A 56,242-nucleotide genomic window follows, 5' to 3' on the forward strand; every position below is an offset into this window, starting at 1 on the left:
ATGTCAGCGGATCAGGCCGCGTCCCGCCGCTCCGCACAACGCTTCAGCGCGCTGGCCAGCGTATCGGGTGCGCTCGGTTTCGGACAGACCGTCGCGCTGGGATAGCGCTGTCGCAATGCCGCATCGTCGGCATGGCCCGAGTGGAACAGCAACGGCACGCCCGCCGCCTGCAACCGGTCCGCCGCCGCGAACACCGTGCCGTCGGCGAGGCGAACGTCCAGCACGGCCACCGCGAACCGCCCGTTGCACCGGTCTATCTCCGCCTGCGCCTCGACGATCGTCGCGCATGGCCCCACGACATGGAAGCCCGCCTCCTCGATCGTCTCCTGCAGATCGAGCGCGATGAACAGCTCGTCCTCCACCAGCAGCACGTCGTCGGTCGGGAGGTCAGTCACGGGCAAGCACACTCGCAGGCAGTTTCATACGCAGGCGGAACGATCGTCCCGCCGCCTCGCTCCGTACCTCGCCACGCAATTGTCGCACGCTCGTCTCCACCAATAGCGAACCGAAGCCGCGCGGCGTGTCCGCCGCGTCATGCTCGCCGTTCCCGCACTCGTCCCATATCAATTCCAGCCCGTCGCCTTCGTACGTCCAGCTGACCGACAGCCCGACGTCGGCGTGCGCCCCCGCATCGCCGTCCAGCGCGCCGTATTTCACCGAATTGGTCGCCCATTCGTGCAGCACCAGCGCCAGCGACGACAGGCAGTTGCGATCCAGCGCCACCATCGGCCCCTCGACGGCGATCCGCGAATGGTCGCGGTACGGCGCCAGCGTCATCTCGACGAGTTCGGCCAGGCCGATCGCTTGCGGCTGCCCGGCCGGCGCGGCCAGCGAGTGCGCAGAACCGAGCGCCGCGATACGATGCCGCAGGTCGTTGGCGAAGGCCCGCACGTCGCTCTGGCTGCGCGCCGCGACCGTGATCATCCCGGCGATCACCGCGAACAGGTTCTTCACGCGGTGGTTCATTTCGCGCAGCATCAGGTCGCGCGTCTCGGCCAGCGCATATTCGGCGGTCACGTCGATCGACACGCCCACCAGTCGCGGCGGGTTACTACCCGCCACGACACGGCCAAAGCCCTTGACCCAGCGCAGATCGCCGTGCGTGGTGCGCACCCGGAACGTCGCCTCGTAATCGCCGTTTCGCTCCACGGCGCGGCGCAGCGCAGCTTCGACCGCCGCGCGGTCCTCCGGCTCGATCCGCTCCAGCAACGCGTCGATCCGCGTCGTGTCGGCATCCGGAACGTCGAACAATTGCTGCTCGACCGCGTCGATCACCGTCTCACCGGTTTCCGGGCAATATTCCCACACCCCGATCCCGGCCGCCTTGATCGCAAGGTCCAGCCGCTCGCGCTCCGACGCCAGCTGGCGCTCCAGCGCCAACGCCTCGGTGATATCGGTCAGCACCAGCGACGCGCCGTCGATCGCGCCGCTCTGCGTCCGGTACGGCAGCACGCGCAGCGACAGCACGCGCGTGCCGTCGGCGGTGTTCACGCGGCGCTGCGTCACGGGCGCGCCACCGGCGACCGCGCGCGCGTCGTCGAGATACTCGGTTCCACGCAGCCGGCTCGCGACGTCGCTCAGCAGCCGCCCGCGGTCGCCGGGTTGCAGCGGGAAGATCGAGGTGGCGGCGGCGGTGTAGCTGCGCACGCGCAGCGCCCCGTCCAGCACCACCACGGCCAGTTCGGTCGATTGATAGAAGTTGCGAAGGTCCGAGTTGGCGACGGTCAGTTGCTCGACCTTGCCCTTCAACTCGTCGTTGACGGTCGACAGCTCCTCGTTGGTCGACTGCAACTCCTCGTTCATCGACATCATCTCTTCGTTGGAGCTCTTCAGCTCCTCGTTCGCGGTCTCCAGTTCCTCGATCGCCGAGCGGAGGCGATGGCGGGTCTGGCGCAGCTCGTCCTCGATCGCCTCCAGATGGTCGTCATGGGCGGTCAGGTCCTGCAGCTCGCCCTGCTCGGCGGGGCGGAACGGTCCAGAGTCGCGGAACACGAACAGCAGGCTGCGATCGCCCAGCGGGTCGCAGATCACCTCGACCGGCTGGATGCCGAAGTCGGTCTCCACCGCCACGTCGCGCGCCACCACGCGCCGTCGCTCGTCGCGCGCCTGCCGCAGCAGCGGGCCGATGACCGCGCGCAATCCGGGCCGCGCCAGGTTCACCGCGCTGCTGCCGCCCGTGCGCGTCACCGGAAACTCGAAATAGCGGCTCAGCTTGCCATAGGCCGACACGATTCCGCCATCCTGGTCGACGATCAGGCTGGCCGGCGCATAACGCTCGACGATCCGTCGGATTGCGACATTCTCGCGCGATACGGCCGGCATTTCGGCACGGCCGTCGCGCTCGCGCCGCGAGACGACGGGCACGCCGTTGCCCGGCAGGTCGATCGGATAGGTCGTCGGCCCTGGCGCCCGTTCGAACAGCCGTGCATGCTGGTCGACCGGCGGAAACAATTGTTCGAACCGCCCGACGCTCTCCGATGGTCCCAGGAACAGGTAACCGCCCGGCTTCAGCGCATAATGGAACAGCGGCAGCACCGCTTGCTGCAAGCGGTCGTCGAAATAGATCAACAGGTTGCGGCAAGACACCAGATCGATCCGGGAAAAAGGCGGATCCTTCACCAGGCTGTGGCTGGAAAAGCGGATCATGTCGCGGATCGCGGCCGCGATCGTGAAGCGATCGGCATGCGGCACCGCGTAACGCTCGCGCAGCGCCGGCGGCAGGTCGGCGAGCGCCGCGGCCGGATAGCTGCCCTCGCGCGCGATCGCCAGCATCTGCTCGTCGATGTCGGTCGCGAAGATCTGTACCGCCAGCGGTTCGCCGGACTCGCGCGCCGCCTCCGCGAACAGCATAGCGATCGTATAGGCTTCCTCGCCGCTCGAGCAGCCCGGCACCCAGATGCGCAGGTCCTCGTCCGCCGTGCGATCACGCAGCAACGGCGCGACCACGCGCGTGCGCAACACCTCGAACGCCTCGGCATCACGGAAGAATCGGGTGACGTTGATGAGCAGGTCGCGGAACAGTGCCTCGCACTCGTCGGCGTCGTTGCGGATCCGCGTCAGATACGCGCGCCCGGTCTCGATCCCGAGCACGTGCATCCGTCGCTCGACGCGGCGCACCAGCGTCGAACGCTTGTAGCCCGAGAAGTCGTGGCCGATCGCATTGCGCAGCACGCGGCACAGCTCGTCGACATGTTCGACGACGACACCGGCCTCCGCGGCTCCCGAACCTTGCGCACGGTCGCGGTCGCGACGGCGGAAAAAGCCTTGCAGGCAGGCCAGGATCTCGCCCGCCGGCTTCACGAAGTCGATCAGCCCGGTCCCCACCGCCGACAGCGGCATCCCGTCGTAGCGCGCGCTTTCCGGCTGCTGGACGATGCCGACGCCGCCATGCTCCTTGATGGCGCGCAGCCCGGTCGTCCCGTCGGCGCCGGTGCCCGACAGGATCACGCACGCCGCATTCGCCTGCTGGTCGCCGGCCAGCGACAGGAAGAAGTCGTCGATCGGGCGACGCAGCCCGCGCGGCTGCTGGAAATCGGTCAGCTCCAGCACGCCGCCATTGATCGCCAGCCCGCGCCCCGGGGGAATGATATAGACGGTGTCCGCCGCGATCCTTTCGCCGCCGGCGCATTGCAGCACGTCCAGCGTTGTGTGGCGATCGAGCAGTTCCGCCAGCATGCTTTCGTGGTGCGGGTCCAGGTGCTGGACGACGACGAATGCCAGCCCGGTCGGCATCTGCGCCGGCCCGAGCATCTCGCGCAATGCCTCCAGCCCACCCGCCGATGCGCCGATCCCGACCACCGGCACGACCGGCGCGGTGGCGTCCGCGAAGGCCGCCGCGATATCCGGCGTGACGCCGCTATGCATCGCCGCCCGCCTCCAGGTTGGCGAGCATCATCTTGGCCTGCGCGATCGTCGCCGCGCTGGTCGCGATCGTCAGCAACGTGCCCTCGACCACCACGCCCGCATCGCTCGCCAGCGGCGCCAGCCGCGCCAGCGTGCTTCCCAGCTGCGCCTCGTATTCCGACAGCATGTCGGGCTGCGACCGGCTGACATCGAACTGCGACGCGAAGAAATAGCGCGTCGCCCCGTCGATCGCGCGCAACCGCGACATGTAGAGCAGGTTTACGAACGGCGTGCCGTCCTTGCGGAAATTGATGATCGCGGTGCGGACGCTCGCCTGGCGCGGCTCCGCCAGGAACTCACGCAGCCGCGCGCGCGGCTCATCGTTGGCGGCATCGCGCTGCAACATGCGGCAATTGCGCCCGACGACGTCGTCCGGCGAATAACCCGTCAGCGCGCAGAAGGAGTCGTTGACCATCAACAGGTGATGATCGTCGGTGGCGGTCGCCACCGCCAGCGCGACGCGCGATTTGCTCAGATAGTCCACCAGCGTTCGCGGCAGTTCCGGAGTCACCCACATTCCGATCTCGACCAAGTCCACGCGATTACGCACGATGCTCAGACAATAACAACCCGCTTCGGCGCTCGGGTCCGTCCCGCCTGTCCCGTCCGCCGCATCGGCGAACCGAGATGACCTGCGAAGGCCGCGGAGCAAGCGCCTGTCGAACCGGTGTCACCGAGGCCACCGATCGTGTCCGCAAGCGATCGACCCGACGGTCGCGCGATCGCGTGAACCCGGTGACGGAGGGGGCGCGCTCCGCCATCACGCAAGCATGATCGTCCAGGCGCCGCCGCCGGTCAGCACCGCGAGCGCCAGGCGGGATCGACATCCCGCGCGTCGCGGGTGCCGGACTGCTCACCGATGAAGATGATCGATCTCTTCGGGCGAACCGCGCTGCCACGATTGGACAGACTTGCTCCCTCCATCCGCCATTGCGAGCGTAGCGAAGCAATCCGGCGTGCGGCACGACGCTCTGGCTTGCTTCGCTGCGCTCGCAATGGCGGCGCTTGCAGGCCGGCGGAATGTCGATCGCTCTTGGCGCCGGCACGCCTTCGTCGGACGATCCCCCGCCTGTGCGGAGGACGTCAGCCTGCTGAAAAAAGTCCGCTGGCGCCACCACGAACGTGTGCGCGCAGGTGCGCCCGGCCGACCGACGGCTGCTCTCGGGGAACGCCGACAACCTGTGCCCGCGGTCGCTGACCGGCGACGCCGAGGATCACAGCCCCGCCAGCGGAACGCCTGCTTGCCGACCCGCGGCCTTCACGGCGCTGCGCCGCTACCTCCGGGAGCCTCGCCGCTGGTGCCCCGGACCATGTCCGGGATGACCGCCCACCGAAGCCGATCGACGTTTTGGATCGAGGCACGTTTGAGGATCCCGTTAGTGCGCTGGCCGTCACGCCGGTTTGCGCCGGGCCACCTCTACCAGCGTCAGTAAGGAGCCGAACCGCGGATCGACTTCGCGAAGCCGATCGCAGCCCACTCTGCCGGGCGACAGGGCGTGCGTCGCACACGCGTCCTGCCGCTGCAGTGCTCAGCATTCCACGACGTTCACCGCCAGCCCGCCCAGGCTCGTTTCCTTATATTGGGTGCGCATGTCCTCGCCGGTCTGGCGCATCGTCTCGATCACCGCGTCCAGGCTGACGACATGGCTGCCGTCGCCGCGCAGGGCGAGGTAGGCGGCGTTGATCGCCTTGACCGCACCCATCGTGTTGCGCTCGATGCACGGGATCTGCACCAGCCCGCCGATCGGATCGCAGGTGAGCCCCAGATTGTGCTCCATCCCGATCTCCGCGGCATTCTCGATCTGCCGGTTGCTGCCGCCCAGCACCGCCGCCAGCGCGCCTGCCGCCATCGAGCAGGCGACCCCGACCTCGCCCTGGCACCCCATCTCCGCCGCCGAGATCGACGCGCGCTTCTTGTAGAGCATTCCGATCGCAGCGGCGGTGTAGAGGAAGCGCCGTGCGCCGTCCTGCCGCACCGCCGCTGGTGCGTCCTGCGCCACCAGCGTCTCATAGAAACGCAGCACTGCCGGCAGCACGCCGGCCGCGCCGTTGGTCGGCGCGGTCACCACGCGTCCGCCGGCGGCATTCTCCTCGTTCACCGCCAGCGCCCACAGGCTCACCCATTCGAACACCTCCGCCGGGTTGCGTCCCGGTGTGTCGCCGGTCAGCGCCTGCTCCAGGGCGCGGGCGCGCCGCCGTACCTTCAGCCCGCCGGGCAACACCCCGTCCTGCGCGATCCCGCGGTCGATGCACGCGCTCATCGCATCGCGGACCGCGTCGAGGAACGCGTCCGCCTCCGCCGGCTCGCGCCACGCCTCCTCGTTGGCGCGCACGATCGCGGCGATCGACAAGCCGGTCAGGTCGCCCGCGGTCAGCAGCTCGGCGCTCGACGAGAACGGGTGCCGCACCGCCACGTTCTGCGCGGCGGCCGGGGCGCCCTTGCGCAGGATCGCGCCGCCGCCGATCGAAAAGTAGGTCTCGGCATAGCCCGTCCCGTCGCCGAGCCGCGCGGTGAAGGTCACGCCGTTGGGGTGTTCGGGCAGGAAGTCGCGCGGGTGAAAGACGATATCGGCCGCTTCCGCAAACGGAATTGCTCGCTCTCCCGCCAGCAGCAGTTTCGATCGTTCGCGGATCGCCGCCAGCAACGCCGGGGCCGCGTCGGGATCGAGCCGCTCCGGCTCCCATCCCGCCAGCCCGAGGATCGCCGCCGTGTCGGTGGCGTGCCCGCGCCCGGTCAGCGCCAGCGATCCGTACAGGTCGCAGCGCACCGCCACCACGCCCGCCGCCTGCGCCACCGCGCGCTGCGCGAAGTCGAACGCCGCGCGCATCGGGCCGACGGTGTGCGAGCTCGACGGGCCGACGCCGATCGTGAACAATTCGGTGATGCTGATCGGGCGCGATGCGCAGCGGTCGAGCGCAGATGTCGTCGGTGTATCGGCGCGCATGGGTATCCTCACCTCGTCGGGTCCATGCCCCATCTGTCCCTTGCGCCTGAGATCGCTATCCCGTCGGCGGGCGTGCGGGGGAATGCTCCCTCTACGCCTCTCTCCAGATGTCCGTCGCCGATCTGGTCCTTCTGCCTGAGAGTTTCCGGGGCGGTTGCTCCTTCGGCGCCGGGGCTGGCCCGGTCTCTCCCATATCGACGTTGCCGCTTGGTATCGGGGAGCCACTGCGGCGGGTCAAGCACCGCCCCTCGACGCAGGCCACCGACCACATTATATACCGTCCGTTATGGAATCGATCACCACCGCCGATGCTCCCGTTGCCACGCGTGGGCGGCCGCGCGAATTCTGCATCGACGCGGCGCTCACCGCGGCGCTCGGCGTGTTCTGGGCAAAGGGCTATGACGGCGCGTCCATGGCTGATCTTACCGCGGCAATGGGCATCACGAAGCCCAGTCTCTACGCGGCGTTCGGCAACAAGGAGCAATTGTTCCACAAGGCGCTCGACCGCTACGAGGCGGAGAAGCTCGCTTACACGCGCGAGGCGCTGAAACAGCCTACCGCCCGCGGGGTCGCCGAACATTTCATGCGCGGCGCTGTAGCGGCGCAGACCAGCACCCGCGACCCGAAGGGTTGCATGGGCGTCATCAGCGCGACGGTGTGCGGGGCGGAAGCCGATTCGATCAAGGCGCACATCACGCAGCGCCGCGCCTCCTCCAACGCCGCGCTCGTCGGACGCTTCCAGCAGGCGCAGCGCGACGGAGACTTGCCGGCACAGCTCGATCCGCAAGGGCTCGCATTCTACCTGTACGCATTGCTGCAAGGGATGGCCGTCCTCGCTGCCTCGGGCGCGACGCGTGCCGATCTCGACCAGATCGTCGACACCACCCTGGCGATGTGGCCCGCGGGCTGACCTAGATAAAATTACCGATCGGTACAGAAAGCCGTTGACGACCCCGAATCGGCTTTATATACCAGGTGGTACGGAATGAGACGCCGCGGCGGCGCCTCAGCATCGCAGGAGCCGCCCATGGATCCTCGTCTGTTCGTCTGCCCCGGCGCGACCTGAAGGTCGCTTCCACCGCTCTTTCCTCTCCTGCCGGCCATCCCGGGCGTCCGCGCCCGTCGGCGGCCTGTGCCCGCCCGTATTCGCCCGCCCCTCAAGGGAGTCCGCCCATGGCCTATCTGATGCTCGACGACGATCGCGCTGTCGTCACCACCGCCCCCCAGTCCGCCAGCGCCCAGCCGGCCAACGCCCAGTCCGCCATGGCCGAGCCTGCCGCTGCCGTCTTCCCGTGCGCCGATCCGGTGCCGACCGACGCGCCCGCGCGGCTCAGCGCGCTTGAATGGTCCGTGGTGGCACTCGCCCGTCAGGACCGGCTAGCGTCGCTGGACCGCCCGGGGCGCATCGCCGTCGCACTGGCGGTGTTGTTCAAGCCGCCGCACAACCGCATGCTCGCCGACGAACGGCTCGAGGCGCTGCGCCGCATCGCGGTGCTCGGCTGGCACTATGGCTATACCGTCCCGACCGACGAGCTGAAGCGCTTCCTCCACGCCGGCTTCTCGCCCGCGCAGTACGAACTGATGATGGACAGCATCGGCGTCGCCCGGCTGCGCAGCGCGCACCGCTGACGCGCGGGGGCGCGCGCCGCTCACCCGATCAGCAGGCGCGCCCCCAGCGCCGCCGCCAGCGCCGGGATCATCGTCGCCGCCCCCACCTTCAGAAACCGCCAGAACCCCACGTCCTCGCCCTCGCGCCGGATCGCCTGCAACCACAGGATCGTGGCCAGGCTGCCGGTGATCGAGAGGTTCGGCCCCAGGTCGACTCCGATCAGCAGCGCGTCGACGATCAGCCGCGGCGGATGCGCCTGCGCCACCGCAGTGCTCGCCACCAGCCCCGCGGGCAGGTTGTTCATCAGGTTCGACGCGAACGCCAGCACGGTGCCGCTCCACGCCGCGCCCGCCACCGGGTCGCTCGCCGCCGCACGTAGCGCCGCCGCCACCCGCGCGATCACGCCGGTGCGGTCCAGCGCCTCGACCAGCACGAACAACCCCGCGACCAGCGGCAACACGCTCCACGATACCGCGCGCATCGTCTCGGTCGGCGCGCGCCGCACCAGCGCCGCCACGCCCAGCATCGTCGCCATCCCCGCCACGCAGGTCGGCAATCCCAGCGGCCGATCGAGCGCCGACACCACCAGCAACAGCAGCGCCGTCGCCGCGATTCCCGCCAGCGCCGCCTTGCCCGCATTCGTCAGCGGTACGCGCGCGACATCCCGCTCGCACGTGCCCGTCAGCCGCGCGCGTTCCACGATCCGCAACGCCGCGAACGTCACGACGATCGCCGCCACCGACGGCAGCGCGAACGACGCGAACCACTGCTCGAGCGGCGGCATCCTGCCGCCATACAGCACGAGGTTCGCCGGATTGGAGATCGGCAACACGAAGCTCGCCGCATTCGCGATCAGCGCGCACGCGAACAGCAATGGCAACGGCTCGGCCTTCGCCTTGCGCGCCGCGGCATAGACGGCCGGTGTCAGCACCACCGCCGTCGCGTCGTTCGACAGGAAGGTCGTCGTGACCACGCCGGTCGCATAGACCAGCAGGAACAGCCGCCCCGGCGATCCCCGCGCATGGCCGACCGCGGTCGCGGCGACCCAGTCGAACAATCCCTGCTCGCGCGCAGTCTCGCTCAGCAGCATCATGCCGATCAGGAACAGGTAGACGTCGCTACCCTTGCCGATCGCGCCCAGCGCCTCGGACGGCGCGAGCAACCCGAACACCAGCAGCAGCACCGCACCGGTCACCGCCCAGATCGCCTCCGGCCAGCGGAACGGCCGCGCGATCACCCCCGCGGTGGCGGCAGCGCAGATGGCCCAGGTCGCGGCGGTCGCCAGCATCATCGCGCGGCGCCACCGCGCGCGTCGTCGCCGGCCTGCGCGCACGCCTGCCGCACCACGCCCGCGAACACGATCCACAACGTCACGCTCACCACCGCGAAGCTCCCCAGCACGTAGAAGGCGGTCCGATATCCAAGCTCCTGCGCCAGCCACCCGCCGATCGCGGGGCTCAGCGACGCGCCGACCCCCTGGATCGTCATGACGGCGCCCTGCCCGACGTTGACGCGCCCGGTGCCGTTCAACAGGCATGCGACCAGCCCGGGCACCGCGACGCTCTGCAGCCCCGCGCCGATTCCGTCCAGCGCCTGCACGGGCCACACGCCCCAATGCTCGATGAACGTCCCGGCAAGGAAGCCGCGCAGTGGCAGCGCCGCGAACGAGATCAGCAGCACCAGCCAGTATCCGCGCCCCGCCGACATCCGCATCGCGACCAGCGACGCGACGATCATCACCGCCTGCGCGACGACGACGGTCGTGGCGGTGAAGATCGCCGCATCACCCTTGCCGGCACCGACGACGGCAAGGCCGTACAGCGGCAGCATCGCACCGTTGCCCAGATGGAAACACGCCAGCGCCGCCGCGAGGATCAGCATCGGCTTGTTGCGCAGCAGCGTCCTGAACCCCTCGGCGTGCCCACCCGCGGCGTCCGCGTCGCCCTTCTCCAGGCCGCGTGCTGCGCGGTGATCGATCGCCCTTTCCGGGATCATCAGCACGCTGCCGATCGCCAGCACGCCGAAGACCGCCGCCAGATAGAAGATCGCCGGCATCCCGAACTTCCAGCCGAGATACCCCGACAGCCCCGCGCCGACCATGTTGCCGGCGTGGTTCCACGCCTGGTTACGCCCGTTCTGCGCGTTGAAGCCTTTTTGTCGGACGATACCGAGCGTCATGCCGGTCACCGCCGGACCGATCGCCGCTCCCGCGATCGCGGTCGCCACCTGGCTGACCGTCACGATCCAGCCGGATTGCGAGAGCAGGATCAGGAACGACGCCATCACCGTGCAGATGCCGGTGACGATCACCAGCAACCGCTTCTTCTCGGTATGGTCGATGAACGCGCCGGCCGGCACGGTCATCAGCATCCCCGCCACGCCGCCGGCGGTCATCACCGAGCCGATCGGCCCGGCTGTCCAGCCGCGCTGTTGCAGGAACACGCCCAGGAACGGGCCGATGCCGGCCTGCATGTCCGCCATGAAGAAGTTGAGCGCTTCAAGCGGCCGGGTCGCGCGCCGCCGCTCTTCGGCAGCCCGCTCCGCTCCTCCGCCACCCGTTCCCGCCGGAGTCCCTGCCACGGTCGCCATGCTGCGCGCTCCTCGCTGTTCGCGCGCCCAACCCGGCAACAGTTCGAAATATCCCGCCTACACTTGATTTATATCATTGTTCCGGATCACAGATTGGCCTGTTCGTCGCGCGGCAATTCGGCGTCGGGCGGATAGTAAAGCGCGGCGCATTCCTCGCGAAGGCACCCGCCCTCGATGACGATGTCATCGCGGTAGGCGTCGGCAATGAAGTCCAGCGTGTTCACGTGACGTGCCTCGAAATACATCTCGTGCACGTCGCCGCGTCCTGCGCCGTAGACGACGCGCCCGACCTTCGACCAGACCGACGCCATCGTGCACATCCCGCATGGTTGCAGCGTCGAATAGAGCGTCGCATCGCGCAGCTCCAGCTCGCCTTCCGCCTCGCACCCGCGGCGAATGGCCATCATTTCCGCATGCGCGGTCGCATCGGGCAATTCCTTGGTCTGGTTGCGCTCGGCGGCGATCACGCGGTCACCGCGCACGATTACGGCACCGAGCGGGGAGGTGGAAGGATCGCTCCCCTTAGAGCGCGCGATCTCGATCGCCATCCGCATCCATCGTTCGTCATCTTGGGTCATCGAGGTCCAACGCCGCTGGCGTCGCCATGGTGCCGTCGTACTGGCGGGCGCGCACAATCGGTGGCAGTCAGTCGCACTATGAGCGAATGGCATTTCTGGATCGACCGCGGCGGCACTTTCACCGACGTGGTCGCGCGTCGCCCCGACGGCGCGCTGGTAACGGCGAAGCTGCTGTCCGAAGATCCGGATCGTCGCCATGACGCGGCGGAGGCGGCGATCCGCCAGCTGACCGGCGTTGGCGACGCTGCGCTGCCCGCATGCGCGATCCGCATCGGCACCACGATCGCCACCAACGCGCTGCTCGAACGCCGCGGCGTGCCCGTGCTGCTCGCGATCACGCGCGGCTTCGGTGACGCCTTGACGATCGGCTATCAGGACCGCCCGGACATCTTCGCGCGCGGCATCCGCCGTCCCGCGCCGCTGTTCGCCGATGTGGTGGAGATCGACGAGCGCGTCGCGGAGGACGGCACCGTCCTTGCCCCGCTCGATCGCGACGCCGCCGCGGCCGCGTTCGCGCGCGCTTATGACGCCGGACTGCGCGCGGTCGCCATCGTCCTCATGCACGGCTGGAAGCACACCGCACACGAGGCGGCACTCGCCGGGCTCGCCCGCGCTGCGGGCTTCACACAGGTCTCGGTCAGCCACCGCACCGCCCCACTGATCCGGTTGGTGGCGCGCGGCGATACCACGCTCGCCGACGCGTATCTGTCGCCCGTGCTCCGCCGCTATGTCGAGGGGCTGGAGGCATCGCTGGGCGACGGGCTGCTCTTCATGCAATCCAGCGGCGGGCTGGTCGCCGGCGACCGCTTCGGCGGCAAGGATGCGCTGCTCTCCGGCCCGGCTGGCGGGATCGTCGGCATGGCGCGCACTGCGCGGGCTGCCGGATTCGACCGTGTGATCGGCTTCGACATGGGCGGCACCTCCACCGACGTGTCGCTCTACGCCGGCCATTATGACCGCCGTTCCGACGCTGTGCTGGCGGGCGTCCGCGTCGCGGTGCCGATGATGCGCATCGATACCGTCGCGGCCGGCGGCGGCTCGATCTGCCATTTCGACGGCGGGCGGTTGCTCGTCGGTCCCGCCTCGGCGGGCAGCGACCCCGGCCCGGCCTGCTACCGCCGCGGCGGGCCGCTGACCGTCACCGATTGCAACCTGATCCTCGGCAAGATCCAGCCGGCGCATTTTCCCGCGCTGTTCGGCCCCGACCGCGATCTCCCGCCCGATCGCGCCGCCGCCGAGGCCGCGCTGGTCCGGCTGCTCGACGACGTCGAAGCCGCCACCGGCGAACGACTTGCGCGCGCGGCCGCCGCCGAGGGGCTGGTCGCGATCGCCGTCGCCAACATGGCGCGCGCGATCCGCGCCGTCTCGGTCGCGCGGGGCGAGGATCCCGCGTCGTACGCGCTCGCCTGCTTCGGTGGTGCCGGGGGGCAGCACGCCTGCCTCGTCGCCGATGCGCTGGGCATGGAACGGGTGCTGATCCATCCGCTCGCCGGCGTCCTGTCCGCGGTCGGAATCGGGCTCGCCGCACGCAGCATCGTCCGCGACGCCACTGTCGCGCTCTCCCTCGACGACCCCGCGCTCGACGCCGCACTCGCCACGCTTCGCGACGGTGCCGCCGCCGCGCTCGCGGCGCAGGGCGTCGCCCGCGACACGATCCGCACCGACGCGCTCGCCCACCTTCGCTACGCCCGCAACGACCAGACGATCGCGGTGCCATGGGACACGCCCGCGCGGATGCGCGACGCCTTCGCCGCCGCGCACCGCCAGCGCTTCGGCTTCGTCGGTGACGATGCGCTGGTGGTCGAACAACTCCGTGTCGAGGCGAGCGACGGCAACGACGGCGTCGGCCTCCCCCCGCCTGCGCTTCCCGCGACGTCAGCGGCACCGCTCGCCACGGCTGACATGTACCTCGCCGGCGCTACGCACCGCGTACCGGTCCATGCCCGTGACACGCTCGCCGCCGATGCGTTGCTCGCCGGCCCGGCGCTGATCGTCGACCCGGTCTCGACCGTCGTCGTCGAGCCCGGCTGGTCGGCGCGCGTCCTCGCCGAGGGCACGCTGCTGCTCGAACGCACCGCCGCGCACCGCACCGCGACGCAGGACGCGGCGGTCGATCCGGTGCGCCTCGAGATTTTCGCCGGCCTCTTCATGGGCATCGCCGAGGAGATGGGCGCCGCGCTCCAGCGCAGCGCCGCCTCGGTCAACATTCGCGAGCGCCTCGACTTCTCCTGCGCGCTGTTCGATGCCGAGGGCGGGCTGGTCGCCAACGCGCCGCATATCCCGGTCCATCTCGGCTCGATGGGTGAGAGCATCCGCACCGTCATCGCCACGCGCGGCACGACGATGCGCGACGGGCAGGTCTATGCGCTCAACGATCCCTATCGCGGCGGCACCCACCTTCCCGATATCACCGTCGTCATGCCGGTGTTCGCGGGTGGGGACGCGCCGGCCTATTTCGTCGCGGCGCGCGGCCATCATGCCGACGTCGGCGGCACCACCCCCGGCTCGATGCCGCCCGACAGCCGCACGCTGGCCGAGGAGGGCGTGGTGTTCGACGACGTGCTGCTCGTCGACGACGGCGTGCTGCGTGAGAGCGCGGTCCGCGATCTGCTCGCCGGCGGCGCATGGCCGGCGCGCAACATCGACCAGAACGTCGCCGACCTCGCCGCGCAGGTCGCCGCCTGCGCGCGCGGTGCCGACGGGCTGCGCCAGCTCGCCGCCAGGCAAGGCACGGCCGTCGTCACCCGCTACATGGCGCACGTCCAGTCGCATGCGGAGGCGATGGCGCGGCGCATGATCGCCACGCTGCCCGATGGCCACTTCCGCTACGAACTGGACGACGGCGCCGCGGTCGAGGTCGCGGTCCGCGTCGATCGCGCCACGGGCAGCGCGACGATCGATTTCGCGGGTACCAGCGCGCAACGCCCGACCAATTTCAACGCCCCGCTCGCCGTCACGCGCGCCGCGGTCCTCTACGTCCTCCGCCTGCTGGTGGACGAGTCGCTGCCACTCAACGAGGGCTTCCTGCGCCCGGTCACGATCGTGGTTCCCGATGGCTCGATGCTCAACCCGCGCGCGCCCGCCGCGGTGGTGGCGGGCAATGTCGAGGTTAGCCAGGTCGTCACCGACGCGCTGCTCGGCGCGCTCGGCGCGATGGCCGGCAGCCAGGGGACGATGAACAACCTCACCTTCGGCGACGACAGCTATCAATATTACGAGACGATCGCCGGCGGCGCGGGCGCCGGCCCCGGTCACGACGGCGCCGACGCGATCCAGACGCACATGACCAACAGCCGGCTGACCGATCCGGAGGTGCTGGAAACGCGCTACCCGGTGCTGGTCGAGCGCTTCGCCATCCGTCGCGGCTCCGGCGGCGCGGGGCAGCATCGCGGCGGCGACGGCACCGTCCGCCGCCTGCGCTTCCTTCGCCCCTTGCGCGCCGGCATCCTCAGCAACCGCCGCCGCGTCGCGCCGTTCGGGCTGGCGGGCGGCGCGGACGGCGCGTGCGGCGCGAACCGCGTCGAACGCGCCGACGGCACGATCGAAGCGCTCGCGTCCACCGCGCGTATCGACATGCGGGAGGGCGACGTGCTGGTGATCGAGACCCCCGGCGGCGGCGGCTACGGGGCGCCGGCGCGATGACCCGCCCGACATGCGACGTGCTTGTCTCGCCTCATGGCTCCCACCCGCAGAACCGCCGCTAGATGCTCGTCCTCGCCGGTATCGTCGTCATCGCCGCGGGCTTCCTGCTCCGCTTCAACCCACTGCTCGTCATCGCCGCGTCCGCGCTCGTCACGGGCCTCGCCGCCGGGCTGGACCCGCTGAAGATCCTCGCCACGTTCGGCCACGCCTTCAACGACACGCGCTACGTCACCGCGATCTACATGGTGCTCCCCGTCATCGGCTTGCTGGAGCGCCGCGGGCTGCAGGCGCGCGCCCGCGCACTGGTCGCCACCTTGCGCGGCGCGACCGCAGGGCGGCTGCTCACCGGCTATCTCCTGTTCCGGCAGCTCACCGCCGCGCTCGGCCTCACCTCGGTCGCCGGCCCGGCGCAGACCGTCCGCCCGCTCGTCGCGCCGATGGCGGAGGCCGCCGCCGACCGGCAGGGCGCCTCCCCCGACGATGCCGAGCACGTGAAGGCGATGGCCGCCGCCACCGACAATATCGGGCTGTTCTTCGGCGAGGACATCTTCATCGCGATCGGCTCGATCCTGCTCATGAAGGGCGTGCTGGAGGGCTATGGCATCGTCCTCGAACCCTTCCAGCTGTCGGTGTGGGCGATCCCCACCGCGATCGCCGCGTTCGTGATCCACGCCACGCGCCTGCTGCTGCTCGACCGGCGGCTGACGCAGCGCGGGGCCGGGCGATGATCGGGCTCAACATCGTCTACGGTGCCGCCGGGATCGTCTTCGCGATCTTCGCGCTGCTCTCCGCGCGCGACCGGCGCCTCGCCAATGCCGCCTTCTTCGCGCTGATCGCCTTGTCGTTCCTCGCCGGCGACCGGCTCGGCGACGTCGCCAACGGCGTGCTCGTGCTCACGCTCGTCGCGATCGCCGCTTCGGGCCGGATGAAGCGCGCCGCCCCCGCCGCGCCGGCCGAGGATCGCCACGGCGCGCGTGTCTTCGTACCCGCGCTCGTCATCCCCGCCACCGCGCTGCTCGGCACGCTCGCGTTCAAGCAACTCCCCGGCCTGATCGATCCGAAGCAGGCGACGCTGGTCGCGCTGACGATCGGCACGATCGCCGCGCTGGCGCTCTGTCACGCCATGCTGCGCGCCCGCGCCCTCGAGCCGTTCGTTGCCGGTCGCGGGTTGATCGACGACATCGGCTGGGTCGCGATCATGCCGCAGATGCTCGCCAGCCTCGGCGCGGTCTTCGCGCTGGCGGGGGTGGGCGAGGTCGTCGGCGCGCTGATCGGCACGGTGATCCCGGCCGGCAGCGTCATCGGCGCGGTGCTCGCCTATGCGCTCGGCATGGCGCTGTTCACGATCGTTATGGGCAACGCCTTCGCCGCCTTTCCGGTGATGGCGGCGGCGGTCGGCGTGCCGCTGCTGATCCGGCAGGCCGGCGGCGACCCGGCGATCGTCGCCGCGATCGGGATGCTTGCCGGCTTCTGCGGCACGCTGATGACCCCGATGGCCGCCAACTTCAACCTGCTCCCTGCCGCCTTGCTCGACCTGAAGGACCGTTACGGCGTGATCCGCGCGCAGGTGCCGACCGCGGTGCCGCTGCTCGCCTTCAACATCCTGCTGCTCTACGCGATGATCGCATGACCGAAATGCCCCCGCTCGCTCTCGACCACGCCACGGCCCAGCGCTTCGCCACGATGACGCTGGGGCATGTCGGCCGTGAATATCCCGGCGTGCTGCAGCACGTGCTCAACGGCCCGGACGACGCGCGGACACCGTCGCAGCTCCACCCGATCTTCCACGGCAGCTTCGACTGGCACAGCTGCGTCCACGGGTGGTGGCAGCTGCTGCGCCTGATCCGCCGCTATCCCGACCTTGCCGTCGCCCCGGCGATCCGCGCGCGCGCCGCCATGATGCTCGTCCCCGACAAGGTCGCGGGCGAGATCGCCTATCTCGACCGCCCCGGCACCGCGACGTTCGAGCGCCCTTATGGCTGGGCATGGGCGCTCGCCCTGCACGACGAAGCCGCGCGCCACGATGCACCATGGGCCACCGCGCTCGAACCTCTCGCGTTGCTGTTCGCAGCGCGGTTCCGCGCGATCCTGCCGCGCATGACCTATCCGTTGCGCGTCGGCACGCACTTCAACACCGGGTTCGCGCTGACGCTCGCCTGGGATTGGGCGGCGACCCGCGATCCGGAACTGCGCGCGCAGATCGCCGCCGCCGTCCCGCGCTGGTTCGCCGACAACCGCGACTGTCAGGCGTGGGAACCGGGCGGCGACGAATTCCTCTCACCCGCGCTCAGCGAGGCGCTGGTCATGAGCCGCGTTCTCGACGCCCCCACCTTTCGCCTGTGGTTCGACGCCTTTCTGCCGCGCGTCGCCGATGGCCAGCCCGCCACGTTGTTCGTCCCCGCCACCGTCTCCGACCGCTCCGATGGGAAGATCGCGCATCTCGACGGGCTGAACCTCAGCCGCGCATGGTGCTGGCGCGCGATCGCCGCCGCACTCGGCCCTGCGCACCCGGTCGCGGCGCGCGCCAAACGCGCCGCGACCGATCACCTCGCCGCCAGCCTGCCGCACCTCGGCAGCGACTATATGGGCGAGCATTGGCTGGCCACCTTCGCGCTGCTCGCGCTGGAGGTGCCCCTGCCGGAAGCGCGATAACCCGCGCTTCTCCGGGACAGGATGATGCCATCCCGCTTCGGCGACGCGAGAAGCGCTGCCTGACGCATCCACGCTACAGCAACTTGTCGAGCGTGATCGGCAGGTCGCGCACCCGCTTGCCGGTCGCGTGCCACACCGCGTTCGCCACCGCGGCCGCCACCCCGGTGATCCCGATCTCGCCGATGCCATGCGCGCCCATCGGCGTGTGCGGGTCCGGAATGTCGGTCCAGATCACGTCGATCTCCGGCACGTCGAGGTGCACCGGCACATGATATTCGGCGAGGCTCGGGTTCATGATCCGCCCGTTGCGCTCGTCGAACTGCGTCTCCTCCATCAACGCCATGCCCAGGCCCATGATGATCCCGCCGCGGAACTGGCTGGCGGCGGTGCGCGGGTTCAGGATGCGCCCGCAATCGAACGATCCCAGGAAGCGGCTGACGCGCAGCTCGCCGGTGACGGCGTTCACCCGAACCTCGCAGAACAAGGCGCTGTGCGAGTGCATCGACCAGTGCATCAACTCCAGCGGCGGCGACCCCGCCTTCGTCACCGACACGCTGTCGCGCTGCGCGCGTGCCAGGATCGAGGCATAGCTTTCGCGCCGCGCCGGATCGTCGCGCTTCGCCAGCCCGCCGCCCTCGCTGCCGACCTCGTCGGGCGACAGCCCGGCCAGCGGCGAGTCGTTGCCCGCCAGCGTCAGCAGCTCGGCGACCAACGCATTGTGCGCTGCGATCACCGCCGCGCCGATCGCCGCGGTCTGCTGCGATCCGCCCGCCATGATCGCGCCGGGGATCGCACTGTCGCCATAGCCGACGTCGATCTGCGCCATCGGCAGCCCAAGCCGCTCGGCCGCGACGATCGCGGTGGTGGTGGACGTGCCCATCCCCATCTCAGCCGCCGCTACCTCCACCGACGCGCGCACCGTATCGCCGTCGCGCGTCAGCGTGATCCGCGCCTCGGCGCCCGGCATCCGATAATAGGGATAGGTGCCGGTCGCGCATCCGGTGCCGATCAACCACTCGCCCTCGCGCCGCACGCCCGGCGTCGCGTCGCGTCCCGACCAGCCGAACCGCTCCGCGCCCTGCCGCCACGCCGTGACGATGTTGCGGGACGAGAACGGCAGCCCGTTGACCGGGTCCTTCTCCGGCTCGTTGTGTATCCGCAGCTCGACCGGATCGATGCCCAGCTTGGTCGCCAGTTCGTCGATCGCCGCTTCCAGCGCGAACGTGCCCACCGCCTCGCCCGGCGCGCGCATGAAGGTGTTGGCCAGCATGTTCATCTTCGCTACCTCCACCTTCAACGCGATGTGCGGCGCGGCATAGGTGCAGCGCGTGCCCAGGATGAACGGCTCGGGCATGTTGTTATGCGCGGTCATCACCGACAGGCCGGTATGGATGATCGCGTCGAAGGTCCCGTCGGCCTGTGCGCCGATCGCGACACGCTGCTCGGTCAACGTGCGTCCGCCGACCGTGCGATAGACGCCCTCGCGCGACAGCGTGACGCGCACCGGCCGGCCGGCCAGCTTCGCCGCCGCCGCGCCGATCACCTGATGGTCCCACAATCCCTTGCTGCCGAATCCGCCGCCGACATAGGGCGAGGTCAGCCGCACCTTGCCCTCCTCGACGCCGAACACTTCGCCGATCGTCCCGGCCTGCTGCGTCACCATCTGGCTGGCGTCGTGGATCACCAGTTCGTCGCCCACCCACGCGATCGTCGCGGCGTGCGGCTCGATCGGATTGTGGTTGTGCCGCGGCGTGCGATATTGGTGATCGACCTTCACCGTCGCCGCCGCCAGCGCCGCCTCGGCATCGCCGATGTCGTTGCGCAGCGGCTGGCCGAAGAACATCCCCTGCTCGATCCCGTTCGCCTTCGCGCCTGCCAGCGTCGTCGTCGACGGTTCCTCGGCATAGGTGAAGCGCAGCAGCGCGGCGGCGTGATCGGCCTGCTCCTGTGTCTCCGCCAGCACGCACGCGACCGGTTGCCCGTTCCAGTGCACGCGGTCGTCCTGGAAGATCGGGAGGTCGGCCGGGCCGACCGCGTTCGGTGCCGAACCGAACACCGGCGGCGTCTTCATCCGCGGCGCATTGCGATGCGTCATCACCAGCACCACGCCCGGCGCCGCCTCCGCCGCCGCGCTGTCGATCGCCGCGATCCGCCCGCGCGGGATCGTCGCAAAGGCGAGCGCGGCATAGACCATGTCGTCGAAGCGGAATTCGGCGGCGAACTTCGCCGTGCCCTTCACCTTCAACGCGCCGTCCAGCCGCGACACCGGCGTCCCGATCAGCCCGTGCTTGCGCGCGATCAGCGGGTCGGGCACGCCGCCCGGTATCCAGCTGTCGGGGGCCAGCGGCACCAGTTTCTCCATGGCGCTCTGCACCAGTCCCTGCGCCGCCTGCTTGGCGGTATCGACGATGCTCATGCCATCTCTCCCTGCGCCAGCTGGCTCAGCACCGCCACCAGCGTGCGGGTGGCAAGCGCCGGCTTGAACGCATTGTCGCGCAGCACCTGCGCGTCGGCGAACTCGCGTGTCGCGGCCGCGCGGAACGCCGCCTCCGTCGCGGCGCCACCGCGTAACGCGTCCTCGGCCCTGGTCGCGCGCCACGGCTTGTGCGCCACGCCGCCGAACGCGATCCGCACGTCGGCGATGTGGTCGCCGTCCAGCTCCAGCGCCGCCGCGACCGAGATCAGCGCGAACGCATAGCTCGCCCGGTCGCGCACCTTCCGATAGGTCGAATGTGCCGCGATCGGCAGTGCCGGCAGCTCGACCGCGGTGATCAGCTCGCCCGGTGCCAGCACGGTGTCGCGTTCCGGCCGGTCGCCCGGCAAGCGGTGCAGCTCTCCGAACGGCAGCTTTCGCGCGCCACCCGCACCCTCGACATGCACCACCGCGTCGAGCGCGGCGAGCGCCACGCACATGTCGGACGGATGAGTCGCGACGCATGCCTCGGATGCGCCCAGTACCGCGTGGATGCGCGTGAACCCGTCGCGCGCGTCGCACCCCGTACCCGGCGCGCGCTTGTTACAGCGCGATCCGGCGGTGTCGTAGAAATAGGTGCAGCGCGTCCGCTGTAGCAGGTTGCCACCCACCGTCGCCATGTTGCGGATCTGCGCCGATGCGCCCGCCAGGATCGCGCGCGACAGCATCGGATAGCGGGTGCGGACCGCGCGATGCTCGGCCAGCGCGGTGTTGCGCACTCCGGCGCCGATCAACAGCCCGCCGCCATCCGTTTCGGTGATCGCGTCCGACAATGCGGTGACGTCGACCAGCCGTTCCGAATGCGCCACCGTCTCGCGCAGCAGGTCGACCAGGTTGGTGCCTCCGCCCAGATAGGCGGCGTTCGGCTCCGCGCCCATCCGCAGCGCCTCGGCGGTATCGGTGGCGCGTGCGTAGCTGAACGGCGTCATGCGTCGATGTCCGCCGATAACGTGCCCCGGATGGCATCGATGATCCCATTATGTGCACCGCACCGGCATAAATTGCCGCTCATGCGCTCCTGGACCTCCTCGCGGGTCATCGAAAACGCGCCCGACAGGTCACCGGTCACGTGGCTGGGCACTCCACGCTTCGCCTCCGCCGCCATGCCGATCGCGGAGCAGATCTGCCCCGGCGTGCAATAACCGCACTGGAATCCGTCATGCTTGATGAACGCCGCCTGCAACGGATGCAGCGCGTCGCCTTCCGCAAGCCCTTCGATCGTCGTGATTTCGCGGCCTTCATACTGCACCGCCAGCGCGAGGCACGACAGGATGCGCTCGCCGTCGGCCAGCACCGTGCACGCGCCGCACGCACCCTGGTTGCACCCCTTTTTGGTGCCGGTCAGGTGCAACGTCTCGCGCAGGTGATCCAACAGCGACACGCGCGGATCGGTCGGGGGTGCCACCGGCATCCCATTGATGATGATCGACATCCTCTTCTCCGCTCCGCTCGGGCACGACGTGGCCGGAAACAAAGGATAACAATCATTTCGCCGCCGGGAAGCCCGCGCGGGGGCCGCGCACGATTAAAATGCGTCAATCTGGCCGCGGCCTGCACCACGGCGCATCGACACATGCCCGCTTGCCATGCCGCCCCGCTTCGGCAAGCATATGCCAAAAGGGGAAAAGTTCATGATGAAGGCGTTCCTGCTCGGCGCGGCGGCCATCGCCGCACCCACGGTCGCGGCGCAGACCTTGCCGGCCGCGGTCACCTATATCCAGGCGGGCACCCTGCTCGACCGTCCCGGCAGCGCGCCACGCGGCGCCACCACGATCATCGTACGCGACGGGAAAGTGGCCGAACTTCGCGACGGCTTCGTCGCACCCGAACCGGGCGCGCGCGTCGTGGACCTGCGCAACGCCTTCGTCATGCCGGGCATGGTCGACATGCACGTTCACTTGTGGGGGATCGGAGGCGATCCGATGAAGGCGCGGCTCGGCGCACTCACCCGCGACCGCTTCGATGACGAGATGACCGCCGTCGCGAACGCCCGCACCACGCTTGAAGCGGGCTTCACCTCGGTACGCGATCTCGGCGGCGATCCGCGCGGTATCCGTGCGTTACGCGACGCGATCGACGCCGGCACCGTCGAAGGCCCGTCGATCACGAACGCCGGCGAGATGATCTCGGTCACCGGCGGGCATGGCGACGGCGGCAACGGCCTCGCCGAAGAATTCGCCGACGTCGTCCACTCGCATGAGGTAAACCTGTGCGACGGCCCCGACGATTGCCGACGGGCGGTCCGCGCGCAAGTTTCGCTGGGTGCGCGCGTCATCAAGTTCGCCGCGACCGGCGGCGTGCTATCGAACGTCAGCGGTGGGCTCGGCCGCGCAATGACGCCAGAGGAAATGCGCGCCATCATCGACACCGCGCACGCACTCGGCCGCAAGGTGGCCGCGCACAGCCACGCCGCCGAGGGAACGAAGGCGGCGCTGGAGGCTGGCGTGGACTCGATCGAGCACGGGACCTTCCTCGACGACGACACGATCCGGCTCTTCAAGGCGAAGGGCGCGTATCTGGTCCCGACCGAAATCGCCCCGGTCGCGGCACTGGCGCAGGCGCGTGGCGGCGCGCTGCCGCCCGCCACGATCGTCAAGGCCGAGGAAGCCGCCGCCGCCATGGCCGTCAATCATCGCCGCGCGTATGCCGCGGGCGTCAAGGTCGCGTTCGGAACCGATACCGGCGTATCGAAGCATGGCGACAACGCCACCGAGTTCGCGCTGCTGGTACAGAACGGCCTTACTCCGACACAGGCGATCGTCGCCGCGACCGTGTCCGCGGCCGACCTGCTCGGCCGCAACGACATCGGTACGTTGGCGCCCGGCAAGACCGCCGACATCATCGCCGTCGCCGGCTCGCCGTTGCAGGACGTCACGCGGCTGCAGCACGTAGATTTCGTCATGCACCGCGGCGTCGTCGCCAAGGCGGCCGGCGGGCGTTGATCCGCTCGTCCCGCTCCCGATCTCTCCCCAAGGAACCCAGCGTGCGCCTATCCCTCGCCATCGCCCTGCTCGCCGCCACGTCCGCCAGCGCGCAGCAGCAGCCGAATGCCGTCCCCGCCACCGCGCCCGATCGCGCCTTCACCGGCGCCGACCTGTTCGGCCTGTCGATTGCCGCCGATCCGCAGATCAGCCCGGACGGCAGGACGATCGTCTACGTCCGCCGCACCGCCGACGTCATGACCGATCGCATGGCCTCGTCGCTGTGGCTGATCGACGTCGCTTCGGGCCGCCAGTCACCGTTCGCCACGCAGGGGTCCAGCCCGCGCTGGTCACCCGACGGCACGCGCGTGGCCTATGTCGCGGGCGATGGCGACGGCTCGCAGTTGTTCGTCCGCTGGCTGGCAACCGGCGCCAGCGCACGCGTAACGGCGTTTCCTGGCGATCCGCAGGCACTCGCCTGGTCACCGAACGGTACGCGCCTCGCCTATGTCGCGACCGTCGCGGGAGATCCGACCACGCTCGGCAAGGCCCCACCGAAGCCCGAGGGCGCGAAATGGGCCGAGCCGCTGACGGTCATCGACCGCATCAACTATCGCAACGACGGCCCCGGCTATGTGAAGCCCGGCCGCGACCATCTGTTCGTCGTCGCTGCGGAAGGCGGCGCCGCGCGGCAGCTCACGTTCGGCCCCTATGATGACGGCGGACCGCTGTCCTGGACCCCGGACTCGCGCGAGATCGTGTTCGCCGCGATCCGTGGTCCCGATGCCGAGCGACAGGTAATGAACTCGGACGTGATCGCGGTCGATGTCGCCAGCGGGGCGCTGCGCACGCTCACCACCCGCGACGGTCCGGACGGGCAGCCGCGGGTCTCGCCGGACGGCACGCGGATCGCGTGGCTCGGCTTCGACGACAAACGCCGCAGCTATGAGAATACGCAATTATACGTGGGGCAGCGCGACGCCGCCGATCCGCGCTCGCTCACGGCTGCGCTCGACCGCGCGATCGAGGAAGCGATCTGGGCAGCGGACGGTCGCAGCCTCTACGCCAGCTATGACGATCGCGGGCAGCGCCGCATCGCACGGATCGCGCTCGACGGCCGCACCACGCCGTTGGTCGACAATGTCGCAGGCGGTGGCCTCGATCGCCCCTATACCGGGGGCGACTTCTCGGTCGCGAAGAACGGAACGGTCGCCTACACCGGCGGTGATGCCAGTACGCCTGCGGACGTCTGGATCTGGTCGGGCGGCAAGGCGCGCCGGCTGACACAACTCAACGCGGTGATGACCTCGGCCAAGGCGCTCGCGCCGGTCCGCAAGATCGCGGTCACCGCGCCCGACGGCCGCGCCATCGACGCCTGGCTCGCCACCCCGCCCGGTCGCGCGCCTGGCACGCGCGTGCCGCTGATCCTCGAGATCCACGGTGGTCCCAACAGCGCCTACGGCCCCGGCTTCGCTACCGACGTGCAGCTCTACGCCGCCGCCGGTTACGCCGTGCTGTGGACCAACCCGCGCGGCTCGACCTCCTACGGAGCCGAGTTCGCGAACCTGATCGACAAGAAATATCCTGCCGACGATTACGGCGACCTGATCGCCGCGGTCGATGCTGCGATCGGCGACGGGACTGCGGACGCCGACAACCTCTTCGTCACCGGGGGCTCGGGGGGCGGCGTGCTGACCGCGTGGATCGTCGGCAAGACCGATCGCTTCAAGGCCGCCGCCACGCAGAAGCCGGTCATCAACTGGACCAGCGAGGCGCTGACGATGGACAACACGCTGTTCACTTCGCGCTACTGGTTCACCAAGCTGCCTTGGGAAGATCCCATGGGTTACTGGAACCGCTCGCCGCTCAGCCTGGTCGGGAACGTCAAGACCCCGACGCTGGTGGTGGTCGGCAGCGACGATTATCGCACGCCGGTTTCGGAATCCGAGCAATATTACGCCGCGCTCCAGATCCGCGGCGTGCCAACGGCGCTGGTAAAGGTGCCGGGCGCCAGCCACGGCGGCTTCACCGCCCGCCCGTCGCAATCAGCGGCCAAGGCGTCAGCGATCCTCGCCTGGTTCGATCGGTACCGAACTCCCGCAAAATAAAGCCTCGAACGTGGCCAAGCGTCACCCGGGCTCACCGGGGTGACGCTTGGCCTAGCGGACCGCTCTAATGCGCTGAGGCCCCCGCAGCGCCGATGCCCGTCTCGGCGCGGACGCGCTGCGCGAGATAGCCGCCGCGGTCCACCGCCGCGCGCGCGGAGCGGTCGAGCAAGGATACCAGCCAGATTGTCAGGAACGCTGCCGGCATCGAGAAGATCGCCGGCGACGAATAAGGAAAGATCGCCGCCGGATGGCCGAGGATCTTCTCCCACACCGCCGGCGACAGCACCGTCAACACCACCGCCAGCACCAGCCCCAGCGTACCGCCCGCGACGACGCCGCGCGTCGTGCATCCCTTCCAGAACAGCGACAGCAACAGCACCGGGAAATTCCCCGAGGCGGCCACCGCGAAGGCAAGGCTGACCATGAACGCGACGTTCTGCTTTTCGAAGACGATCCCCAGCAGGATCGCCGCCACCGCCAGCACCAGCACCGTACGTCGCGACACGCGCAATTCCGCGGCGGGATCGGCGTCCCCCTTGCGGAACACCGTCGCATACAGATCGTGGCTCACCGCCGAGGCACCCGACAGCGTCAGCCCGGCGACGACCGCCAGGATCGTCGCGAACGCCACCGCGCTAATGAAGCCGAGAAACAGATTGCCGCCCACCGCATGCGCGAGGTGGATCGCCGCCATGTTGCCGCCACCTGCCAGCCCGCCTGCGGGATCGAGATAACGCGGCTCGGTGGCGACCAGCACGATCGCACCGAACCCGATGATGAAGGTCAGGAGGTAGAAGTAACCGATCCACCCCGTCGCCCACAGCACCGATCGCCGCGCCGCCTTCGCATCGGGCACCGTGAAGAAGCGCATCAGGATGTGCGGCAGTCCGGCGGTGCCAAACATCAGCGCCAGCCCGAACGAAACCGCCGATATCGGGTCCTTGATGAAATTGCCCGGCCCCATGATCGACCGGCCCTTCGCCGCCGCCGCCGCCGGATCGACGCCGGCCGCGCTCGCCAGCCCGGTCTTGATCGCCACTGCACGCGCGAACAGCGCCTCGAACGAAAAGCCGAACTGCGACAGCACCGCCAGCGCCATGAACGTCGCGCTGCCCAGCAGCAGCACCGCCTTGACGATCTGCACCCACGTCGTCGCGGTCATCCCGCCGAACAGCACGTACAGCGTCATCAGCACGCCGACGATGACGACCGCATATTCATAGCGCAGGCCGAACAGCAGTTTGATCAGCTGCCCCGCTCCCACCATTTGCGCGATCAGGTAGAACAATACGACGGTCAGCGTGCTGATGGCGGCGAATGTTCGCACCGGCGGCTGCGCGAAGCGAAAGCTGGCGACATCGGCGAAGGTGTAGCGCCCCAGGTTGCGGAGCCGCTCCGCCATCAGGAACAGGATGATCGGCCATCCGACGAGGAACCCGATCGAATAGATCAGACCGTCATAGCCGTCCGCGAAGATCTGCGCCGAGATGCCGAGGAAGGACGCCGCCGACATGAAGTCGCCGGCGATCGCAAGGCCGTTCTGGAAGCCGGTGATCCCGCCGCCCGCGGTGTAGAAATCCTGCACCGTTCGCGTCCGCCGCGACGCCCAGCGCGTGATCGCCAGCGTCAGCAGCGCGAACGCCGCGAACATCGCGATCGCCGTCCAGTTCGTCGCCTGCTGCACCGTCTGTCCGGCCACCCCATCCGCCAGCGCGGGCGCAGGCAACAGCGCGATCGTCGTGGCGACCGCGCCCGCTCGCAGGCGCCTCACGCGTGCGGCTCGCCGCGCAGTGCTGCGGTCAGCGGGTCGAAGGTCCGCGCCGCACGCCGCACGTAAACGCCGGTCAGCACGATTGCGAGCACGATCACCCCGAAGCCGACGACGATCCCGATCGAGGTCACGCCAGCCCCGATCGGTCGCGCCAACAATGCCTTGTCGAACGCGATCAGCAGGATGAAGGCGAGGTACGCGACCAGCATCACGCCCGTCAGCGCCCAGGTGAACCGCCCCCGCTCACGCACCAGCGCGATATAGCGCGGGTCCGCCGCGATCCGTGCGGCCTCGGCTTCGTCCATCATCGCTCTCCCTTTCCCGGACATGATGCAGAGAAGCGACGGCCGCGCAAGCCCAGGGCGATACTGGAAGTCCCTGTCGCCGTCTTCGGCGCGACCCACGGTTGCTGACCGGATTGCAGCTTGCGGCAGACCAAATGTCCGACATAATGCCGCCACATAGACGGTCGGGCGCGCAAGTCGACGCCGGGCGGAATTGGGAGAGCCCGGATGAACGATACCTTGCGCACCCCGCGAGTGGTGCTCCTCGCGATGGCAGCCGCCGTTCTGACCGGCGCCAGCCATCCAGCCGATCCGCTCGCCGCGGCCGTGGCCGAGGCGCTTCGCACCGACCCTGCCTTTACCGCCCCGCTACGCGGCAACGTCACCCTTCCCGACAGCGCCGTGGCGCTTTCTTCGCTGGCCGACCGACCGGATGTGGCAGGCGCGCACATCGCGTGGAAATCGTCGCACCCGGCGACGATCTCGGACGCGGACCGCGGCAGCGGGGCGGACACGGTGCGTAAGGGCGTCGTCACGCGTGGCGCGACCGACCGACGCGTCCGCCTGACCGCTACCGTTACCTTGCCGGGTCGGCGCCCGCTGCCGGTCCCGCTCGATGTCACGGTGTCGGCTGCGTCTGCCGCACCGCCCCCGCCATCCGCCTATGTCTTCGTCTATTTTACCGGAAATACGATCGACGGCGAAAAGCTGCGCCTTGCCATTTCCGACGGCAATAACGCCTTGAAATGGAAGACGTTGAACGACGCACAACCGATCCTCTCATCGGGTGAAGGCACGCGCGGCTTGCGCGATCCGTTCATCATGCGCTCGGCGGAGGGCGACCGATTCTTCCTGCTCGCCACCGATCTCTCCACCGGCCGCACCGGATGGGATACCGCCACCAGCCAGGGGAGCCGTTACCTTGAGATCTGGGAGTCGACCGACCTGATCCATTGGGGCAAGCAACGTCATATCCGCGTCAACCTGCCCGGTGCCGGCATGACCTGGGCACCCGAGGGCAGCTACGACCCGACGATCGGCGCTTACGTCATCTACTGGACCTCGACGCTCTACAAGGACGCCGCGCACAAGGTAGAGGACGGAGACGGCCCACAGATCCTGACCGCCACCACCCGCGATTTCCGGAGCTTCACCGCGCCCGAGCCGTGGTTCAAGGCCGCCGACGTGCCGGGTGCCGTCAAGTCCAAGGGCATGATCGACGCGACCGTCATGAAGAACGGCGACCGTTATTACCGCTTTACCAAGATCAGCGACGCGCACGGCTGCCCATCCGGCGATATTCTCGCGCAGGTCTCGCCCAGGCTGCGCGCCGGTGGTGCATCGGGCGGGTGGAAGATCATCGACCGCTGCATCGGCCGCCGTAGCGGCACGCCGGAGGTGGAAGGGCCGAGCGCCTTCGTCGCCAATCCCGGGGATCTCGGCGGCTTCAAATACTTCCTGTGGGTCGATGACTACGGCGGTGTCGGCTACATTCCACTCGCGACCAATTCGCTCGCCGGCAAAATCTCCTGGACCTATCCGCGCGACTTCGACCTGCCCGCCTCACCGCGCCACGGCGCGGTCATGGCGATCACGGCACGCGAACGCGATGCGCTCGTCGCGCACTGGAGCCGCCCCGCCCTTGTTGCGTCAGATGTCCGCGATAGCTGGATCGTCCCGCCGGTGCTCGCGTCGGGCACGCGCCTGCCCGTTCCGGCAGGCCATACCGCCACATGGCACGCCGATGATCGCGCGCTGTCCGGCGGCGTGCTCACCAATCCTGCCGCGGCCGAGCGCCTCGTGCGCCTTACCGGCACGCTGACGCGCCCCGACGGTACGACCTTCGCCAAGCACTTCACCGTACGCCTGCTCGGCAGCACCGCGCGCCGCCTCGAAGCTTATTCGCGCACGCCCACCACCGCGCATGACGCCAACCAGCCGACCGTGGCACGCAGCGTCCATCTCGCGCTCGCCGGTGCCGACGGTCGCCCGGTGCCGCTGAACGACGACTATGGCGTGCTGTTCGCGCGCGGCGATTATGTCGGTGTCGACCGCGTCGCGCTACGCGGGATCGCTGACCCCTCGCTCTTCTACTTCGCCGACGGAGCACTCGGCATCATCGCGTCGCGCGTCGACATGTCCGGCACTCCCGATGCTGCCGCCACCGCGACGCTCGTCTTCCGCAGCGATCCGCAGCACCCCGCCGATTTCGTCGAGCTCGGCACGCTGGACCTTCGCGCCACCGGCACCGTTGCAAAGCCGCGGGCGACCTACGACAGCGCCACCCGCCGCTACGTCGTGTCGTGGAGCGACGACACCGGCCGACCGCACTGGACGACCGTCGCCGATCTCGCGCGCACCGAATGGCGCGACATGCCTCTTCAACCGACAGACGGTGGCCGGCGCCGCCGGATCGTCGCGGCCGGCAACGTCGGCGATCCTCGCACAGGCGCTGTCGCCACCATCGAGCTCGACACGCTGCCGGTCGACGCCGACGTGGCGACCGCGCTTACCCGCCGGTTCGATCGCGTCGTCAACATCACCGCCGAGGTCACGCCGCAGACGATTGCGCCACGACAGGCCACCGTGCTGCGCAACTCGCGCGCGACGTTGCGCTATTCCGACGGTTCCACCGCCACCCGCGCGGTCGACTGGGATGTCGCCGACGTAGCGCGCCTCGATCGCCCCGGCCGGTATCTGGTCCACGGCACCGTCCGGCAGCGCGCCTACCCACAGATCTTCGCCTACAACCGTGCCGATCCCGACATCTTTCGCTGGAAACGCGACGGGCGGGTCCGCTACCTCTTGGTCGCCACCGACGACACGAACAACGGCAACGTCGCCTCGCCGCATCTACCGCTCCGCATCGCCGACACGATCGCCGACCTCGCCGACGATCATGGTGGCCGCGCCCGCGAGATCGACTTGCTCAACCGCCGCACCCGCCGCGACCGCACCGTCGAGGGCCGCGTCATCGCCGGCTGCTATTGGGCCCCCGAACTGCATGAGATCGGCGGCAAACTCTCGATCCTGTTCGCCCCGTGCTTCAACCCTGAGGATGATCAGTCGAACGAAGGCGGTGCCTGGCTGCGCGTCGAGTCGCATATCATCCAGTTGCGCGACGGCGGTGATCCCGCGAACCCCGCCGACTGGTCGCAACCGGCGGCAATCCGCAAGGCCGACGGCACTCCGCTCGGCCGTGCGGAGATGCCCGCCAACATCAGCCTCGACATGTCCTTCTTCACGGTCGGCGGTCAGAGCTATTACACTTGGTCGCAGCGCTATCTGGCGGGTCCAAGCCCACTCGGTGACCCGCTGACATGGATCGCGAAGGTTGACCCCACCCGCCCGACCCGCCTGGCAGGAGCGCCGGCCCCGATCATCGCGCCCGACACGTCGGTCGAGGAGAACCTGGCCGAGGGCGCCTTCGCGCTCCGACAGAACGGGCGACTCACGCTCGTGTACTCCAGCTCCGGTGTTAGCCCGACCTATGTCGTCAACGGCATCTCCGCACCCGTCGACGCCGATCTCACGCGGATCGATTCATGGCGAAAATGGCAGGCCCCCCTCCAGAAAAGCATGTCGATGCCCGAAGGCGTTACCGACTATCGCCGCTACGAACAGGGACCGGGCCATGGCGCCTTCACCACCGATGAGGACGGTAACGAACTCTACGTCTATCATACGTGGGGCAACGGCGTCGGCGGCGACGGCCGCGACGCGCGCGTCCGTCGCCTGCACTGGGCCGCCGACGGTCGCCCGCTGCTCGACATGACGGCCGACGAGGAAGTCGCCCCCGCCAATCGCCGGGTCGCTATGACGGTGACCGTCCGCTAGCGACCCCGGTAGCCGGAGCCTCGACGCCATATCGAACAGCCCCGACGGACAACGAACCGAGCGCGGGTCAGACGGCCACCGGCACCGCTTGTCGCTCGGCATCGCCGAACACGCGGAGGTAGCGAGCGATCTCCTCCGGCGCTCCCGTCGCCTTCTCGGGATTGTCCGACAGCTTCACTGCCGGCCGGTCATTCGCGCTCACCACCTTGCAGACCAGCGAGATCGGCTCCAGCCCCGCAGCGCCTTCCGGATCGCAGCCCCTGAAGTCGTTGGTCAGGTTCGTACCCCAGCCGAAGCTGGTCCGCACGCGCCCATTGAAATGGCGATACGTCGCTGCGATCGAATCCACGTCCATGCCATCGGAGAAGATCAACAATTTCTCGCGCGGATCGCGGCCATGCGCGCGCCACCATGCAATGATCCGCTCACCCGCCTCGACCGACGGCGCGCTGTCCGGACGAAAGCCGGTCCAGTCCGCAACCCAATCCGGCGCATCGCGCAGGAACGCCGCACTACCGAACGCATCCGGAAGCGCGATCAGCAGGTTGCCGCCATAGGCCTGCCGCCATTCGTCGAGCACGCGGTACGGCGCGCTCGCCAACGTGGCGTCATCGGGTGCGAGCGCGGCAGCGACCATCGGCAATTCGTGCGCGTTGGTTCCGATCGCCTCCAGGTCATGGTCCATCGCCAGCAGTACGTTCGACGTGCCGATGAATCGCGGACCCAGCCCCTCCTTCAGCGCCTCGACACACCAACGCTGCCACAGAAAGCCGTGCCGCCGCCGCGTCCCGAAATCGGACAAGGCAAGTTCGGGCAGTTCGCGCAGCCGCTCGACCTTGTCCCACAGTTTCGCCTTCGCGCGCGCATACAGCACGTCGAGCGTGAACCGCCCCTTCCCACGCAGCGCCGCCCGCGCGCGCAGCTCGTTGACGATCGCCAGCGCCGGGATTTCCCACATCGTGGTGTCGGTCCATGGCCCCTCGAACCGCAGCTCGAATTGCCCGTCGACCTGCCGCAGGTCGTACTCGGGGAGTTGGAAAGCGGCGAGCCACGCTAGGAAGTCGGGCGCGAACATCCGCGCCTCGCCGTAAAAGCTGTTACCCGCCAGCCAGATCAGCTCCTTCTTCGTGAACCTCAGCCCGCGTGCATGATCGAGCTGCGCGCGCAGCTCACCCTGGTCGATCACCTCGGCCAGCCGCACCGTTCGCGTGCGGTTGATCAGCGCGAAGGTCGCGGTCGTGTCGCGATGCCGGCGCCAGATCAGCTGAAGCATGAGCAATTTGTAGAAATCGGTATCGAGCAGGCTGCGCACGATCGGATCGAGCCGCCAGCCATGATCCCAGGTGCGCGTCGCAATGTCGGTATAGACCATCGCTCAGGCCGCCCACGGCGTTATGTCGGGCTCCGCACCGATCAGCGCGAGACCATGTGCGATCGAGGTCAGCTCGCCGCCGGTGGCGATCCGCTCCGCGCCAAACCGCCGATCGAACAGCGCGCGGATCGCGGGGATCAGGGACGAGCCGCCGGTCAGGAACACGCGATCGACCGCGCCCGCCTCCACCCCGCCGCGGACCAGTGCTGCATCCAGGGCGGCCTCGATCCGGACGAGATCATCGGCGATCCAGCGCTCGAAATCGGCGCGCGCAACGTCCGCCGCGATCCGCACTCCGCCCCCCTCGAACGCGAATTCGGCATGTTCAGCGCCCGACAGCGCACGCTTCAGCCGCCCGACCGCATCGTAGAGCGGAAAGCCCTGCTCTTCCTCGACCAGCGCGATCATTCGCCCGATCGCATCGGGATCGAGCGCATCGCGTTGCAGGCGCCGCAATTCCTCGAGCGTCTTGCGGTTACGCATCATCGCGAGTCGCGACCAGTCCGCAACGTCGTTGAAATAGCCGCCGGGTATTTCGAGCACCTTGCCGAATGAGCGATATTCGCCGCCTTTGCCAAGCAGCGGCAGCACCAGTTGCGACACGATCCGTTGATCGAACCGGTCGCCTGCGATGCCGACGCCGGTCGAGGCGAGTGGAACGCAGCGGCGCACCGCGCCGGGTGCGGCGACTCGCACCAGCGAGAAGTCGGTCGTACCGCCGCCGAAATCGGCAACTAGGATCGTCGCCGGTTCGCTCAGCCGTGCGGCAAAGCTGTGCGCGGCGCCCAGCGGTTCGTAGACGTAGTGCACCTCCGTCCCGAACTCGCGCAGCATCGCATCATAGCGTCGCCGCGCCAGTGCGGCATCGGGACGCGCGCCGGCATATTCGACTGGGCGTCCTACGACGACGCGGTGCGGACGGTCGTCGAGCTGCCCGCCGGCATGGCGCACCAGCTTCTGGAGCAGCAACCGCCCAAGGTCCTCGAACCGCATCGGGCGGTTGAAGATCGTCGCGCGTTCGAACAGCGGACTGGCGGCGACGGTCTTGAATGACTGGACGAAGCGGCTGTCGAGCGGCGACTGGAGATATTCGGCGATGGCCCATGGCCCCGCCTCGTGCGCGATGCCGTTCCAGCCCTGCTCGTCTTCCCAGAAGCATAGCGCCGAGCGGAACACCGCCCCGGTCGCCTCCGCTCCCGTAAACTCGATCAGCCGCGCATCGCCGGCGCCGTCGGCTTGCGCGACGACGGTGTTGGTGGTGCCGAAATCCAGCCCGAGCGCCGGTATCGCCGGTTCGCGTGACACGCCATGCTCCGTCGCCAATTGGTGCCCCCGGCGAGATTCGAACTCACGGCCTGCGGTTTAGGAAACCGTCGCTCTATCCTGCTGAGCTACGGGGGCACGGGCGATTTCTCTAGATTTCGGCGTCCGCCCGGTCAACCGAACAGCGCGGCATACCGTTCGGGCTTGAACCCGACCTCGATGCGGCCGCCGTCGACCAGCACCGGGCGCTTGATCGTGGAAGGATTTGCGATCATCAGCGCTCGTGCCTTAGCGCGATCCAGATCGGCCTTGTCGGCGTCGGGCAGCTTGCGGAACGTCGTGCCGGTGCGATTGAGCAGCGGCTCCCATCCGACCGCGTCGATCCAGCGATCGAGCGCGGCAGCATCGACGCCCGCTTTCTTGTAGTCGTGAAGGACGAACGGGACGTCCTGCGTAGCTAGCCACGTGCGCGCCTTCTTGATGGTGTCGCAATTGGGGATGCCGTACATGGTCGTCGTCATCGTTCCTCTTTCTCGCTCGCAGGTAATCCGCCGCGTGCCACACCGCAAAATCCATAGGTCAGAGTCGCGCCGGCGTTAGCGCTCCCGGTATCGGCAACGTGGGGTGAGAGCAGCCCGACGATGTTCACCAACGGCAACACTATTGCCGCTGCGGGGCAATCACCTGTCGCACCATGCGGATCTCGGTCGCATAGCCCGGCTTCTTCGGCGTGCTGCGGATCAGGTAGATCGCGTCGGCCGCGCCGTCCGCCCCCTGCTTCTGCACGCCGCTCGCTTGTGAGCGGACGTCGCCTACGTCGAAGGTTTGTGGCGGCATCGTGACGAACCCGCCGCCGCTGCGCGCCTGCGCCGCGGCGAGCAGTTGCTGCCACTTGCCTTCATCGATCACGCCGTCGGTGTTGGTGATACGTACCGCACAGGCGTGGATCGGCGGCGCCTCGATCGTCACGACGATCCGGCTGGCGCCCGCGGGCATGCTCCAGCCGCGACCAGGATCGTCCTTGAGGTAGACGCGTAGTTCCTCGGGCGTCAGCGGACGCGCGCCGGGGATTTTGGCCATGCCCGCGGCCACGCGGGCTTCGTCCGGGAAGACGCGATTGCAGATCATGTCGAACATCCGCATCTGCCCCTCGCCACGGAACCGCGGTCGATCGGCGGATTGCGGCTGCGGCGCCGCGGCTTGCAGCGCGAGGACCAGCAGGACGGCGCTCATCGATTATCCCCTATCGGTCGCGATCGTTGTGGCACGCTTCCTCGATAGCCGCCACTACCTGCCGCAGCTTGCCTATGCCCGCGCCCTTACCCCGCACGGTCGCTCGTCCGCATCATTCCCACTCGATGGTGCCGGGCGGCTTGGAGGTGTAATCGTAAGTGACGCGATTGACGCCACGCACCTCGTTGATGATCCGGGTCGCCACCCGTGGCAGGAAGTCGCCGGGGAACTGGAAGGCCTGTGCCGTCATGCCGTCCACCGACGTCACCGCGCGCAGCGCCAGCACGTTGTCATAGGTTCGCCCGTCGCCCATCACGCCCACCGAGCGCACCGGGAGCAACACCGCAAACGCCTGCCAGATCGTGTCGTACAACCCGGCGTTGCGAATCTCCTCCAGATAGATCGCATCGGCCTTGCGCAGGATGTCGCACCGCTCCTTGGTGACCTCGCCGGGGATGCGGATCGCCAGACCCGGTCCGGGGAACGGGTGGCGGCCGACGAACACGTCGGGCAGGCCCAGTTCGCGACCCAGCACGCGCACCTCGTCCTTGAACAATTCGCGCAGCGGCTCCACCAGCTTCATGTTCATTCGTTCGGGCAGGCCACCGACATTGTGATGGCTCTTGATCGTCACCGACGGGCCGCCGGTGAAGCTGACGCTCTCGATCACGTCGGGATACAGCGTACCCTGCGCCAGGAAATCCGCGCCACCGATCTTCTTGGCCTCCGCCTCGAACACGTCGATGAAGGTCTTGCCGATGAACTTGCGCTTGGCCTCCGGATCGGTGACCCCGGCCAGCCCCTCCATGAACAGCGCCTGCGCCTCCACATGGACCAGCGGGATGTTGTACGCGCCGCGGAACAGGCCGACGACCTGTTCGGCCTCTCCCTCCCGCAGGATGCCGCCGTCGACGAACACGCAGGTCAGCTGCTCGCCGATCGCCTCATGGATCAGCACCGCGGCCACCGCCGAATCGACCCCGCCCGACAGGCCGCAGATCACGCGGCTGCCGCCGACCTGCTCGCGGATCTCCGCGATCTTGACGCTGCGGAACTCGGCCATCGTCCAGTCGCCGGTCAGCCCGCAGACATGGCGGGCGAAATTGGCGATCAGCTTCGCACCGTCCGGCGTATGGACCACCTCCGGATGGAATTGCATCCCGTAGAAGCGCCGCTCCTCGTCGGCGGTGATCGCGAACGGCGCGCCGGGTGACGACGCGACCGGCACGAAACCGGGGGCGAGCGCCGCGACATGATCGCCATGGCTCATCCACACCTGGTGGCGATCGCCCGACTGCCACAGGCCGTCGAACAACGCGCAGGTCTGGTCGACCTGGACGAACGCCGAGCCGAACTCGCCCGACATGCCCTTTTCGACGCGCCCGCCAAGCTGCGCATTCATCACCTGCTGCCCGTAACAGATGCCGAGCACCGGCACGCCGGCGTCGAAGATCGCCTGTGGCGCGCGCGGGCTGCCCTCGTCGACCACCGAGGCCGGACCGCCCGACAGGATCACGCCCTTCGGCTTGAGCCGGGCGAACGCCTCGGCGGCGGACTGGAAGGGCGCGACCTCGCTATAGACCCCCGCCTCGCGCACGCGACGCGCGATCAGCTGGGTCACCTGGCTGCCGAAATCGACGATGAGGATGTTGTCGGGATGCTCCATGACGGGCCTGTAGCGGGAGTGCGCGCGCCGGGAAAGAGGGCGGAGAAGAGCGTGGACGCCGGGTTCAGCGGCGTACGCCTCTCGGCACCACCTCGTTCGCACGCAGCGTCAGTATCTCCACTCCGGTCGCGGTGACCGCCACGGTATGCTCGAACTGCGCGGAGAGCTTGCCGTCGCCCGTTTCCACCCGCCACCCGTCGTCGATTGTGACGACCTTGCGCGTGCCCTGGTTGACCATCGGCTCGACCGTGAAGGTCATGCCCTCTTGCAGCACGGCGCCACTGCCCGGGCGGCCATAGTTCAGCACCTCCGGCGCCTCGTGCATTTCGCGCCCGATGCCGTGCCCGCAGAAATCGCGCACCACCGCATAGCCGTGCTGCTTGGCGTGCCGGTCGATCGCCGCGCCGACATCGCCAAGCCGCGCGCCGGCGCGGACTTGCGCGATGCCCTTCCACATCGCTTCCTCCGCCACGCGCACCAGCCGCCGCGCCGCAGGCGCGACCGCACCGACCAGGTACGTCTTGCTCGAATCAGCGATGAACCCGTTCTTTTCCAGCGTGATGTCGAGGTTCACGATATCGCCGTTGCGGATGATCTCGGCGGCATCAGGCACGCCGTGGCAGACCACCTGATTGATCGAGCTGTTGAGCACATACGCGAAATCATACTGGCCCTTGCTGGCGGGACGGGCCTTCAGTTCATCGACGATATAATGCTCGACGAGATCGTTGATCGCCAGCGTCGACATGCCCGCGAGCGATCGCGCATCGAGCATCCCGAACACTTGCGCCAGCAGCCGACCGGATTCACGCATCAGCGCAAGTTCGGGGGGTGTCTTGATCGTCGTCATGCCGCGCGTGCGGGCGACGCGACCGCTCGTTCGCGCGCAACGATCTCATTGAATGACAGCGCCGGGTTTGCCTCCGCAAGCATCCCGATCTTCATCCAGAACTCAGCCTGCGCGTTGATCGACCGACACATGACGTTGCTCGCGCGCCGGGCTTCCTCATGGAGAAGGTCATCAATCTTCACAATCCCCACACACGTTCTCCACACCGTTATCAACATACGGACCGTATATGGTCAGGATAGCCCCCCTGTCATGTGATGGTTGCTGAAAGCGGGCGCGGATCACCGTTCGATATCGCGAGAACCGCACACGGTACACGCAGGTATCCCGCCCTATTGCAGCGGATCGCTTCCGGGCTCCGACTTTGACGGAGATCACGCCGGGCGCACCGGCGCCGCCTGCAACGCGGAAACGAAAAAGGCCGCCCCGTTGCCGGAGCGGCCCTTTCCTCGACATTTCGTCGCCCGATCAGGCGGCGGTGTCGTAATCCTCGTCGTCGTTCATCACCGGGCCCGAATCCTGGCCCTTCGCCGAGACGTCGCGATCGACGAACTCGATGATCGCCATCGGCGAGGCGTCCGACGCGCGGATACCTGCTTTGATGACGCGGGTGTAGCCGCCGTTCCGATCGGCATAGCGCGTGGCCAGCACGTCGAACAACTTCACCAGCTGCGCATCGTCAAGCAACCGCGCATGCGCGAGACGGCGGTTCGAAAGGCCGCCCTTCTTGCCCAGCGTGATCAGCTTTTCGATGTAAGGACGCAATTCCTTCGCCTTGGCGACGGTGGTGGTGATCTGCTCATGCTTGATGAGTGCCGCAGACATGTTGCGGAACAACGCGATGCGATGTGCCGAAGTACGCTGCAGCTTACGACCGCCTACACGATGGCGCATGATCTTCTTCCTTCTCGTTCGTCAGGGGGCCGGTTCAGGGAACCCCGGGACAGGTCGGGACGGTGGCCGACCGGAAAACCGTCACCCCTGCGAAGGCGGGGGTCCATGTCTGGTTCGGCGTACGAGACGCCGGTCTAGGCAGGAGGATGGCAGGTGACGACGCAGCGAAGCTGCGCCGTCCACCGAAAGCCGCTCCGCGAATAGCTCGCGCTATTCGCGTGTGGCTCAGCCCATGATTTCCTGCTCGAGCTTCTTGGCGACTTCCTCGATGTTCTCGGGCGGCCAGCCAGGGATTTCCATCCCGAGCCGCAGCCCCATCGAGGACAGTACTTCCTTGATCTCGTTGAGCGACTTGCGGCCGAAGTTCGGGGTCCGCAACATTTCCGCTTCGGTCTTGCCGACCAGATCGCCGATGTAGATGATGTTGTCGTTCTTGAGGCAGTTCGCCGAACGGACCGACAGTTCCAACTCGTCGACCTTCTTGAGCAGGTAGCGGTTGATCTGCGCGGTATCGCTGGGCGCCTCGCCACCGGTCGCCGCCGGAGCGGCTACGCCGATCGGTGCCGAACGCGTCACCGACGAATCATCGAAGTGCACGAACAGCGCCAGCTGGTCCTGAAGGATGCGGCCGGCATAGCCCACCGCGTCTTCCGGGGTGACCGTTCCGTCGGTCTCGATCGTCAGCGTCAGCTTGTCGTAGTCCAGGTCCTGCCCGACACGGGTCGGATCGACCTTGTACGACACCTGGCGCACCGGCGAGTACAGCGCGTCGACCGGGATCAGCCCGATCGGCGCATCCGCCGGACGGTTGTTGACCGCCGCGACATAGCCCTTACCGACGTCGGCGGTCAGTTCCATGTTGAACGTCGCGCCCTCGTCGAGGTGGCAGATGACCAGCTCGGGGTTCATCACTTCGATGTCGCCCGACACTGCGATGTCGCCTGCCTTGACCTCGGCCGGCCCGGTCGCGGACAGCTGGAGCCGCTTCGGGCCTTCGCCCTGCATGCGGATCGCAATCTGCTTCACGTTCAGGACGATGTCGGTCACGTCCTCGCGAACGCCAGCCAGCGAGCTGAACTCGTGGAGCACGTTCTCGATCTTGATCGACGTCACCGCCGCGCCTTGCAGCGAGGACAGCAACACACGACGCAGCGCATTGCCGAGCGTCAGGCCGAAGCCGCGCTCCAGCGGTTCGGCGATGAACGTCGCCTTGCGCTTGCCGTCACCGCTCTTCTTTTCGAGCTGGTTGGGCTTCTTCAGTTCTTGCCAGTTCTTTGCGTTGACAGACAAGCTCTCGTCCCCTGGGGTTGGGCCGGACGCGGGGGACGCGACCGACCGGGTAATGAACGCAGCCGCTCGTCAGCGACTGCGCGAAGCGCACGTCGTTAGACGCGACGGCGCTTGGACGGGCGGACGCCGTTGTGCGGGATCGAGGTCACGTCGCGGATCGACGTGATCTGGAAACCGACCGCCTGCAGCGCGCGCAGCGCCGACTCACGACCCGAACCCGGGCCCTTGACCTCGACCTCGATCGTGCGAACGCCGTGCTCGGCGGCCTTCTTGCCAGCGTCTTCGGCCGCGACCTGTGCGGCGTAAGGCGTCGACTTCCGGCTGCCCTTGAACCCCATCATCCCGGCCGAGGACCAGCTGATCGCATTGCCCTGCGCGTCGGTGATGGTGATCATGGTGTTGTTGAAGCTGGCGTTCACGTGAGCGACGCCTGCGGTGATGTTCTTGCGCTCGCGCCGACGAACGCGCTGCGGTGCCTGTGCCATATGGTGTTCCTGACCTTTATTTCCAAGACGAGGGCCGGGAGGCTGTACACCTCTGACCTGCCCCCGACGGAGAAGAAGACGAAATCAGTCGAAGAGACTGGCTTCTTACTTCTTCTTGCCCGCGATCGGCTTTGCCTTGCCCTTGCGGGTGCGCGCGTTGGTGTGCGTCCGCTGACCGCGGACCGGCAGGCCCTTGCGGTGACGCAGGCCACGGTAGCAGGCAAGGTCCATCAGGCGCTTGATGTTCATCGCAGTCTCGCGACGAAGATCACCCTCGACGGTGTGGTCGGCGTCGATCGCCTCGCGGATCTGCAGCACTTCCTGATCGCTCAGGTCCTGCACGCGACGATCGGCAGCGATGTTCAGCTTCGTGGTGATTTCCAGCGCCTTGGCCGGACCGATGCCGTGGATGTAGGTCAGCGCGATCAGAACGCGCTTGTTGGTCGGGATGTTGACACCCGCGATACGTGCCATGGATTTGTTCTCCTGTGCTCCACAGGGTGCGGCATGGCTGCCACGCACCCCATCTCGTCGCATTGCGCTTCCCATCCCCAGGTTTCCGGCGCCTCACCCGCGAACGCGTGAGAGGGGCACGCACGAACGTGCCGCCGGGACTCGGTGGATTGGAAGGAAGAGCCGTTAGGGCGGCGGTAACGTCGTGTCAAGCAACGGGTTCCGGACACCACGCCGCAATTGCCCCCAACGCCGCAGTGCGACCACGAACCACGCCAGTTCGACGAGCCCGAACGGCCAGGCTCCCTGCAGAAATCCATATATCGAACCCAACAGACATCCGATCGCGAACAACAATGTCCAGAACGGCGCGCGCGCCTCCAACGCGTAGCAGACGAGGGTGAAGCTGACCGCGAAAAGGCCGAAGGCGGTAAGGGCGTCCATCCGCCGCGTCATGCCGGATGCGGCACGCCACGGCCAGTCCCATCGACCGGACACGAAAAGGCCGACGGAGGACAGGGAACCTCCGCCGGCCATCGGCGCCCTACGGGAGTTCGGGCGACGATCGTTACCGTCGCCTCGTGGGGAGGGACGACGGGGCAGCGTCTGTTTCGCTGCCTCGACGAACTCTCTACACCCGTCTATCCGGCCGCCACCTTACGCGACCATGAACTTTCCGTCACCTACGCGACGGGCACTGCTGCGAGGATCGACTCGATCTGCGCGGTCACCGAGTCGATCTGCCCCATACCATCGACACGCGACACCAGCCCGCGCGCCTCGTAGATAGGAATGATCGGCGCGGTCTTGGCGCGATATTCGGCCATCCGCGTACGCACCGTCTGTTCATTGTCGTCGGGACGACGCTTGAACTCGTGCGCACCGCACACATCGCAGGCGCCCTCGACCTTGGGCTGCTTGAAGGTGTCGTGATAACCGGCCCCGCAATTCGCGCAGGTAAAGCGCCCGACGATCCGCTCGACCAACGCGTCCTCATTGACCTCGAGCTCGATCACCGCATCCAGCCGCTGCCCGCGCTCGTCGAGCAACAGGTCAAGTGCGTCGGCTTGCGCAGCAGTGCGCGGATAGCCGTCGAAGATCGCGCCGCTCGCCGTGCCGGCGTCGAGCCGCTCTCCGATCAACGCCGAGACGATCGCATCGCTGACCAATTCGCCCGCTTCCATCACCGCCTTGGCCTGCAACCCCACCGGGGTGCCCGCCTTCACCGCCGCGCGCAGCATGTCGCCGGTCGACAATTGCACCAGCCCGTGGGCCTCGACCAATCGCTGCGCCTGGGTTCCCTTGCCCGCCCCCGGCGGCCCCAGCAGAATGATGTTCACCGAACTCGTCCCCTTTGTCCGTCCCTGTCAGCGCCCCGTCCCTGTCGGAGCGCCATCCCTCAGCGGCGGCGAGCGCCCTTGAGCTTCGCCTTCTTGATCAGGTCGCCATACTGGTGCGCCAGCAGGTGCGACTGGATCTGCGTCACCGTGTCCATCGTCACGTTGACGACGATCAGCAAGCTGGTGCCACCCAGATAGAACGGGATCGACAGCGCCGACACGAGATATTCCGGAACCACGCAGATGAACGTCAGATACGCCGCGCCAATCACGGTGATGCGCGTCAGCACATAATCGAAATAGCTCTCGGTGTTCTTGCCCGGGCGAATGCCCGGGATGAACCCACCGTACCGCTTCAGGTTCTCGGCGGTTTCTTCCGGGTTGAACACCACCGCCGTGTAGAAGAACGAGAAGAAGATAATGCCGCCCGCATAGAGCGCCATGTAGACCGGCGAACCGTGCTGGAGATACTGGTTGAGGCTGATCAGCACGTCGCCCCACCAGCTCTCGCCCGATACGCGGTTGCCCGCGAACTGGGTGATGGTCAGCGGCAGCAGCAGCAGCGACGAGGCGAAGATCGGGGGGATCACGCCCGCGGTGTTGATCTTGAGCGGAAGATGACTGCGGTCCGCCTGCATCCCACGCTGCGTCTGCCGCTTGGGATATTGGATCAGGATACGGCGCTGGGCGCGCTCCATGAAGCAGATCAGCAGGATCAGCCCGACGACCACCACTACGATCGCGATGATCGACACCGGACTGGTCGAGCCAGAGCGCCCGCCCTCAAGCAGGTTGAGCAGCGTCGTCGGCAGGTGCGCGACAATGCCGGCCATGATGATCAGCGATACGCCGTTGCCGATTCCGCGACTGGTGATCTGCTCGCCCAACCACATCAGGAACATCGTGCCGCCGATCAGCGAGATGACCGCACCGACGCGGAACAGCATGCCCGGCTCGATCACCGCGCCGCCGGCCTCCAGCCCACGGGCGATGAAATACCCCTGCACCGCCGTCAGCGCGACCGTGCCGTAGCGCGTGTACTGATTGAGCTTCTTGCGCCCCGACTCGCCTTCCTTCTTGATCGCGGCGAGCTGCGGACTGAGCGAGGTCGCCAGCTGCACGACGATCGATGCCGTGATGTACGGCATTACGCCCAACGCGATCAGCGACGCGCGCGACAGCGAGCCACCCGAGAAGGTGTTGAAGAAGTCGAGCACACCGCCCTTCATTCGCTCGGCCAGCACGCCAAGCTGCGTCGGGTCGATCCCCGGCAGCGGCACGTAGCTGAGCAGGCGGAAGACGATCAGCGCTCCGATCGTGAACCACAGTCGCTTCTTGAGGTCGGTAGCCTGCGAAAACTTCGCGAGGCTGATGCTCTGCGCCATCTGGTCGGCTGCGGATGCCATCGTGTCGGTGTATCCTGGAAACGAAGAACGGCGGGATGCGTTTATACCGCCCCGCCGTTCATATAGGCACTTGGCGCGCCTTGTCTAACCCGGCGAGGCGCAGCGATCACGAAACCCGGCGTCCACGAACGATGGCGGCATGTGCCAGACCGGATCGTCCGAGGAAAAAGGCCGTCCGGTGCCAGAGGCGGGGACGGCGAGCGCCGAACGGGAGAGAACGACCATTGGCCGCCCTCCCCCACCCTGTCGCTTAAGCCTGCTTGCGTGCCGCCTGTGCGGTGCGGTGCTTGGCCTTGGCCTTGTCCGCAGCCGGTACCAGCTCCGGCACGTTCACCGACCCACCGGCATTCTCGATCGCGGTGCGCGCACCGGCCGAGACGCCCTGAACCGTGAAGTTCAGCTTGGCCGAGAACTCGCCCTTGGCGAGGACGCGGACGCCATCCTTGCCGCCGCGCGCCAGGCCAGCAGCCTTCAGCGTGGCATGATCGATGTCGGTCGCGGTCAGCTTGCCGGCGTCGATCGCCTTCTGGATCGCGCCCAGGTTCACCTCGGCATAATCCTTGGCGAAGATGTTGTTGAAGCCACGCTTCGGCAACCGCATGTGGAGCGGCATCTGCCCGCCTTCGAAGCCGGCGATGGAAACGCCCTCGCGGCTCTTCTGGCCCTTCTGGCCACGACCACCGGTCTTGCCCTTGCCGGAACCGATGCCACGACCGACACGCATCCTGCGATGACGGGCGCCCTGGTTGTCGCTGAGTTCGTTAAGCTTCATGATATGCACTCGCTTTCGCTTTTGTCGCGCTGAAATAAGGAAGGGGGCCGGTTAGCCCCCTTCCAACGTCTTGTCACTAGTCGCGTGATGAAGGGCTCAGCCCTCCAGCACCTCGACCATGTGCTGCACCTTGCGGATCATGCCACGGACCGACTCGGTATCTTCGAGTTCGGACACCTTGTGCATCTTGTTGAGGCCCAGCCCGACGAGGGTCGCGCGCTGATCCTTGGTGCGACGGATCGGCGATCCGGTCTGCTTCACCTTGATGGTCGCCATATCGACTTACTCCACCACTGCCGCGGCATCCGCCTCGGCGGTCTGCGCATCGGCACCATGCGCGCGGCCCAGCAGATCGGCGATCTTCTTGCCGCGACGCTGCGCCACCGACTTCGGCGAGGTCTGGCTGCCCAGCGCCTCGAACGTCGCACGGATCATGTTGTAGGGGTTGGACGTACCGACCGACTTGGTCACCACGTCGTGAACGCCCAGGCTTTCGAACACGGCGCGCATCGGGCCGCCCGCAATGATCCCGGTGCCCTGCGGCGCCGAGCGAACGGTGACGCGGCCGGCACCGAAGTGGCCGTTGCCGTCATGGTGCAGCGTGCGACCTTCCTTCAGCGGCACGCGCAGCATCTTCTTCTTCGCAGCGGCCGTCGCCTTGGAGATCGCCTCCGGCACTTCGCGCGCCTTGCCATGACCGAAGCCTACGCGGCCCTTGCCATCACCTACGACGACCAGCGCCGCGAAGCCGAAACGCTTGCCGCCCTTCACCGTCTTCGAGACGCGGTTGATGTGCACCAGCTTCTCGATCAGCTCTTCGCCGCCGTCATCCTGGCCACCACGACGGTCGTCACGACGTCCGCCGCGCCCATCGCGGCCACCGCCACGATTGCCGCCCGGGCCACCACGACCGCCGCCGCCACCCGGGCCGCCGCGGCCACGGCCGCCGCGCGCGCCGCGCTCACCGCCGCCCTGGTAGCCGCCGGCGTTGCCGTCCTGCGGCGCCGCTGCGGCCTCGTTCTCCACAGCCTGCGGCTGCTGGTTGTTCTCGTCAGCCATGTCTTAGAACTCCAGTCCGGCTTCGCGCGCCGCCTCGGCCAGCGCCTTGACGCGGCCGTGGAAAAGGAAGCCGCCACGATCGAAGACGACCTGGGTCACCCCGGCAGCCTTCGCGGCTTCCGCCACGCGCTTACCGACGGCAGCAGCCGCCTCGGTGTTGGCAGTCTTGCCCTCGTGCCCGGCCATCGTCGAGGCCGAAGCGACGGTACGGCCCTGCGCGTCGTCGATGACCTGCGCGTAGATGTGCTTGCCCGAACGATGCACCGACAGGCGCGGACGGGTCCCGGCACGCGCGCGCAGCGCGGTCCGGTTGCGGCGACGCCGCTTCTCGAAAAGCGAAAGACCCTTGGTCACTTCTTCTTCCCTTCCTTACGGAAGATAAACTCGCCCGCGTACTTGATGCCCTTGCCCTTGTACGGCTCCGGCTTGCGCCAGCGGCGGATCTCGGCGGCCAGCTGGCCGACCTTCTGCTTGTCTGCGCCGCTGATCTCGATCGTGGTCGCATCCGGGGTCTTCACCTCGATGCCTTCCGGCACGTCGATGTTGACGTCATGGCTGTAGCCGAGCTGCAGCTTCAGGTTGCGGCCCTGTGCGGCGGCACGATAACCGACACCGGTGATAAGCAGCTTCTTGTTGAAGCCCTCGGTCACGCCCGTGACGAGATTCTGAACCAGCGTGCGGTGCATGCCCCAGAACGCGCGTGCGCGCTTGGTGTCGTTCGCCGGCGTCACGCCGATCGCGTCGGACTGCACGTCGTAGCTGATGAACTCCGACATGGGCATCGTCAGGGTACCCTTGGGGCCCTTGACCGACAGCTCATTGCCAGAGCGGGTCGCGGTGACGCCCGAGGGGATCGACACCGCTTTTTTACCGATGCGGCTCATCAGAACACCTCCGCGAGCACTTCGCCGCCGACGTTCTGCTCACGCGCTTCCGCATCGGAAAGCACGCCGCGAGGCGTCGAGACGATGGTGATGCCAAGGCCGTTCATCACACGCGGCAGCTCGGTGGCGCCGGAATAGATGCGACGGCCGGGCTTGGAAACGCGCGCGACATGCTTGATCGCAGGCTGGCCCTCGAAATACTTCAGCTCGATGCGCACGCCAGCGGCGGGGCCCATCTGCTCTTCGGAATAGCCACGGATGTAGCCTTCGCGCTGCAGAACGTCGAGCACGCGGACGCGAAGCTTCGACGACGGCGAAAGGACACTGTCCTTCTTCGCGCGCTGGCCGTTGCGGATGCGGGTGAGCAGGTCACCCAGGGGATCGGTCACTGCCATCTTACGTCCTTACCAGCTCGACTTGGTGAGACCCGGGATCAGGCCCTTGTTGGCCAGATCGCGCAGCATCACACGGGCAAGCCCGAACTTGCGGTAATAGGCGCGCGGACGACCGGTCAGCGCGCAGCGGTTGCGAACGCGCGTCGGATTCGAATTGCGCGGCAGCTCGGCCATCTTCAGGCGCGCGATGAGACGCTCGGTCTCGTCAAGCGACTGGTCGTTGGCCTGCGCCTTCAGCTTCGCCAGCTTGGGCGCATATTGCGCCACAAGCTTCTTGCGACGCTCGTTCTTGTTCACGGAACTCAGTTTCGCCATGGACTTAAGCTCTCTTTATCAGACCAGAAGGGCGGTCATGCCGCCTTCTTCTCAGTCGTTTCTTCCTCGATCGGGAACGGGAACCCAAACAAACGGAGCAGCTCGCGCGCCTCGTCGTCGGTCTTCGCGCTCGTCGTCACGATCACGTCCATGCCGCGCACCTTGTCGATGCGGTCATAGTTGATCTCCGGGAACACGATCTGCTCCTTGATGCCGCAGGCGTAATTGCCACGGCCATCGAAGCTTTTCGGGTTCAGCCCGCGGAAATCGCGGACGCGCGGCAGCGCGATGGTGATGAAGCGATCGAGGAACTCGTACATCCGCTCGCGGCGAAGCGTGACCTTCACGCCGATCGGCATGCCCTCACGCAGCTTGAACTGCGCGATCGACTTCTTCGCCTTTGTGATCACCGGCTTCTGGCCCGCGATCAGCTCCATCTCGGACGCAGCCTGGTCGACGCGCTTCTTGTCCTGCGTCGCCTCGCCAACGCCCATGTTGAGCACGATCTTCTCAATGCGCGGGATCTCCAGCGCATTCTTGTAACCGAACTTCTCGGTCATCGCCGCCACGATGCGATCGTCGTAGATCGCCTTCATGCGGGGCTTGTAGGCGTCAGCCACCGATCTTCTCCCCGGTCTTGACGGCCACGCGGACCTTCTTGCCGTCCTGCGTCTCGAAACGGACGCGGGTCGGCTTCCCATCGGCGGTGACGTGCGCCACCTTCGAGATGTGCAGCGGCGCCTCGATCTTCTCGAGACCACCCTGCGGGTTTGCCTGGCTCGGCTTGCGGTGACGGGTCGCGACGTTGACGCCGCCCACGATCACCTTGCCATCGCGCGGCATCGCCACGGTGACGGTACCGGTCTTGCCCTTGTCCTTGCCGGACAGGACGATGACCTGATCGCCCTTCTTGATCTTCGCGGCAGCCATTACAGCACCTCCGGAGCCAGCGAGATGATCTTCATGTGCTTCTTGCCACGAAGCTCGCGCACCACCGGGCCGAAGATACGGGTGCCGATCGGCTCCTCGTTCTTGTTGACCAGCACCGCGGCGTTGCCGTCGAAACGGATCACCGAGCCGTCGGCGCGACGGATGTCCTTGGCGGTACGCACGATCACCGCGCGGTGAACGTCGCCCTTCTTGACGCGGCCACGCGGCTGCGCCTCCTTGACGCTGACGACGATGATGTCGCCGACGCCGGCCGTGCGGCGCTTGGACCCGCCAAGCACCTTGATGCACTGCACCCGCTTCGCGCCGCTGTTGTCAGCGACGTCGAGATTGGATTGCATCTGGATCATCGATCCGCTTCCTTCTCGCTCATGGGGTGGATACCGACCCAACCCCGCCTATAAAAAAACGACCCCCGGCGGCGGGCCTAACCCGCGCCAGGGGGAGCAGCCCGGTAGCTGCTCCGTCGATGGAAGGCAAGCCCCCATCCCACGTCGCCCCCGCCCGCTCATGTGGTCTCCGACGTCTCCGCCGGACCCTGCACGAAACGGTGCGAGGCACTTCATCGACGACGCTTACGCGTCGACGTCGACCCGCTCCGGCGCCACGTGCGTGTTCACGCGGTCCAGCACCTTCCAAGTCTTCAGCTTCGACATCGGTGCGATCTCCTCGATGCGCACCGTCTCGCCTGCCTTATACTCATTCGCCTCGTCATGGGCGTGATACTTCTTCGAACGGCGGATGATCTTGCCGTAGAGCGGGTGCTTGACCTTACGCTCCACGTTCACGACCACCGTCTTCTCGCCCTTGTCGGAGACGATCACTCCGGTCAGCACGCGCTTCGGCATGTGCGTCGTCCTCTTACTTGGCCGCGGCGGCAGCGTTGCGCTGCGCCTGCAGGGTCTTGATACGGGCGATGTCCTTGCGGACCTCACGCACGCGGCTCGGCTTCTCGAGCTGGCTGGTCGCAGCCTGGAAGCGCAGGTTGAACTGCTCGCGCTTCAGGTTGCCCAGGTTCTCGGAGAGCTGGTCGTCGCTCTGGCCGTTGAAGTCGGTCTTGTTCGCCATCTTACTCGCCTCCCAGGTGCGAGGTGTCGCCGAGGCGCGCCACGACCTTGGTCTTGATCGGCAGCTTCATCGCGGCGCGCTCGAACGCTTCCGCGGCCAGCGGCCCTTCGACGCCGTCGAGTTCGAACAGGATCCGGCCCGGCTTGACGCGGGCGGCCCAGAACTCCGGCGAACCCTTGCCCGAGCCCATGCGGACTTCGGCGGGCTTGCTCGACACCGGCACGTCCGGGAACACGCGGATCCACAGACGCCCCTGGCGCTTGATATGGCGTGTGATCGCGCGGCGGGCCGCCTCGATCTGACGCGCGGTGATACGATCCGGCTCCATCGCCTTGAGGCCATAGGAGCCGAAGTTCAGCGACGTACCGCCCTTGGCGTCGCCGTGAATACGGCCCTTGAACGCCTTGCGGAACTTGGTGCGCTTCGGTTGCAGCATGTCCGTTATTCCTTAGCGACGGTCGTCGCGCGCAGGGCGGACGCCGGAGGTCTGAGCCTCCATCATGAGGCGATCGGTCGCGAACGGATCGTGACCGAGGATCTCGCCCTTGAACACCCACACCTTCACACCGCAGACGCCATACGCGGTGTGCGCTTCGGCATGTGCGTAGTCGATGTTGGCGCGCAGCGTGTGCAGCGGCACGCGGCCCTCACGATAGCTCTCCGAACGCGCGATCTCCGCGCCGCCCAGACGGCCACCGCAATACACCTTGATGCCGTCAGCGCCGAGCCGCATCGCGGACTGCACCGCACGCTTCATGGCGCGGCGGAATGCGATACGACGCTCCAGCTGATCGGCGATGCCCTGTGCGATCAGCTTGGCATCGACCTCCGGCTTGCGGATCTCGACGATGTTCAGCGACACGTCCGAGCTGGTCATCGCGCCGAGGATCTTCCTCAGCTTCTCGATGTCCGAGCCCTTCTTGCCGATGATGACGCCCGGGCGGGCTGCGAAGATCGAAATGCGGCACAGCTTGGCCGGACGATCGATCACCACCTTGGAGATCGCGGCCTGCGGCAGCGTCTTCATGATGTACTGGCGGATCTTCAGATCCTCCAGCAGCAGCTTCTTGTAGTCGGCGCCTTCGGCGTACCAACGGCTGTCCCAGGTGCGGTTGATCTGCAGGCGCAGACCGATCGGGTTGCTCTTATGACCCATTAGGCTTCTTCCTGCTCGCGCACGACGATCCGCAGCCGTGAGAACGGCTTCAGGATCCGGGTGGACTTGCCGCGGCCGCGCGTTGCGAACCGCTTCATGGTGATCGACTTGCCGACCGACGCCTCGGCGACGACCAGTGCATCGACGTCGAGGTTGTGGTTGTTCTCGGCGTTGGCGATGGCCGAAGCCAGAACCTTGCGCGCATCGATCGCCATCGACTTCTTCGAGAAGGCGAGGATGTTCAGCGCATCACCGACCTTGCGACCGCGGATCAACGCAGCGACCAGGCCCAGCTTCTGTGCCGAACCACGGATCTGCGTGCCGACCGACAACGCTTCCTTGTCGCCGACCTTGCGGGGGGACTGAGGCTTGCTCATCAGCGCTTGCCCTTCTTGTCAGCCGCGTGACCCGGGAAATAACGGGTCGGCGCGAATTCACCGAGCTTCATGCCGACCATGTCCTCGTTCACCGTCACCGGCACGAACTTGCGGCCGTTATAGACGGTGAAGGTCAGGCCGATGAACTGCGGCAGGATGGTGGAGCGACGCGACCAGGTCTTGATCGGCGCACGGCCGCCAGCGTCCTGTGCGACTTCGGCCTTCTTGAGCAAGCTCAGCTCAACGAACGGGCCCTTCCATACGGAGCGCGCCATTACTTCTTCCTCGCGTGACGGCTACGGATGATCATCTTGTCCGTCGCCTTGTTGTGGCGCGTGCGCGCACCCTTGGTCGGCTTGCCCCACGGCGTCACCGGATGGCGACCGCCCGAGGTCCGGCCTTCGCCACCGCCGTGCGGGTGGTCGACCGGGTTCTTCGCCACACCGCGCGTCAGCGGACGCTTGCCCATCCAGCGCGAACGGCCGGCCTTGCCGAGGTTCTGGTTCTGGTTGTCCGGGTTGGAAACCGCACCGACCGTCGCCATGCAATCGCCGTGAATGTAGCGCTGCTCGCCCGAGTTCAGGCGCACGATCACCATGCCGCGGTCACGACCGACGACTTGGACGTACGTGCCCGCCGAACGTGCGATCTGGCCGCCCTTGCCGGGCTTCATCTCGACGTTGTGGACGATGGTGCCGACCGGCATCTGGCCGAGCTCCATCGCATTGCCCGGCTTCACGTCGGTCTTGCGACCGGCGACGACCTTGTCGCCCACCGCGAGCCGCTGCGGCGCGATGATGTATGACTGCTCGCCGTCCGGATACGAAACCAGCGCGATGAACGCGGTGCGGTTGGGATCATATTCCAGCCGCTCGACCGTGCCGTCCACGTCCCACTTGCGACGCTTGAAGTCGATGAAGCGATAACGCTGCTTGTGACCGCCGGCGATGCCGCGCGAGGTCACATGGCCCTTGTTGTTGCGGCCGCCGCTCTTGCGCTTGCCTTCGGTCAGCGCCTTGACAGGCTTGCCCTTCCACAGCGACGACTTGTCGACGAGGATCAGGCCGCGCTGCGCCGGCGATGTCGGGTTATAATGCTTGAGTGCCATCTTACTTGGCCCCCTCGGTGACGTCGATCGACTGCCCCTCGCGGAGCGTGACAATCGCCTTCTTCATGTCGGACCGCTGGTAGGGCGCACCCTTCCAACGCTTGGTCTTGCCCTTCTGGACGATCGTGTTGACGCTGACGACGCTGACGTCGAACAGCGCTTCCACAGCCGCCTTGATCTCGGGCTTGGTCGCCTTGTTCGCGACCTTGAAGACTACCGCGTTCTGCTCGGACAGCAGCGTCGCCTTCTCGGTGATGTGCGGCGCGACAATCACGTCGTAATGACGGTTGTCGATCGCCTTTGCCGGCTTAGCCATTGAAGCGCGCCTCCAGCTTCTCGACCGCCGCGCGCGTCAGCACCAGCGTGTCAGCCTTGATGATATCGTAGACGTTCGCGCCCACGGCCGGCAGCAGGTCCACGCCCGGCAGGTTGCGACCGGCGCGGAAGCCTTCGCCCGCCTCGCCGTCGATCACCAGCGTGCGCTTGCCCGCGTTCAGCGTCGCGAAATGGCCCTTCAGGTCCTTGGTCTTGGCGACCTCAAAACCTTCGAGAACGATCAGCGAGCCCGCCTTGGCGTGGCTGCTGAGTGCCATCTTCAGGCCCAGCGCGCGGATCTTCTTGTTAAGACCCGGATTGAAGTCGCGGACGCGGGCGCCGTGCGCCTTACCACCGCCGACGAACACCGGAGCACGCCGATCGCCGTGACGAGCGACGCCGCCACCCTTCTGGCGACCGAGCTTCTTGCCGGTGCGTGCGACATCCGAACGCTCGCGCGTACCGCGCGCGGTGGCGCGACGCTTCTCGAGCTGCCAGGTCACGACACGGTGCAGGATGTCGGCGCGCGGATCGAGGCCGAAGACCTCGTCGTTGAGCTCGATGTCCGCCGCGTCGGTGCCGGCGAAGGAAGAAACCTTGACCTTCACTTCTTAGCCCTCCTGGCTCTCGGCAGCTGCCGGAGCAGGCTCTGCGGAAACATTGTTGTTGGCCGCCTTGATCGACGCCGGGAACGGCGCGCTCTCGTGGCGGTCCTGCTTGACGGCGTCCTTGACGAACAGCCATCCGCCCTTGGAGCCGGGGACCGAACCCTTCACGAAGATCAGGCCGCGCTCGACGTCGGTGCCGACGATCTCGAGATTCTGCTGCGTGCGGTTACGGTCGCCCATGTGGCCGGCCATCTTCTTGTTCTTGAAGACGCGGCCCGGATCCTGGCGATTACCGGTCGAACCGTGCGAACGGTGGCTGACCGACACGCCGTGCGTAGCGCGCAGGCCGCCGAAGTTCCAGCGCTTCATAGCGCCCGCGAAACCCTTGCCCTGCGTCCGGCCCTGGATGTCGACCAGCTGGCCGGCGACATAATGGTCCGCCGAGAGCTCGGCGCCGACGTCGAGGAGGTTATCCTCGGTGACGCGGAATTCATGGACGATTGCCTTGGGCTCCACTTCGGCCTTGCCGAAATGGCCGCGCTGCGGCTTGGCGACATTCTTGGCCTTGGCAATGCCAGCACCAAGTTGGACGGCGGTATAGCCATCCCGATCATTCTCGCGACGAGCGATGACCTGAAGCGCCTCGATCTGCAGGACGGTGACCGGCACGTGGCGGCCGTCGTCCTGGAACAGGCGGGTCATCCCCATTTTCTTCGCGATCACGCCAGTACGCATGATCCGTTGCTCCTTGACAGAGGCACCCTGAAGCCCATCCCCAGGGTGCTTGCGATCCCCGGCTTGCACCGTGGATCAGGTCCGGCCCGGAATAGCGAAGCGTGCCCCCGTCCCGGGCTGGGCGCTCCTCGCGAAAGGAGCAGACGGGAGACGCTGGACCCGGTCGCCCGAGAGCGGCCGGCGGTATCTCATGTTCGTCGGAGCACGGGCACCCCCGGCAGCTCCTCCCGTTTCGTGCGATACACACGAAACGAGAAACCCGCGGGACTCACGTCAACCGCGGGAGCCGGCCGATTACGCCAGCTTGATCTCGACGTCAACACCGGCCGCGAGGTCGAGCTTCATCAGCGCGTCGACGGTCTGCGGGGTCGGCTGGACGATGTCGAGCATCCGCTTGTAGGTGCGAACCTCGAACTGCTCGCGCGACTTCTTATCGATGTGCGGCCCACGGTTGACCGTGAACTTCTCGATGCGGGTCGGGAGCGGAATGGGACCACGGATGAGCGCGCCAGTACGACGCGCAGTCTCGGCGATGTCGCCAGTCGCCTGATCGAGCACGCGATGATCGAACGCCTTCAGGCGGATGCGGATGTTGCTGTCCATAGTCCCTACCAATGCGAAAGAGCGGGGCGACTGACGCCCGCCTGACAGATCAACCGCCAGGCGAATCGAGGCCACCTCTTGCTGTTCTCGTACGAAAACCGAAGCGGCGGCATTAGAGCCGCCCACACTAAAAGGCAACCGCCCGACACACCTTTCGGCATGCCGGGCGGTAACTTTTGCGACGGACCGCTCACACGACCCGCCCTCGCGGTCCGGATGCCCAGAGGCACCCGGCCGGCGATTACTTGGTGATGCCGCTCACGACACCCGCGCCGACGGTCCGGCCACCCTCACGGATGGTGAAGCGCTGGCCTACATCCATCGCGATCGGGGCGATCAGCTTGATGCCCAGCGCGACGTTGTCGCCCGGCATCACCATCTCGGTGCCCTCGGGCAGCTCGACGGTGCCGGTCACGTCCGTGGTGCGGAAGTAGAACTGCGGACGATAGTTGGCGAAGAACGGCGTGTGACGGCCACCCTCGTCCTTCGACAGCACGTACACTTCCGACGAGAAGTCGGTGTGCGGCTTGATCGAGCCCGGCTTGCACAGCACCTGGCCACGCTCGACCTCGTCACGTGCCACGCCGCGGATCAGCGCACCGACGTTGTCGCCGGCCTGGCCCTGGTCGAGCAGCTTGCGGAACATCTCGACGCCCGTGACGGTGGTCTTGCGGACGGTCGGGTGGATACCGACGATCTCGACTTCCTCACCGACCTTGACGATGCCGGTCTCGACGCGGCCGGTCACGACCGTACCACGACCCGAGATCGAGAACACGTCCTCGATCGGCATCATGAACGGCTTGTCCAGCGGACGCTCCGGCTGCGGGATGTACTCGTCGACCGCCTTCATCAGCTCCATGACCGCATCCGGCCCGAGCTTCTGGTTCGAACCCGACAGCGCGCAGGTCGCCGAGCCCTTGATGATCGGAATGTCGTCGCCCGGGAACTCGTACGAGCTCAGCAGTTCGCGGACTTCCAGCTCGACCAGCTCGAGAATTTCCTCGTCGTCGACCAGATCGACCTTGTTCATGAACACGACCATCGCCGGCACGCCGACCTGGCGCGCGAGCAGGATGTGCTCGCGGGTCTGCGGCATCGGGCCGTCGGTGGCCGACACGACCAGAATGGCGCCGTCCATCTGCGCCGCGCCGGTGATCATGTTCTTCACGTAGTCGGCGTGACCCGGGCAGTCGACGTGCGCATAGTGGCGGTTCGCCGTCTCGTACTCGACGTGTGCGGTCGAAATCGTGATGCCGCGCTCACGCTCTTCCGGAGCCTTGTCGATGTTCGCGAAATCGACCGCCGCGTTGCCTGCGACGTTCTCCGCCAGCACCTTCGTGATCGCCGCGGTCAGCGAGGTCTTGCCATGGTCGACGTGACCGATGGTGCCGATGTTCAGGTGCGGCTTGTTCCGCTCAAACTTAGCCTTAGCCATTGTTTCCCTACCTTCTTGGATTCGTCTTCGCGAACGGAGCCGCAACAGAACGCGGCCCCATAACGGGTGTTTCTCGGTTTCGCAAACCCTGACCGATAAAGGCCGGAGTTGGCGAGGCCAGCACGGTGGTGATTCCCGTGCTGTAGGACAGGTCGGCAGCGCCGGCCGGCCGGCCGGCGTGCATCGCCTCGGCGCCCGGCGAACCGGGCGCCGCGCGATTACGCGAGCTTCGCCTTCACTTCGTCGGCGACGTTCTGCGGCACTTCGTCATAGTGCGAGAACTCCATCGAGTAGCTGGCGCGTCCCTGCGTGAAGGAGCGCAGCGCGTTGACGTAGCCGAACATGTTGGCCAACGGCACCATCGCCTCGACGGTTTGCGCGTTGCCGCGCGTGTCGGTGCCCTGGATCTGCCCACGGCGGCTGTTCATGTCACCGATGACGTCGCCCAGATATTCCTCCGGGGTGACGACCTCGACCTTCATGACCGGCTCGAGCAGCGTGATGCCCGACTTCTGCGCCGCTTCACGCATCGCTGCGCGTGCGGTGATCTCGAACGCCAGCGCCGACGAATCGACGTCGTGGTACGCGCCGTCATACAGCACGATCTCGAAGTCGATGATCGGGAAGCCGACCAGCGAGCCGGTCGCCGCGGTCTCGCGGAAGCCCTTCTCGATCGCCGGGATATATTCCTTGGGAATATTGCCGCCCTTGATCTCGTCCTTGAACAGGATACCCGCACCGCGCTCGCCCGGCGTCAGCTTGACCTTCACGCGGCCGAACTGCCCAGTGCCGCCCGACTGCTTCTTGTGGGTGTAGTCGATGTCGACCGGCTTCTTGAGGTATTCGCGATACGCCACCTGCGGCGCGCCGACGTTGGCCTCGACCTTGAACTCGCGC

The 56,242-nt window shown here is 67.5% G+C and carries 58 protein-coding genes, 1 tRNA gene, 1 pseudogene and 1 riboswitch (1 of these 61 running past the window's edge); of the genes and pseudogenes, 10 read left to right on the forward strand and 50 right to left on the reverse strand.

The genetic code is table 11. The features are described 5' to 3' along the window. Positions 1-11: 11 nt before the first annotated feature. The 4 genes from SPHPHY_RS0112420 to SPHPHY_RS0112435 form a co-directional block, all read right to left on the reverse strand. Positions 12-395, reverse strand: coding sequence for a response regulator (locus SPHPHY_RS0112420; protein WP_231370417.1), 384 nt, complete (start codon positions 393-395; stop codon positions 12-14). Then, the gene (locus tag SPHPHY_RS0112425) at positions 388-3,864 is read right to left on the reverse strand and encodes a CheR family methyltransferase (RefSeq protein WP_022687013.1); all 3,477 of its coding nucleotides are present in this window, start codon (positions 3,862-3,864) and stop codon (positions 388-390) included. Before SPHPHY_RS0112425 ends, SPHPHY_RS0112420 begins: the two co-directional genes overlap by 8 nt. Continuing rightward, positions 3,857-4,453 carry a PAS domain-containing protein gene (locus SPHPHY_RS0112430; protein WP_231370418.1) on the reverse strand — a complete coding sequence of 199 codons (597 nt, stop codon included), beginning with the start codon at positions 4,451-4,453 and terminating at the stop codon, positions 3,857-3,859. The genes SPHPHY_RS0112425 and SPHPHY_RS0112430 overlap by 8 nt, the downstream gene beginning before the upstream one ends. Positions 4,454-5,432: 979 nt before the next feature. Then, positions 5,433-6,848 carry an L-serine ammonia-lyase gene (locus tag SPHPHY_RS0112435; RefSeq protein ID WP_022687015.1) on the reverse strand — a complete coding sequence of 472 codons (1,416 nt, stop codon included), beginning with the start codon at positions 6,846-6,848 and terminating at the stop codon, positions 5,433-5,435. A 113-nt stretch (positions 6,849-6,961) separates the two neighbouring features. Then, positions 6,962-7,050, reverse strand: a riboswitch (glycine riboswitch). Positions 7,051-7,134: 84 nt separating this feature from the next. On the opposite strand from SPHPHY_RS0112435, the gene SPHPHY_RS0112440 reads away from it, so the two are divergent. Together SPHPHY_RS0112440 and SPHPHY_RS20115 are read left to right on the forward strand one after the other, a co-directional pair. After that, positions 7,135-7,758: a TetR/AcrR family transcriptional regulator gene (locus SPHPHY_RS0112440; protein WP_022687016.1), complete on the forward strand. Its 624-nt coding sequence runs from the start codon at positions 7,135-7,137 to the stop codon at positions 7,756-7,758. A 263-nt stretch (positions 7,759-8,021) separates the two neighbouring features. Further along, complete coding sequence (locus tag SPHPHY_RS20115; protein WP_022687017.1) at positions 8,022-8,477, forward strand: hypothetical protein; 456 nt, start codon at positions 8,022-8,024, stop codon at positions 8,475-8,477. 20 nt (positions 8,478-8,497) lie between these two features. Here SPHPHY_RS20115 and SPHPHY_RS0112450 read toward each other — a convergent pair whose 3' ends face one another. The 3 genes from SPHPHY_RS0112450 to SPHPHY_RS0112460 all read right to left on the reverse strand — a co-directional run bounded on the left by SPHPHY_RS0112450 (position 8,498) and on the right by SPHPHY_RS0112460 (position 11,624). Then, positions 8,498-9,748 carry an arsenic transporter gene (locus SPHPHY_RS0112450; protein ID WP_028056865.1) on the reverse strand — a complete coding sequence of 417 codons (1,251 nt, stop codon included), beginning with the start codon at positions 9,746-9,748 and terminating at the stop codon, positions 8,498-8,500. Then, positions 9,745-11,046 (reverse strand): MFS transporter, encoded by a 1,302-nt coding sequence (locus tag SPHPHY_RS0112455; protein WP_022687019.1) that lies wholly within the window; start codon positions 11,044-11,046, stop codon positions 9,745-9,747. The genes SPHPHY_RS0112450 and SPHPHY_RS0112455 overlap by 4 nt, the downstream gene beginning before the upstream one ends. 86 nt (positions 11,047-11,132) lie before the next feature. Next, positions 11,133-11,624 (reverse strand): nucleoside deaminase, encoded by a 492-nt coding sequence (locus tag SPHPHY_RS0112460; RefSeq protein ID WP_022687020.1) that lies wholly within the window; start codon positions 11,622-11,624, stop codon positions 11,133-11,135. A gap of 78 nt (positions 11,625-11,702) precedes the next feature. Between SPHPHY_RS0112460 and SPHPHY_RS0112465 the strand changes: the two genes are divergently transcribed. From SPHPHY_RS0112465 to SPHPHY_RS0112480, 4 genes are all read left to right on the forward strand, one after another. Further along, a complete protein-coding gene (locus tag SPHPHY_RS0112465) occupies positions 11,703-15,266 on the forward strand; it encodes a hydantoinase B/oxoprolinase family protein (RefSeq protein ID WP_022687021.1) in 3,564 nt (1,187 codons plus the stop codon). 62 nt (positions 15,267-15,328) lie between these two features. Next, positions 15,329-15,994: a DUF969 domain-containing protein gene (locus SPHPHY_RS0112470; protein WP_022687022.1), complete on the forward strand. Its 666-nt coding sequence runs from the start codon at positions 15,329-15,331 to the stop codon at positions 15,992-15,994. Next, positions 15,991-16,896, forward strand: coding sequence for a DUF979 domain-containing protein (locus tag SPHPHY_RS0112475; protein WP_022687023.1), 906 nt, complete (start codon positions 15,991-15,993; stop codon positions 16,894-16,896). The genes SPHPHY_RS0112470 and SPHPHY_RS0112475 overlap by 4 nt, the downstream gene beginning before the upstream one ends. Next, the gene (locus SPHPHY_RS0112480; protein WP_022687024.1) at positions 16,893-17,918 is read left to right on the forward strand and encodes a DUF2891 domain-containing protein; all 1,026 of its coding nucleotides are present in this window, start codon (positions 16,893-16,895) and stop codon (positions 17,916-17,918) included. The genes SPHPHY_RS0112475 and SPHPHY_RS0112480 overlap by 4 nt, the downstream gene beginning before the upstream one ends. Positions 17,919-17,991: 73 nt before the next feature. On the opposite strand, the gene SPHPHY_RS0112485 is transcribed toward SPHPHY_RS0112480, so the two are convergent. From SPHPHY_RS0112485 to SPHPHY_RS0112495, 3 genes are read right to left on the reverse strand one after another with little or no spacing between them, the layout of a single operon-like run. Next, complete coding sequence (locus tag SPHPHY_RS0112485; protein WP_022687025.1) at positions 17,992-20,334, reverse strand: xanthine dehydrogenase family protein molybdopterin-binding subunit; 2,343 nt, start codon at positions 20,332-20,334, stop codon at positions 17,992-17,994. Continuing rightward, entirely contained in the window at positions 20,331-21,320 is a 990-nt protein-coding gene (locus tag SPHPHY_RS0112490) for an FAD binding domain-containing protein (RefSeq protein WP_022687026.1), read from the reverse strand. Before SPHPHY_RS0112490 ends, SPHPHY_RS0112485 begins: the two co-directional genes overlap by 4 nt. Continuing rightward, positions 21,317-21,823, reverse strand: coding sequence for a 2Fe-2S iron-sulfur cluster-binding protein (locus SPHPHY_RS0112495; RefSeq protein WP_022687027.1), 507 nt, complete (start codon positions 21,821-21,823; stop codon positions 21,317-21,319). Before SPHPHY_RS0112495 ends, SPHPHY_RS0112490 begins: the two co-directional genes overlap by 4 nt. A gap of 199 nt (positions 21,824-22,022) precedes the next feature. Here SPHPHY_RS0112495 and SPHPHY_RS0112500 point away from each other — a divergent pair, with 199 nt between their 5' ends. Further along, complete coding sequence (locus SPHPHY_RS0112500) at positions 22,023-23,333, forward strand: metal-dependent hydrolase family protein (protein ID WP_051148429.1); 1,311 nt, start codon at positions 22,023-22,025, stop codon at positions 23,331-23,333. 41 nt (positions 23,334-23,374) lie between these two features. Then, complete coding sequence (locus SPHPHY_RS0112505; protein WP_022687029.1) at positions 23,375-25,420, forward strand: alpha/beta hydrolase family protein; 2,046 nt, start codon at positions 23,375-23,377, stop codon at positions 25,418-25,420. Between the two features lie 64 nt (positions 25,421-25,484). Here the strand turns inward: SPHPHY_RS0112505 and SPHPHY_RS0112510 are convergent, their stop codons facing one another. Together SPHPHY_RS0112510 and SPHPHY_RS0112515 are read right to left on the reverse strand one after the other, a co-directional pair. Continuing rightward, a complete protein-coding gene (locus SPHPHY_RS0112510; RefSeq protein WP_022687030.1) occupies positions 25,485-27,191 on the reverse strand; it encodes a cation acetate symporter in 1,707 nt (568 codons plus the stop codon). Further along, on the reverse strand, positions 27,188-27,499 hold the full coding sequence (locus SPHPHY_RS0112515) for a DUF485 domain-containing protein (protein ID WP_022687031.1): 312 nt from the start codon (positions 27,497-27,499) through the stop codon (positions 27,188-27,190). The genes SPHPHY_RS0112510 and SPHPHY_RS0112515 overlap by 4 nt, the downstream gene beginning before the upstream one ends. A 1,982-nt stretch (positions 27,500-29,481) precedes the next feature. On the opposite strand from SPHPHY_RS0112515, the pseudogene SPHPHY_RS22790 reads away from it, so the two are divergent. Together SPHPHY_RS22790 and SPHPHY_RS22795 are read left to right on the forward strand one after the other, a co-directional pair. Further along, positions 29,482-29,553 (forward strand): annotated as a pseudogene (locus SPHPHY_RS22790) (hypothetical protein); the annotation flags it as partial. A 295-nt stretch (positions 29,554-29,848) separates the two neighbouring features. Next, positions 29,849-31,312 (forward strand): family 43 glycosylhydrolase, encoded by a 1,464-nt coding sequence (locus tag SPHPHY_RS22795; RefSeq protein ID WP_419554973.1) that lies wholly within the window; start codon positions 29,849-29,851, stop codon positions 31,310-31,312. Between the two features lie 67 nt (positions 31,313-31,379). Here SPHPHY_RS22795 and pncB read toward each other — a convergent pair whose 3' ends face one another. The 38 genes from pncB to fusA form a co-directional block, all read right to left on the reverse strand. Further along, positions 31,380-32,684, reverse strand: coding sequence for a nicotinate phosphoribosyltransferase (gene pncB / locus SPHPHY_RS0112525; protein ID WP_022687033.1), 1,305 nt, complete (start codon positions 32,682-32,684; stop codon positions 31,380-31,382). Between the two features lie 3 nt (positions 32,685-32,687). Further along, on the reverse strand, positions 32,688-33,989 hold the full coding sequence (locus SPHPHY_RS0112530) for an Hsp70 family protein (RefSeq protein WP_028056872.1): 1,302 nt from the start codon (positions 33,987-33,989) through the stop codon (positions 32,688-32,690). A gap of 19 nt (positions 33,990-34,008) precedes the next feature. Then, positions 34,009-34,085, reverse strand: a tRNA-Arg gene (locus tag SPHPHY_RS0112535). A 35-nt stretch (positions 34,086-34,120) separates the two neighbouring features. Then, the gene (locus tag SPHPHY_RS0112540; protein WP_022687035.1) at positions 34,121-34,468 is read right to left on the reverse strand and encodes an ArsC family reductase; all 348 of its coding nucleotides are present in this window, start codon (positions 34,466-34,468) and stop codon (positions 34,121-34,123) included. Positions 34,469-34,607: 139 nt separating this feature from the next. Then, on the reverse strand, positions 34,608-35,180 hold the full coding sequence (locus SPHPHY_RS0112545) for a hypothetical protein (RefSeq protein ID WP_022687036.1): 573 nt from the start codon (positions 35,178-35,180) through the stop codon (positions 34,608-34,610). A gap of 112 nt (positions 35,181-35,292) precedes the next feature. Further along, positions 35,293-36,846, reverse strand: coding sequence for a glutamine-hydrolyzing GMP synthase (guaA, locus tag SPHPHY_RS0112550; protein ID WP_022687037.1), 1,554 nt, complete (start codon positions 36,844-36,846; stop codon positions 35,293-35,295). A 64-nt stretch (positions 36,847-36,910) separates the two neighbouring features. Next, positions 36,911-37,696, reverse strand: a complete 786-nt coding sequence (gene map / locus SPHPHY_RS0112555) for a type I methionyl aminopeptidase (protein ID WP_022687038.1) — start codon at positions 37,694-37,696, stop codon at positions 36,911-36,913. Further along, entirely contained in the window at positions 37,693-37,887 is a 195-nt protein-coding gene (locus SPHPHY_RS0112560; protein WP_022687039.1) for a ParD-like family protein, read from the reverse strand. The genes map and SPHPHY_RS0112560 overlap by 4 nt, the downstream gene beginning before the upstream one ends. A 277-nt stretch (positions 37,888-38,164) precedes the next feature. Next, positions 38,165-38,590: a 50S ribosomal protein L17 gene (rplQ, locus tag SPHPHY_RS0112565; RefSeq protein WP_022687040.1), complete on the reverse strand. Its 426-nt coding sequence runs from the start codon at positions 38,588-38,590 to the stop codon at positions 38,165-38,167. 225 nt (positions 38,591-38,815) lie between these two features. Further along, entirely contained in the window at positions 38,816-39,880 is a 1,065-nt protein-coding gene (locus SPHPHY_RS0112570; protein ID WP_022687041.1) for a DNA-directed RNA polymerase subunit alpha, read from the reverse strand. A 95-nt stretch (positions 39,881-39,975) separates the two neighbouring features. Continuing rightward, the gene (gene rpsK, locus SPHPHY_RS0112575; RefSeq protein WP_022687042.1) at positions 39,976-40,365 is read right to left on the reverse strand and encodes a 30S ribosomal protein S11; all 390 of its coding nucleotides are present in this window, start codon (positions 40,363-40,365) and stop codon (positions 39,976-39,978) included. 105 nt (positions 40,366-40,470) lie between these two features. Next, a complete protein-coding gene (gene rpsM, locus SPHPHY_RS0112580) occupies positions 40,471-40,839 on the reverse strand; it encodes a 30S ribosomal protein S13 (RefSeq protein ID WP_022687043.1) in 369 nt (122 codons plus the stop codon). 165 nt (positions 40,840-41,004) lie between these two features. Further along, a complete protein-coding gene (locus SPHPHY_RS0112585) occupies positions 41,005-41,262 on the reverse strand; it encodes a hypothetical protein (protein WP_028056873.1) in 258 nt (85 codons plus the stop codon). Between the two features lie 239 nt (positions 41,263-41,501). Next, positions 41,502-42,158, reverse strand: a complete 657-nt coding sequence (locus SPHPHY_RS0112590; RefSeq protein WP_022687045.1) for an adenylate kinase — start codon at positions 42,156-42,158, stop codon at positions 41,502-41,504. Positions 42,159-42,217: 59 nt separating this feature from the next. After that, a complete protein-coding gene (secY, locus tag SPHPHY_RS0112595) occupies positions 42,218-43,564 on the reverse strand; it encodes a preprotein translocase subunit SecY (RefSeq protein ID WP_022687046.1) in 1,347 nt (448 codons plus the stop codon). Between the two features lie 250 nt (positions 43,565-43,814). Beyond that, complete coding sequence (gene rplO / locus SPHPHY_RS0112600; RefSeq protein WP_022687047.1) at positions 43,815-44,336, reverse strand: 50S ribosomal protein L15; 522 nt, start codon at positions 44,334-44,336, stop codon at positions 43,815-43,817. A gap of 96 nt (positions 44,337-44,432) precedes the next feature. After that, the gene (rpmD, locus tag SPHPHY_RS0112605) at positions 44,433-44,612 is read right to left on the reverse strand and encodes a 50S ribosomal protein L30 (protein WP_022687048.1); all 180 of its coding nucleotides are present in this window, start codon (positions 44,610-44,612) and stop codon (positions 44,433-44,435) included. Between the two features lie 6 nt (positions 44,613-44,618). Continuing rightward, positions 44,619-45,395: a 30S ribosomal protein S5 gene (gene rpsE, locus SPHPHY_RS0112610; protein ID WP_022687049.1), complete on the reverse strand. Its 777-nt coding sequence runs from the start codon at positions 45,393-45,395 to the stop codon at positions 44,619-44,621. 3 nt (positions 45,396-45,398) lie between these two features. Then, a complete protein-coding gene (gene rplR, locus SPHPHY_RS0112615) occupies positions 45,399-45,749 on the reverse strand; it encodes a 50S ribosomal protein L18 (protein ID WP_022687050.1) in 351 nt (116 codons plus the stop codon). Then, positions 45,746-46,279 (reverse strand): 50S ribosomal protein L6, encoded by a 534-nt coding sequence (gene rplF / locus SPHPHY_RS0112620; protein ID WP_022687051.1) that lies wholly within the window; start codon positions 46,277-46,279, stop codon positions 45,746-45,748. Before rplF ends, rplR begins: the two co-directional genes overlap by 4 nt. After that, entirely contained in the window at positions 46,279-46,674 is a 396-nt protein-coding gene (gene rpsH, locus SPHPHY_RS0112625) for a 30S ribosomal protein S8 (RefSeq protein WP_022687052.1), read from the reverse strand. The genes rplF and rpsH overlap by 1 nt, the downstream gene beginning before the upstream one ends. A gap of 9 nt (positions 46,675-46,683) precedes the next feature. Continuing rightward, positions 46,684-46,989: a 30S ribosomal protein S14 gene (gene rpsN / locus SPHPHY_RS0112630; RefSeq protein ID WP_022687053.1), complete on the reverse strand. Its 306-nt coding sequence runs from the start codon at positions 46,987-46,989 to the stop codon at positions 46,684-46,686. A gap of 35 nt (positions 46,990-47,024) precedes the next feature. Then, a complete protein-coding gene (rplE, locus tag SPHPHY_RS0112635) occupies positions 47,025-47,609 on the reverse strand; it encodes a 50S ribosomal protein L5 (RefSeq protein WP_028056874.1) in 585 nt (194 codons plus the stop codon). Further along, entirely contained in the window at positions 47,602-47,919 is a 318-nt protein-coding gene (rplX, locus tag SPHPHY_RS0112640) for a 50S ribosomal protein L24 (protein ID WP_022687055.1), read from the reverse strand. Before rplX ends, rplE begins: the two co-directional genes overlap by 8 nt. Further along, on the reverse strand, positions 47,919-48,287 hold the full coding sequence (rplN, locus tag SPHPHY_RS0112645) for a 50S ribosomal protein L14 (RefSeq protein WP_022687056.1): 369 nt from the start codon (positions 48,285-48,287) through the stop codon (positions 47,919-47,921). The genes rplX and rplN overlap by 1 nt, the downstream gene beginning before the upstream one ends. 225 nt (positions 48,288-48,512) lie before the next feature. Next, entirely contained in the window at positions 48,513-48,785 is a 273-nt protein-coding gene (gene rpsQ / locus SPHPHY_RS0112650; protein WP_022687057.1) for a 30S ribosomal protein S17, read from the reverse strand. A gap of 13 nt (positions 48,786-48,798) precedes the next feature. Then, on the reverse strand, positions 48,799-49,005 hold the full coding sequence (gene rpmC / locus SPHPHY_RS0112655; protein WP_022687058.1) for a 50S ribosomal protein L29: 207 nt from the start codon (positions 49,003-49,005) through the stop codon (positions 48,799-48,801). Between the two features lies 1 nt (position 49,006). Next, a complete protein-coding gene (rplP, locus tag SPHPHY_RS0112660; RefSeq protein WP_022687059.1) occupies positions 49,007-49,441 on the reverse strand; it encodes a 50S ribosomal protein L16 in 435 nt (144 codons plus the stop codon). A 12-nt stretch (positions 49,442-49,453) separates the two neighbouring features. Beyond that, entirely contained in the window at positions 49,454-50,161 is a 708-nt protein-coding gene (gene rpsC, locus SPHPHY_RS0112665; RefSeq protein ID WP_022687060.1) for a 30S ribosomal protein S3, read from the reverse strand. Then, the gene (gene rplV / locus SPHPHY_RS0112670) at positions 50,161-50,538 is read right to left on the reverse strand and encodes a 50S ribosomal protein L22 (RefSeq protein WP_022687061.1); all 378 of its coding nucleotides are present in this window, start codon (positions 50,536-50,538) and stop codon (positions 50,161-50,163) included. The genes rpsC and rplV overlap by 1 nt, the downstream gene beginning before the upstream one ends. After that, the gene (rpsS, locus tag SPHPHY_RS0112675; protein WP_022687062.1) at positions 50,538-50,813 is read right to left on the reverse strand and encodes a 30S ribosomal protein S19; all 276 of its coding nucleotides are present in this window, start codon (positions 50,811-50,813) and stop codon (positions 50,538-50,540) included. The genes rplV and rpsS overlap by 1 nt, the downstream gene beginning before the upstream one ends. Next, positions 50,813-51,646 (reverse strand): 50S ribosomal protein L2, encoded by an 834-nt coding sequence (rplB, locus tag SPHPHY_RS0112680; protein ID WP_022687063.1) that lies wholly within the window; start codon positions 51,644-51,646, stop codon positions 50,813-50,815. The genes rpsS and rplB overlap by 1 nt, the downstream gene beginning before the upstream one ends. Before the next feature lies 1 nt (position 51,647). Then, complete coding sequence (locus SPHPHY_RS0112685; protein WP_022687064.1) at positions 51,648-51,962, reverse strand: 50S ribosomal protein L23; 315 nt, start codon at positions 51,960-51,962, stop codon at positions 51,648-51,650. Beyond that, entirely contained in the window at positions 51,955-52,569 is a 615-nt protein-coding gene (gene rplD / locus SPHPHY_RS0112690; RefSeq protein ID WP_022687065.1) for a 50S ribosomal protein L4, read from the reverse strand. The genes SPHPHY_RS0112685 and rplD overlap by 8 nt, the downstream gene beginning before the upstream one ends. A gap of 3 nt (positions 52,570-52,572) precedes the next feature. Then, positions 52,573-53,304, reverse strand: coding sequence for a 50S ribosomal protein L3 (gene rplC / locus SPHPHY_RS0112695; protein ID WP_028056875.1), 732 nt, complete (start codon positions 53,302-53,304; stop codon positions 52,573-52,575). Between the two features lie 294 nt (positions 53,305-53,598). Then, the gene (rpsJ, locus tag SPHPHY_RS0112700) at positions 53,599-53,907 is read right to left on the reverse strand and encodes a 30S ribosomal protein S10 (RefSeq protein WP_022687067.1); all 309 of its coding nucleotides are present in this window, start codon (positions 53,905-53,907) and stop codon (positions 53,599-53,601) included. A gap of 241 nt (positions 53,908-54,148) precedes the next feature. Then, complete coding sequence (gene tuf / locus SPHPHY_RS0112705) at positions 54,149-55,345, reverse strand: elongation factor Tu (protein ID WP_022687068.1); 1,197 nt, start codon at positions 55,343-55,345, stop codon at positions 54,149-54,151. A 218-nt stretch (positions 55,346-55,563) separates the two neighbouring features. Continuing rightward, a protein-coding gene (gene fusA / locus SPHPHY_RS0112710; RefSeq protein WP_022687069.1) for an elongation factor G crosses the window boundary here: on the reverse strand, positions 55,564-56,242 show its end. Its footprint extends 1,397 nt past the window's final position; 679 of the gene's 2,076 nt are visible here — the last part of the coding sequence; its start codon lies off the right edge, out of view; its stop codon occupies positions 55,564-55,566.

Source organism: Sphingomonas phyllosphaerae 5.2 (assembly GCF_000419605.1).
Taxonomy (GTDB): Bacteria; Pseudomonadota; Alphaproteobacteria; order Sphingomonadales; family Sphingomonadaceae; genus Sphingomonas; species Sphingomonas phyllosphaerae_B.

Coding starts and splice junctions, on each gene's coding strand:
- rplQ (WP_022687040.1), bottom strand. CDS start 38,590: ATGCGCCATCGTGTAGGCGGTCGTAAGCTGCAGCGTACTTCGGCACAT.
- guaA (WP_022687037.1), bottom strand. CDS start 36,846: ATGGAGCATCCCGACAACATCCTCATCGTCGATTTCGGCAGCCAGGTG.
- SPHPHY_RS0112470 (WP_022687022.1), top strand. CDS start 15,329: ATGCTCGTCCTCGCCGGTATCGTCGTCATCGCCGCGGGCTTCCTGCTC.
- SPHPHY_RS0112425 (WP_022687013.1), bottom strand. CDS start 3,864: ATGCATAGCGGCGTCACGCCGGATATCGCGGCGGCCTTCGCGGACGCC.
- rpmD (WP_022687048.1), bottom strand. CDS start 44,612: ATGGCGACCATCAAGGTGAAGCAGACCGGATCGCCGATCCGTCGCACC.
- SPHPHY_RS0112475 (WP_022687023.1), top strand. CDS start 15,991: ATGATCGGGCTCAACATCGTCTACGGTGCCGCCGGGATCGTCTTCGCG.
- SPHPHY_RS0112515 (WP_022687031.1), bottom strand. CDS start 27,499: ATGATGGACGAAGCCGAGGCCGCACGGATCGCGGCGGACCCGCGCTAT.
- SPHPHY_RS0112480 (WP_022687024.1), top strand. CDS start 16,893: ATGACCGAAATGCCCCCGCTCGCTCTCGACCACGCCACGGCCCAGCGC.
- rplV (WP_022687061.1), bottom strand. CDS start 50,538: ATGAGCAAGCCTCAGTCCCCCCGCAAGGTCGGCGACAAGGAAGCGTTG.
- SPHPHY_RS0112545 (WP_022687036.1), bottom strand. CDS start 35,180: ATGAGCGCCGTCCTGCTGGTCCTCGCGCTGCAAGCCGCGGCGCCGCAG.
- rpsQ (WP_022687057.1), bottom strand. CDS start 48,785: ATGCCGAAGCGCGTGCTGACCGGAGTGATCGTCTCCGACAAGGGCGAG.
- SPHPHY_RS0112500 (WP_051148429.1), top strand. CDS start 22,023: ATGATGAAGGCGTTCCTGCTCGGCGCGGCGGCCATCGCCGCACCCACG.
- rpsN (WP_022687053.1), bottom strand. CDS start 46,989: ATGGCGAAACTGAGTTCCGTGAACAAGAACGAGCGTCGCAAGAAGCTT.
- rpsJ (WP_022687067.1), bottom strand. CDS start 53,907: ATGGACAGCAACATCCGCATCCGCCTGAAGGCGTTCGATCATCGCGTG.
- SPHPHY_RS0112435 (WP_022687015.1), bottom strand. CDS start 6,848: ATGCGCGCCGATACACCGACGACATCTGCGCTCGACCGCTGCGCATCG.
- rpsC (WP_022687060.1), bottom strand. CDS start 50,161: ATGGGTCATAAGAGCAACCCGATCGGTCTGCGCCTGCAGATCAACCGC.
- rplF (WP_022687051.1), bottom strand. CDS start 46,279: ATGAGCCGCATCGGTAAAAAAGCGGTGTCGATCCCCTCGGGCGTCACC.
- rplC (WP_028056875.1), bottom strand. CDS start 53,304: ATGCGTACTGGCGTGATCGCGAAGAAAATGGGGATGACCCGCCTGTTC.
- rpsK (WP_022687042.1), bottom strand. CDS start 40,365: ATGGCACAGGCACCGCAGCGCGTTCGTCGGCGCGAGCGCAAGAACATC.
- SPHPHY_RS22795 (WP_419554973.1), top strand. CDS start 29,849: ATGCCTCTTCAACCGACAGACGGTGGCCGGCGCCGCCGGATCGTCGCG.
- map (WP_022687038.1), bottom strand. CDS start 37,696: ATGACGACGATCAAGACACCCCCCGAACTTGCGCTGATGCGTGAATCC.
- rpsE (WP_022687049.1), bottom strand. CDS start 45,395: ATGGCTGACGAGAACAACCAGCAGCCGCAGGCTGTGGAGAACGAGGCC.
- SPHPHY_RS0112490 (WP_022687026.1), bottom strand. CDS start 21,320: ATGACGCCGTTCAGCTACGCACGCGCCACCGATACCGCCGAGGCGCTG.
- SPHPHY_RS0112450 (WP_028056865.1), bottom strand. CDS start 9,748: ATGATGCTGGCGACCGCCGCGACCTGGGCCATCTGCGCTGCCGCCACC.
- rplO (WP_022687047.1), bottom strand. CDS start 44,336: ATGAAGCTTAACGAACTCAGCGACAACCAGGGCGCCCGTCATCGCAGG.
- SPHPHY_RS0112485 (WP_022687025.1), bottom strand. CDS start 20,334: ATGAGCATCGTCGATACCGCCAAGCAGGCGGCGCAGGGACTGGTGCAG.
- rpsS (WP_022687062.1), bottom strand. CDS start 50,813: ATGGCGCGCTCCGTATGGAAGGGCCCGTTCGTTGAGCTGAGCTTGCTC.
- secY (WP_022687046.1), bottom strand. CDS start 43,564: ATGGCATCCGCAGCCGACCAGATGGCGCAGAGCATCAGCCTCGCGAAG.
- rplB (WP_022687063.1), bottom strand. CDS start 51,646: ATGGCACTCAAGCATTATAACCCGACATCGCCGGCGCAGCGCGGCCTG.
- SPHPHY_RS0112440 (WP_022687016.1), top strand. CDS start 7,135: ATGGAATCGATCACCACCGCCGATGCTCCCGTTGCCACGCGTGGGCGG.
- rpsH (WP_022687052.1), bottom strand. CDS start 46,674: ATGGCAGTGACCGATCCCCTGGGTGACCTGCTCACCCGCATCCGCAAC.
- SPHPHY_RS0112460 (WP_022687020.1), bottom strand. CDS start 11,624: ATGACCCAAGATGACGAACGATGGATGCGGATGGCGATCGAGATCGCG.
- rplX (WP_022687055.1), bottom strand. CDS start 47,919: ATGGCTGCCGCGAAGATCAAGAAGGGCGATCAGGTCATCGTCCTGTCC.
- rpmC (WP_022687058.1), bottom strand. CDS start 49,005: ATGGCGAACAAGACCGACTTCAACGGCCAGAGCGACGACCAGCTCTCC.
- SPHPHY_RS0112455 (WP_022687019.1), bottom strand. CDS start 11,046: ATGGCGACCGTGGCAGGGACTCCGGCGGGAACGGGTGGCGGAGGAGCG.
- pncB (WP_022687033.1), bottom strand. CDS start 32,684: ATGGTCTATACCGACATTGCGACGCGCACCTGGGATCATGGCTGGCGG.
- SPHPHY_RS0112465 (WP_022687021.1), top strand. CDS start 11,703: ATGAGCGAATGGCATTTCTGGATCGACCGCGGCGGCACTTTCACCGAC.
- SPHPHY_RS0112685 (WP_022687064.1), bottom strand. CDS start 51,962: ATGGCTAAGCCGGCAAAGGCGATCGACAACCGTCATTACGACGTGATT.
- SPHPHY_RS0112495 (WP_022687027.1), bottom strand. CDS start 21,823: ATGTCGATCATCATCAATGGGATGCCGGTGGCACCCCCGACCGATCCG.
- rpsM (WP_022687043.1), bottom strand. CDS start 40,839: ATGGCACGTATCGCGGGTGTCAACATCCCGACCAACAAGCGCGTTCTG.
- SPHPHY_RS0112540 (WP_022687035.1), bottom strand. CDS start 34,468: ATGACGACGACCATGTACGGCATCCCCAATTGCGACACCATCAAGAAG.
- rplP (WP_022687059.1), bottom strand. CDS start 49,441: ATGCTGCAACCGAAGCGCACCAAGTTCCGCAAGGCGTTCAAGGGCCGT.
- rplN (WP_022687056.1), bottom strand. CDS start 48,287: ATGATCCAGATGCAATCCAATCTCGACGTCGCTGACAACAGCGGCGCG.
- SPHPHY_RS20115 (WP_022687017.1), top strand. CDS start 8,022: ATGGCCTATCTGATGCTCGACGACGATCGCGCTGTCGTCACCACCGCC.
- tuf (WP_022687068.1), bottom strand. CDS start 55,345: ATGGCTAAGGCTAAGTTTGAGCGGAACAAGCCGCACCTGAACATCGGC.
- SPHPHY_RS0112585 (WP_028056873.1), bottom strand. CDS start 41,262: ATGGACGCCCTTACCGCCTTCGGCCTTTTCGCGGTCAGCTTCACCCTC.